Annotated in this window: 57 protein-coding genes and 2 pseudogenes (1 of these 59 only partly in view); 33 read left to right on the top strand and 26 right to left on the bottom strand. The window is 71.8% G+C overall.

Features of this window, described 5'->3' with window-relative positions:
- The first annotated feature begins 65 nt into the window (after positions 1-65).
- Genes QF034_RS09820 through QF034_RS09810 form a run of 3 tightly spaced genes read left to right on the top strand, consistent with a single transcriptional unit; the run spans position 66 to position 2108 of the window.
- Positions 66-1004, top strand: a complete 939-nt coding sequence (locus tag QF034_RS09820) for a PAC2 family protein (protein WP_307174568.1) — start codon at positions 66-68, stop codon at positions 1002-1004.
- Between the two features lie 52 nt (positions 1005-1056).
- Positions 1057-1677 (top strand): dephospho-CoA kinase, encoded by a 621-nt coding sequence (gene coaE, locus QF034_RS09815; RefSeq protein ID WP_307174567.1) that lies wholly within the window; start codon positions 1057-1059, stop codon positions 1675-1677.
- Positions 1678-1727: 50 nt separating this feature from the next.
- Positions 1728-2108: a tetratricopeptide repeat protein gene (locus QF034_RS09810; protein WP_020275720.1), complete on the top strand. Its 381-nt coding sequence runs from the start codon at positions 1728-1730 to the stop codon at positions 2106-2108.
- Positions 2109-2167: 59 nt separating this feature from the next.
- On the opposite strand, the gene QF034_RS09805 is transcribed toward QF034_RS09810, so the two are convergent.
- Positions 2168-2431 carry a DUF6343 family protein gene (locus tag QF034_RS09805; protein ID WP_307174566.1) on the bottom strand — a complete coding sequence of 88 codons (264 nt, stop codon included), beginning with the start codon at positions 2429-2431 and terminating at the stop codon, positions 2168-2170.
- A 161-nt stretch (positions 2432-2592) separates the two neighbouring features.
- On the opposite strand from QF034_RS09805, the gene QF034_RS09800 reads away from it, so the two are divergent.
- Entirely contained in the window at positions 2593-3300 is a 708-nt protein-coding gene (locus QF034_RS09800; protein ID WP_307174565.1) for a class I SAM-dependent methyltransferase, read from the top strand.
- A 138-nt stretch (positions 3301-3438) separates the two neighbouring features.
- Complete coding sequence (locus tag QF034_RS09795; RefSeq protein WP_307174564.1) at positions 3439-3894, top strand: DoxX family protein; 456 nt, start codon at positions 3439-3441, stop codon at positions 3892-3894.
- A gap of 18 nt (positions 3895-3912) precedes the next feature.
- On the opposite strand, the gene QF034_RS09790 is transcribed toward QF034_RS09795, so the two are convergent.
- The gene (locus QF034_RS09790; RefSeq protein WP_307174563.1) at positions 3913-4527 is read right to left on the bottom strand and encodes an RNA-binding S4 domain-containing protein; all 615 of its coding nucleotides are present in this window, start codon (positions 4525-4527) and stop codon (positions 3913-3915) included.
- A gap of 145 nt (positions 4528-4672) precedes the next feature.
- Between QF034_RS09790 and QF034_RS09785 the strand changes: the two genes are divergently transcribed.
- From QF034_RS09785 to QF034_RS09775, 3 genes are read left to right on the top strand one after another with little or no spacing between them, the layout of a single operon-like run.
- Entirely contained in the window at positions 4673-5305 is a 633-nt protein-coding gene (locus QF034_RS09785) for an ArsR/SmtB family transcription factor (protein WP_307174562.1), read from the top strand.
- Positions 5302-6639: an MFS transporter gene (locus QF034_RS09780; RefSeq protein WP_307174561.1), complete on the top strand. Its 1338-nt coding sequence runs from the start codon at positions 5302-5304 to the stop codon at positions 6637-6639. Before QF034_RS09785 ends, QF034_RS09780 begins: the two co-directional genes overlap by 4 nt.
- A 53-nt stretch (positions 6640-6692) precedes the next feature.
- Positions 6693-7397, top strand: coding sequence for a uracil-DNA glycosylase (locus QF034_RS09775; protein WP_307174560.1), 705 nt, complete (start codon positions 6693-6695; stop codon positions 7395-7397).
- Here QF034_RS09775 and QF034_RS09770 read toward each other — a convergent pair.
- Positions 7394-8071, bottom strand: coding sequence for a GntR family transcriptional regulator (locus tag QF034_RS09770; protein ID WP_307174559.1), 678 nt, complete (start codon positions 8069-8071; stop codon positions 7394-7396). The genes QF034_RS09775 and QF034_RS09770 overlap by 4 nt on opposite strands.
- A gap of 144 nt (positions 8072-8215) precedes the next feature.
- On the opposite strand from QF034_RS09770, the gene QF034_RS09765 reads away from it, so the two are divergent.
- A complete protein-coding gene (locus QF034_RS09765) occupies positions 8216-9667 on the top strand; it encodes an NCS1 family nucleobase:cation symporter-1 (protein ID WP_307174558.1) in 1452 nt (483 codons plus the stop codon).
- A gap of 5 nt (positions 9668-9672) precedes the next feature.
- A complete protein-coding gene (locus QF034_RS09760) occupies positions 9673-10395 on the top strand; it encodes an aspartate/glutamate racemase family protein (protein WP_307174557.1) in 723 nt (240 codons plus the stop codon).
- An 11-nt stretch (positions 10396-10406) separates the two neighbouring features.
- Here QF034_RS09760 and QF034_RS09755 read toward each other — a convergent pair whose 3' ends face one another.
- Complete coding sequence (locus tag QF034_RS09755; protein ID WP_307174556.1) at positions 10407-11015, bottom strand: gamma carbonic anhydrase family protein; 609 nt, start codon at positions 11013-11015, stop codon at positions 10407-10409.
- Between the two features lie 17 nt (positions 11016-11032).
- On the bottom strand, positions 11033-11446 hold the full coding sequence (locus tag QF034_RS09750) for a RidA family protein (protein WP_307174555.1): 414 nt from the start codon (positions 11444-11446) through the stop codon (positions 11033-11035).
- A gap of 151 nt (positions 11447-11597) precedes the next feature.
- On the opposite strand from QF034_RS09750, the gene QF034_RS09745 reads away from it, so the two are divergent.
- Positions 11598-12374 carry a nucleotidyltransferase family protein gene (locus QF034_RS09745; protein ID WP_307174554.1) on the top strand — a complete coding sequence of 259 codons (777 nt, stop codon included), beginning with the start codon at positions 11598-11600 and terminating at the stop codon, positions 12372-12374.
- Between the two features lie 224 nt (positions 12375-12598).
- Positions 12599-14602, top strand: coding sequence for an FUSC family protein (locus tag QF034_RS09740; RefSeq protein ID WP_307174553.1), 2004 nt, complete (start codon positions 12599-12601; stop codon positions 14600-14602).
- 28 nt (positions 14603-14630) lie between these two features.
- Here QF034_RS09740 and QF034_RS09735 read toward each other — a convergent pair whose 3' ends face one another.
- Entirely contained in the window at positions 14631-15575 is a 945-nt protein-coding gene (locus QF034_RS09735; protein ID WP_307174552.1) for an endonuclease/exonuclease/phosphatase family protein, read from the bottom strand.
- A gap of 42 nt (positions 15576-15617) precedes the next feature.
- On the opposite strand from QF034_RS09735, the gene QF034_RS09730 reads away from it, so the two are divergent.
- The 3 genes from QF034_RS09730 (at position 15618) to QF034_RS09720 (ending at position 18110) form a co-directional block, all read left to right on the top strand.
- Positions 15618-16982, top strand: a complete 1365-nt coding sequence (locus QF034_RS09730; RefSeq protein WP_307174551.1) for an amidohydrolase — start codon at positions 15618-15620, stop codon at positions 16980-16982.
- 100 nt (positions 16983-17082) lie between these two features.
- Positions 17083-17772, top strand: a complete 690-nt coding sequence (locus QF034_RS09725) for a DUF899 domain-containing protein (protein WP_307174550.1) — start codon at positions 17083-17085, stop codon at positions 17770-17772.
- Positions 17773-17927: 155 nt separating this feature from the next.
- Positions 17928-18110 carry a DUF8839 family protein gene (locus tag QF034_RS09720; RefSeq protein WP_086847348.1) on the top strand — a complete coding sequence of 61 codons (183 nt, stop codon included), beginning with the start codon at positions 17928-17930 and terminating at the stop codon, positions 18108-18110.
- Positions 18111-18139: 29 nt separating this feature from the next.
- On the opposite strand, the gene QF034_RS09715 is transcribed toward QF034_RS09720, so the two are convergent.
- The 3 genes from QF034_RS09715 to QF034_RS09705 form a co-directional block, all read right to left on the bottom strand.
- Complete coding sequence (locus QF034_RS09715; protein ID WP_370880778.1) at positions 18140-20122, bottom strand: ABC transporter ATP-binding protein; 1983 nt, start codon at positions 20120-20122, stop codon at positions 18140-18142.
- 185 nt (positions 20123-20307) lie between these two features.
- Positions 20308-20742, bottom strand: a complete 435-nt coding sequence (locus QF034_RS09710) for a hypothetical protein (RefSeq protein ID WP_307174549.1) — start codon at positions 20740-20742, stop codon at positions 20308-20310.
- A complete protein-coding gene (locus QF034_RS09705; protein WP_307174548.1) occupies positions 20739-21428 on the bottom strand; it encodes an ATP-binding protein in 690 nt (229 codons plus the stop codon). Before QF034_RS09705 ends, QF034_RS09710 begins: the two co-directional genes overlap by 4 nt.
- A gap of 246 nt (positions 21429-21674) precedes the next feature.
- On the opposite strand from QF034_RS09705, the gene QF034_RS09700 reads away from it, so the two are divergent.
- The 3 genes from QF034_RS09700 to QF034_RS09690 all read left to right on the top strand — a co-directional run bounded on the left by QF034_RS09700 (position 21675) and on the right by QF034_RS09690 (position 23681).
- Complete coding sequence (locus tag QF034_RS09700; RefSeq protein WP_307174547.1) at positions 21675-22535, top strand: Sco1979 family transcriptional regulator; 861 nt, start codon at positions 21675-21677, stop codon at positions 22533-22535.
- The gene (locus QF034_RS09695) at positions 22536-22790 is read left to right on the top strand and encodes a DUF397 domain-containing protein (protein WP_020277664.1); all 255 of its coding nucleotides are present in this window, start codon (positions 22536-22538) and stop codon (positions 22788-22790) included.
- Between the two features lie 78 nt (positions 22791-22868).
- Positions 22869-23681, top strand: a complete 813-nt coding sequence (locus tag QF034_RS09690) for an SAM-dependent methyltransferase (protein ID WP_307174546.1) — start codon at positions 22869-22871, stop codon at positions 23679-23681.
- A 207-nt stretch (positions 23682-23888) separates the two neighbouring features.
- Here QF034_RS09690 and QF034_RS09685 read toward each other — a convergent pair whose 3' ends face one another.
- The 3 genes from QF034_RS09685 to QF034_RS09675 form a co-directional block, all read right to left on the bottom strand.
- Entirely contained in the window at positions 23889-25379 is a 1491-nt protein-coding gene (locus QF034_RS09685) for a glutamate synthase subunit beta (protein ID WP_307174544.1), read from the bottom strand.
- Positions 25380-25517: 138 nt separating this feature from the next.
- A complete protein-coding gene (locus QF034_RS09680) occupies positions 25518-25997 on the bottom strand; it encodes an anthrone oxygenase family protein (protein WP_307174543.1) in 480 nt (159 codons plus the stop codon).
- A gap of 183 nt (positions 25998-26180) precedes the next feature.
- On the bottom strand, positions 26181-26885 hold the full coding sequence (locus QF034_RS09675) for a DUF2293 domain-containing protein (protein ID WP_370880937.1): 705 nt from the start codon (positions 26883-26885) through the stop codon (positions 26181-26183).
- Between the two features lie 75 nt (positions 26886-26960).
- On the opposite strand from QF034_RS09675, the gene QF034_RS09670 reads away from it, so the two are divergent.
- Complete coding sequence (locus QF034_RS09670; protein ID WP_307174541.1) at positions 26961-27602, top strand: nucleoside/nucleotide kinase family protein; 642 nt, start codon at positions 26961-26963, stop codon at positions 27600-27602.
- Between the two features lie 135 nt (positions 27603-27737).
- The gene (locus QF034_RS09665) at positions 27738-28166 is read left to right on the top strand and encodes a CBS domain-containing protein (protein ID WP_307174540.1); all 429 of its coding nucleotides are present in this window, start codon (positions 27738-27740) and stop codon (positions 28164-28166) included.
- A 42-nt stretch (positions 28167-28208) separates the two neighbouring features.
- Here the strand turns inward: QF034_RS09665 and QF034_RS09660 are convergent, their stop codons facing one another.
- Positions 28209-29336: a magnesium and cobalt transport protein CorA gene (locus QF034_RS09660; protein WP_307174539.1), complete on the bottom strand. Its 1128-nt coding sequence runs from the start codon at positions 29334-29336 to the stop codon at positions 28209-28211.
- 239 nt (positions 29337-29575) lie between these two features.
- Between QF034_RS09660 and QF034_RS09655 the strand changes: the two genes are divergently transcribed.
- Positions 29576-30370 (top strand): methyltransferase, encoded by a 795-nt coding sequence (locus QF034_RS09655; RefSeq protein WP_307174538.1) that lies wholly within the window; start codon positions 29576-29578, stop codon positions 30368-30370.
- Between the two features lie 25 nt (positions 30371-30395).
- Here QF034_RS09655 and QF034_RS09650 read toward each other — a convergent pair whose 3' ends face one another.
- Both QF034_RS09650 and QF034_RS09645 read right to left on the bottom strand, forming a co-directional pair.
- Positions 30396-31355, bottom strand: coding sequence for a carbohydrate kinase family protein (locus QF034_RS09650; RefSeq protein ID WP_307174537.1), 960 nt, complete (start codon positions 31353-31355; stop codon positions 30396-30398).
- Positions 31352-32257, bottom strand: a complete 906-nt coding sequence (locus QF034_RS09645; protein WP_307179844.1) for a pseudouridine-5'-phosphate glycosidase — start codon at positions 32255-32257, stop codon at positions 31352-31354. The genes QF034_RS09650 and QF034_RS09645 overlap by 4 nt, the downstream gene beginning before the upstream one ends.
- Before the next feature lie 102 nt (positions 32258-32359).
- On the opposite strand from QF034_RS09645, the gene QF034_RS09640 reads away from it, so the two are divergent.
- Positions 32360-32788, top strand: coding sequence for a VOC family protein (locus QF034_RS09640; protein WP_307174536.1), 429 nt, complete (start codon positions 32360-32362; stop codon positions 32786-32788).
- Positions 32789-32800: 12 nt separating this feature from the next.
- Here the strand turns inward: QF034_RS09640 and QF034_RS09635 are convergent, their stop codons facing one another.
- Together QF034_RS09635 and QF034_RS09630 are read right to left on the bottom strand one after the other, a co-directional pair.
- Positions 32801-33355, bottom strand: a complete 555-nt coding sequence (locus tag QF034_RS09635; RefSeq protein ID WP_307174535.1) for a methylated-DNA--[protein]-cysteine S-methyltransferase — start codon at positions 33353-33355, stop codon at positions 32801-32803.
- Positions 33356-33428: 73 nt separating this feature from the next.
- Positions 33429-34301: a glycerophosphodiester phosphodiesterase gene (locus tag QF034_RS09630; RefSeq protein WP_307174534.1), complete on the bottom strand. Its 873-nt coding sequence runs from the start codon at positions 34299-34301 to the stop codon at positions 33429-33431.
- A gap of 287 nt (positions 34302-34588) precedes the next feature.
- On the opposite strand from QF034_RS09630, the gene QF034_RS09625 reads away from it, so the two are divergent.
- The 7 genes from QF034_RS09625 (at position 34589) to QF034_RS09595 (ending at position 42709) form a co-directional block, all read left to right on the top strand.
- Positions 34589-35455 (top strand): MHYT domain-containing protein, encoded by an 867-nt coding sequence (locus tag QF034_RS09625; protein WP_307174533.1) that lies wholly within the window; start codon positions 34589-34591, stop codon positions 35453-35455.
- Positions 35456-35495: 40 nt separating this feature from the next.
- Positions 35496-37640: an excinuclease ABC subunit UvrB gene (gene uvrB, locus QF034_RS09620; protein WP_307174532.1), complete on the top strand. Its 2145-nt coding sequence runs from the start codon at positions 35496-35498 to the stop codon at positions 37638-37640.
- Positions 37641-37778: 138 nt separating this feature from the next.
- Positions 37779-38357: a TerD family protein gene (locus QF034_RS09615; RefSeq protein WP_010039633.1), complete on the top strand. Its 579-nt coding sequence runs from the start codon at positions 37779-37781 to the stop codon at positions 38355-38357.
- Positions 38358-38433: 76 nt separating this feature from the next.
- Complete coding sequence (locus QF034_RS09610; RefSeq protein WP_307174531.1) at positions 38434-40449, top strand: TerD family protein; 2016 nt, start codon at positions 38434-38436, stop codon at positions 40447-40449.
- Between the two features lie 234 nt (positions 40450-40683).
- Positions 40684-41685: a TerC/Alx family metal homeostasis membrane protein gene (locus QF034_RS09605; protein ID WP_307174530.1), complete on the top strand. Its 1002-nt coding sequence runs from the start codon at positions 40684-40686 to the stop codon at positions 41683-41685.
- 129 nt (positions 41686-41814) lie between these two features.
- Positions 41815-42117, top strand: a complete 303-nt coding sequence (locus QF034_RS09600; RefSeq protein ID WP_307174529.1) for a hypothetical protein — start codon at positions 41815-41817, stop codon at positions 42115-42117.
- 190 nt (positions 42118-42307) lie between these two features.
- Complete coding sequence (locus QF034_RS09595) at positions 42308-42709, top strand: calcium:cation antiporter family protein (RefSeq protein WP_307174528.1); 402 nt, start codon at positions 42308-42310, stop codon at positions 42707-42709.
- 66 nt (positions 42710-42775) lie between these two features.
- Here the strand turns inward: QF034_RS09595 and QF034_RS09590 are convergent, their stop codons facing one another.
- Both QF034_RS09590 and QF034_RS09585 read right to left on the bottom strand, forming a co-directional pair.
- Positions 42776-44050 carry an MFS transporter gene (locus tag QF034_RS09590; RefSeq protein WP_307174527.1) on the bottom strand — a complete coding sequence of 425 codons (1275 nt, stop codon included), beginning with the start codon at positions 44048-44050 and terminating at the stop codon, positions 42776-42778.
- A gap of 93 nt (positions 44051-44143) precedes the next feature.
- Positions 44144-45190, bottom strand: coding sequence for a S66 family peptidase (locus tag QF034_RS09585; protein WP_307174526.1), 1047 nt, complete (start codon positions 45188-45190; stop codon positions 44144-44146).
- 103 nt (positions 45191-45293) lie between these two features.
- On the opposite strand from QF034_RS09585, the gene aroQ reads away from it, so the two are divergent.
- Complete coding sequence (gene aroQ / locus QF034_RS09580) at positions 45294-45767, top strand: type II 3-dehydroquinate dehydratase (RefSeq protein ID WP_307174525.1); 474 nt, start codon at positions 45294-45296, stop codon at positions 45765-45767.
- A gap of 24 nt (positions 45768-45791) precedes the next feature.
- Here aroQ and QF034_RS09575 read toward each other — a convergent pair whose 3' ends face one another.
- The 5 genes and pseudogenes from QF034_RS09575 to QF034_RS09555 form a co-directional block, all read right to left on the bottom strand.
- On the bottom strand, positions 45792-46553 hold the full coding sequence (locus QF034_RS09575; protein WP_307174524.1) for an amino acid ABC transporter ATP-binding protein: 762 nt from the start codon (positions 46551-46553) through the stop codon (positions 45792-45794).
- A complete protein-coding gene (locus QF034_RS09570) occupies positions 46550-47452 on the bottom strand; it encodes an amino acid ABC transporter permease (RefSeq protein ID WP_307174523.1) in 903 nt (300 codons plus the stop codon). Before QF034_RS09570 ends, QF034_RS09575 begins: the two co-directional genes overlap by 4 nt.
- Positions 47449-48327: an ABC transporter substrate-binding protein gene (locus QF034_RS09565; RefSeq protein ID WP_307174522.1), complete on the bottom strand. Its 879-nt coding sequence runs from the start codon at positions 48325-48327 to the stop codon at positions 47449-47451. Before QF034_RS09565 ends, QF034_RS09570 begins: the two co-directional genes overlap by 4 nt.
- Before the next feature lie 329 nt (positions 48328-48656).
- A pseudogene (locus tag QF034_RS09560) lies at positions 48657-48836 on the bottom strand (MBL fold metallo-hydrolase); the annotation flags it as partial.
- Between the two features lie 120 nt (positions 48837-48956).
- A complete protein-coding gene (locus QF034_RS09555) occupies positions 48957-49580 on the bottom strand; it encodes a TetR/AcrR family transcriptional regulator (RefSeq protein WP_307174521.1) in 624 nt (207 codons plus the stop codon).
- Positions 49581-49999: 419 nt separating this feature from the next.
- Here QF034_RS09555 and QF034_RS09550 point away from each other — a divergent pair.
- Together QF034_RS09550 and QF034_RS09545 are read left to right on the top strand one after the other, a co-directional pair.
- A pseudogene (locus QF034_RS09550) lies at positions 50000-51020 on the top strand (NAD(P)/FAD-dependent oxidoreductase).
- A gap of 94 nt (positions 51021-51114) precedes the next feature.
- Positions 51115-52746, top strand: coding sequence for an MFS transporter (locus QF034_RS09545; RefSeq protein ID WP_307174520.1), 1632 nt, complete (start codon positions 51115-51117; stop codon positions 52744-52746).
- A 544-nt stretch (positions 52747-53290) separates the two neighbouring features.
- Here QF034_RS09545 and QF034_RS09540 read toward each other — a convergent pair.
- A complete protein-coding gene (locus tag QF034_RS09540) occupies positions 53291-53944 on the bottom strand; it encodes an MBL fold metallo-hydrolase (RefSeq protein ID WP_307174519.1) in 654 nt (217 codons plus the stop codon).
- A gap of 35 nt (positions 53945-53979) precedes the next feature.
- Positions 53980-54669 carry a maleylpyruvate isomerase family mycothiol-dependent enzyme gene (locus QF034_RS09535; RefSeq protein WP_307174518.1) on the bottom strand — a complete coding sequence of 230 codons (690 nt, stop codon included), beginning with the start codon at positions 54667-54669 and terminating at the stop codon, positions 53980-53982.
- Between the two features lie 223 nt (positions 54670-54892).
- On the opposite strand from QF034_RS09535, the gene uvrA reads away from it, so the two are divergent.
- A protein-coding gene (gene uvrA / locus QF034_RS09530) for an excinuclease ABC subunit UvrA (RefSeq protein WP_307174517.1) crosses the window boundary here: on the top strand, positions 54893-55024 show its 5' end (the start). 2892 nt of this gene lie beyond the right edge of the window; 132 of the gene's 3024 nt are visible here — the first part of the coding sequence; it begins with the start codon at positions 54893-54895; its stop codon lies off the right edge, out of view.

The raw sequence follows: 55024 nt of genomic DNA, 5'->3' as shown, positions 1-55024 counted from the left end.
CTCCGGGGGAATGCCCATGCCCGCAACGGCGTTGTGGAGTATGAACACGAGGAGGAGCGGTCACTGTGCTAGATCCGCAGGGCTTGTACGCATGGGAGCCGAAGGGGCTGGCCGTCGTCGACATGGCGCTGGCCCAGGAATCGGCCGGTCTTGTCATGCTCTACCACTTCGACGGATACATCGACGCGGGCGAGACGGGCGACCAGATCGTCGACCGGCTGCTCGACTCGCTGCCCCACCAGGTCGTCGCCCGCTTCGACCACGACCGGCTCGTGGACTACCGCGCCCGCCGCCCGCTGCTGACGTTCAAGCGCGACCGCTGGAGCGACTACGAGGACCCCGCCATCGAGGTGCGGCTGGTCCAGGACGCCACGGGAGCGCCGTTCCTGCTGCTGTCCGGCCCCGAGCCGGACGTCGAGTGGGAGCGTTTCGCAGCGGCCGTGAAGCAGATCGTGGAGCGGCTCGGCGTCCGCCTGTCGGTGAACTTCCACGGCATCCCGATGGGCGTCCCCCACACCCGGCCCGTCGGCCTGACCCCGCACGGCAACCGCACCGACCTCGTCCCGGGCCACCGCAGCCCGTTCGAGGAGGCGCAGGTGCCCGGCAGTGCCGAGTCCCTCGTCGAGTACCGCCTGCTCCAGGCGGGGCACGACGTCCTGGGCGTCGCCGCCCACGTCCCGCACTACATCGCCCGCTCCCCCTACCCGGACGCGGCCCTGACGGTCCTGGAGGCCGTCACGGCGGCGACCGGACTGGTGCTGCCCGGCATCGCCCACGCCCTGCGTTCGGACGCCCACCGCACCCAGACGGAGATCGACCGGCAGATCCGCGAGGGCGACGAGGATCTCACGGCGCTCGTCGAGGGCTTGGAGCACCAGTACGACGCGGTCGCGGGCGCCGAGACCCGGGGCAACATGCTCGCCGAGCCGGTGGACATCCCCTCGGCGGACGAGATCGGCCGTGAGTTCGAGAAGTTCCTGGCGGAAAGAGAAGGCGACAGCTGAGCCCGGGACACCTGGACAGGGCCCTGCCCACGGCAGGGCCTAAGCTCGGCTCATGCTGAAGGTGGGCCTGACCGGCGGTATCGGCGCCGGCAAGAGTGAGGTGTCCCGGCTGCTCGTCGAGCGCGGTGCCGTGCTGATCGACGCGGACCGCATCGCGCGGGAGGTCGTCGCACCAGGGACCCCGGGGCTCGCCGCGGTCGTGGAGGCCTTCGGCGAGGAGGTGCTCACGGCCGACGGCAGCCTGGACCGGCCCCGGCTCGGCTCCATCGTCTTCGCCGACGAGGCGAAGCTCGCCACGCTCAACGCGATCGTGCACCCCCTTGTGGGTGCCCGCTCCCGGGAGCTCGAAGAGGCCGCCGCCGACGACGCGGTCGTCGTGCACGACGTCCCGCTCCTCACGGAGAACCGCCTGGCGCCCCTGTACGACGTCGTGATCGTCGTCGAGGCGAGCCCCGAGACCCAGCTCGACCGGCTCCTCCGGCTGCGCGGCATGACTGAGGAGGACGCCCGCGCGCGGATGGCCGCCCAGGCGACCCGCGAGCAGCGCCGGGAGATCGCCGACATCGTCATCGACAACGACGTCCCGCTGGAGGACCTGGAGCGCCGCGTCAAGGACGTGTGGGCCGAGCTGACTCGCAGGTCGCAGGCGTCCCGGCCGTCCTCACAGGAATAGCGGCATCGCCCGGGGGCGTTGAACCCTTGCAGTGAGGGAAGGACTCTGCCGTGCCCGAGACCAGCGGTTCGACCGGACGTACCCCGGAGACGCACGTCATCGACTTCCGTGCCGCCGAGCAACTGCTCGCCGCGCGGGACCCGCGGGGCGCGGTGAAGCTGCTCGACGGAGTCATAGCCGCGCACCCCGAGAACACCGCCGCGCGGCTGCTGCGCGCCCGCGCCTTCTTCGCGGCGGCGCAGCTGCGGCCGGCGGAGCTGGAGTTCTCCATCGTCCTGGAGCGCGAGCCGGACAACGCGTTCGCGCACTTCGCGCTCGCCCGCACATACGAGCGGCAGAACCGTCCCGACCAGGCCAAGCGCCACTTCCGCCTGGCCGCGGCGCTGGACCCGAACCCGCGGTTTTTGAAGGCGGCGCGCTTCGACTCGTGAGCGGCGGCCCTTGTCTGCCTCGGACGTGATCCGTCTGCGTCGGAGGTGATCGGTCCGCCTCAGGGATGACCTTCCGGCGGACGGTAGGGCGGGATGTCGGGGCCCGGCTGGTAGTGCGGGCCCTGCCGGATGTGCCTGAGGACGATGACGAGGTCGATCGTGACGACCAGCAGCAGCGCGCCGCAGGCGATGGCCCAGCCGGTCCGCCCGGCGAGGGTGAACGCGACCGTCCCGAAGAGCGCCCAGACCAGCCCCCACAGGCTCAGCCAGAAACGCGCCCGCAGGGCACTGCGCGCGGTCGTCGGTTCACTGCCTGTACGCATCACGATCTCCGCTCCTGTTTGCAACGTACTCCTCACCGCGGACGCCGACCAACAGGGGGAGCCGGGCCGACGCGCGACGTCGTTCACTCGGGAGGGTGAACACGGGCGGGGATGGGAACGGGCGTGCGGGTGTGGTCCGTTGGGCGGGCATGGAGCTGAAAATGCGTGAGGGGTACGAGGGGACGGGACCCGGGGCCATCACCCCGGACGGCTGCGCGGTGGAGCTCTACTCGCGGCTGCCCGTCGGGGACGAACCGGAGATCATCGCGGCGGCGGTGCCGGCGGGCGCGCGCATCCTGGAGCTGGGCAGCGGCGTCGGGCGCATGACCCATGCGCTGCTGGAGCGCGGCTTCGAGGTCACGGCGGTGGACGAGTCCGCCGACATGCTGGAGCGCGTACGCGGGGCGCGGACGATATGCAGCCCGATCGAGGACCTGGACCTGGGCGAGACGTTCGACGTGGTGCTGCTCGCGTCGTTCCTCGTGCACGCCGGGGACGCCGAGGTGCGCCGGGGCCTGCTGCGCACGTGTGTGCGGCATGTCGCGGAGGGCGGTTCCGTGCTGATCCAGCGGGAGGGCGAGGACTACCACGTGAACGTGCCACGCGAGCGGGTGGACCCCAGCGGCTTCACCGTGCGGATCGTGTCGTCGGAGCCGGTCGGCGACGGGGTCAACTCGGTGCGCGCGGAGTACGAGTTCCCGGACGCGGTCTGGACCCAGACATTCCGGGCACGACCACTGACGAGGGAACAGTTCGAGGAGGCGCTGGAGGAGACGGGCCTGAGAGTGGACCGGTACCTGACGGAGGACCGGATCTGGGTGCGGGCGGTGCCGGCGGTCCGGGCGGCCGGGGAGGGTGAGAGGCCGTAGGGGACGGGACGCCGGGCGACTGGCCCACTTCGATCGGCGCGAGCCGGGGCGTAATTTCGCCGGGTGGCGATGAGTTCCAGGACGAGGGGCGGTCTACCCCTGCGGCATCATCACGGACCGCTTCCCCAGGAGACCTCCATGTCCGAGTCCAACGCTCCCGCCCCTTCGACCCCGGCCGGTGTCGTCGTCGCCGAGTCCGCTGCCGTCCGCGGGCGGCGTGCCCGGATCGCCCTGCGCGGTCTCCAGGTGCTGCTCGCCCTCGTCTTCGGGATCGCGAGCGCCGTGCCCAAGCTGATCGCGCACCCGTCGGCTGCCGAGTCGTTCGAGAAGCTCGGCTGGGGCAGCGGGGGGATGTACACCATCGGCGTGCTCGAACTGGCCGGAGCGGTCGCCCTGTTGGTCCCCGTGCTCCAGTCGGTGGCGGCGATGGCGCTGGGCGCGCTGATGGTGGGTGCGTTCGTCGTCCAGATCACCGTCATGGACGGGCAGTACGCGGCGACGCCGATCATCCTGCTCGTGCCGCTCGCCCTCATCGCCTGGGCGCGGCGGCGGCACAACGCGGATCTGCTGCGCCTGCTGCGGCTCCGCGCGTGACCGTCCCGAGCGCGCTGCTCACGGCCTCGGTTTGCCGGACCCACCGGCGAGGCCGGGACCGGGACCGCGGCGGAAGGGGCCGCCGGAGCCCGGGCCGGGTACGGGGCCCGGGACGGGGCCGGCCAGGCCGCGCAGGCGTTCCATTTCTCGGCGGTCCCGCTTCGTCGGGCGGCCCGCGCCGCGGTCGCGGATGCCGGCCGGGGCGACGGCCTCGCGGGGCGGGGGCGGCGGGGAGTTGTCGATGTAGCACTGGGCGGCCACGGGGGCGCCGACCCGCTTGCGGATGAGCCGTGTCACGACGACGACCCGCTCCCGGCCCTCGTGCCGCACGCGCACCTCGTCGCCGACGCGTACCGCGTGGGCGGGCTTCACGCGCTCGCCGTTGACGCGGACGTGTCCGCCCCGGCAGGCGGTGGCGCCCAGGGAACGGGTCTTGACGAGGCGTACGGCCCAGATCCAGCTGTCGACTCGGACGGTCTGGCCGCTCTGCGGCCCGGCGGCCTCGGCAGCGGCGATGGCCGCCGCGACCTTCGGGTCCACGGCTTTCGGGTCCACGGCTTTCGGGTCCACGGGCTTCGGGTCCACGGCCTTCGTGTCGCCCGCCCCGTCGTACTCCGCGTCTTCAGAAGCCATGTCCCCGACCTTAGTCCTTCCGGAGTCCTTCCAGTCGTCTGATTTCAGGCCCCTGCGGGCAGGGGACCAGCCTCCGCCGGACTCTGCAAAACCAGTTTTGCAAAAACTATTTTGGTAAGTGCCGGTGGCGGCCTACCCTCCCGGCATGGACAGCGACGAGCACAAGCGCGTACTCGACCCGGAGCGCGACACGGACGCACTGAAGGCCCTCACCCACCCCCTGCGCATCCAGCTGCTCGGACTGCTGCGGCAGGACGGGCCCGCCACGGCCAGTGAGCTCGCCGTGCGGACGGGGGAGTCGTCGGCGTCGACCAGTTACCACCTGCGGGTGCTGGCGAAGTACGCGTTCATCACCGAGGCCGAGCATCGTGACGGGCGGGAGCGGCGCTGGCGGGCCCAGCACACCGTGACGTCCTGGAGCAACGAGGCGATGGAGTCCTCCGAGGCGGGCCGTGCCTTCGTCGGCCTGGCGCGGCGGCGGCAGCTGGAGCACCTGGAGGTGTCCCTCGCCCGGCACGAGGCGGACATGGCCGCCGGGCGGTTCGGCCAGGAGTGGGTGCAGCCGTCGGGGATCAGCGATCTCATGCCCCGGCTGACGGCCGAGTCGCTCAGCGAACTCCGGGACACGATCACCCGGAAGCTGGAGGAACTGACCGCCCGGGACGCGGAGGACCCGCGCGCCGAACACGTCATGCTCCTCACCGCCTGCCTGCCGCTCGCCCCGCACGACGGCGGGGACACGGGCCGCGAGGAGACGGACCGCGAGGGCGCCTCATGACCGAGCTGCCCGAGCTGCCCGAGCTGCGGACCGTTCGCCGCCGCTACGTCACCGTCTGCGCGCTCTTATGGCTGCCGTCGGGCCTCGGCCTGGCCTCGATGGTCCTGCTGTTCGGCGAGCGCGGCATGTCCCTGGCCGCGATCGCGGGGCTCTTCGCCGCCCAGTCGCTGACGGTGGCCGCGCTGGAGCTGCCCACGGGCGGGCTCTCCGACGTCCTCGGGCGCCGGTCGGTCCTGGCCATGGCCGGTGCGCTCAACGTGGCCGCCTGCGTCCTGGTCGGCCTCGGCACCACCGCGTGGGTCCTCACGGTCGGCCTGGTGCTCATGGGCGTGGCCAGGGCCCTGGCCAGCGGCACCGCCGAGGCCTGGTACGTCGACACCGTCCAGGAGCGCTCCGGCCCGGACGCCGAGCTGCGCACGGGCCTGGCCCGGGGCGGCTCCGCGACCTCCGCCGCGCTCGCGGCCGGCATGCTGCTCGGTGGTGCCCTGCCCTGGCTGCTCGGTCTGGGGCCCGACCCCGGTGCCCGGCTGAGCGAGGCGACGTCCGGTGCGGTATTGCCGCTGTCCGTTCCGCTGCTGCTGGGAGCCGCCGTCAGGGTCGTCCTCGTCTGCTACGTGCTGGCCGTGCTGCGGGAGCCGCCGCGACCGCCGGCCACCCTGCGTTCGGTGCTGCGCGGCGTCCCGGTCACTGTCCTGGACGGGCTGCGGCTGGGCGGCCGGGACGCGCTGGTCCGCCGGGTCCTGCTCACCGCCGCGGCCGTCGGCAGCGCCCTGGCCGCCATCGAACTGCTCATCCCGGGCCGCACCGTCGAGCTGACCGGAGCACCCGGCTCCGGAGCGATGGTGTATGCCGCGCTCGCCTGCGCGGGCTTCGTCTGCAACGGTCTCGGCAGCCACCTCGCGCCGTTCGCCGCCAGGGTCGCGGGCAGCGGCGAGCGGGCCGTGCTGGTCTGTCTCGGGGCGGGCGCGGGCGGCATGCTGCTGCTCGGTGTCACCGCGACCACCACGCACCCGCTCGTCACGGCCCTCGCGGTCGTCGGCTTCTGTTTGCTCTACCTCGGCATCGGCGCCGCGTCCCCGAACCAGAACGCCCTGCTGCACCGCCGCGTCACCAGCGCCGGCCGCGCCACCGCCCTGTCAGTCCAGTCCCTCGCCCTGCAACTGGTCGGCGCGCTCACCGGCCTCGTCGTCGGGGCGTTGCGGCCGGGCCCGCTGCCGTGGCTGCTGACCGGTGCGGTGTTGCTGTCCGGGGCCCTGCTCTGGCTACGCCGCGTCGAGGCACGGTCCGCGCCGGACACGACCCTCACCCCGGGCTCACGTGCCGGCGTGTCCTGAGCCCTCTGCCTCCCGGTGAGGGGGGCGGCCCCACCGCCGCCTACCGTGGAGTGATGGACGCCAGCGGTCTCCCCCTCCTCGACCGGCGCATCACGGACTGCCGGGCCTGCCCGCGGCTGGTCTCCTGGCGTGAGGAGGTGGCCCGGGCCAAGCGAGCCGCGTACGCGGACTGGACGTACTGGGGTCGGCCGGTGCCCGGGTTCGGGCCGGCGGACGCCCGGCTGCTGATTGTCGGACTCGCCCCCGCCGCGCACGGCGGCAACCGCACCGGCCGGATGTTCACCGGCGACCGCTCGGGGGACGTCCTGTACGAGGCGCTGTACGACGTCGGCCTCGCCTCCCGGCCCACCGCCGAGCACGCCCACGACGGCCTGGAGCTGTACGGCGTGCGCGTGACCTCGCCTGTGCACTGCGCCCCGCCCGCGAACAAGCCGACCCCTCAGGAACGGGACACCTGCCGGCCCTGGCTCGTGCAGGAACTGCGGCTGCTGCGTCCGACGCTGCGGGCCGTGGTCGTGCTCGGCGCCTTCGGCTGGCAGGCCGCGCTGCCGGCGTTCGCGGAGGCGGGCTGGTCCGTGCCCCGTCCCCGGCCCGCCTTCGGCCACGGGGCCCGGTACCACCTGGACGGCCTGGAGCTCTTCGGCTGCTTCCACGTCAGCCAGCGCAACACCTTCACCGGCCGGCTCACCCCGGCGATGCTGCGTGACGTCCTGCGGACGGCCGCGCGGGCGGCGGAACTGCCCACCGCACGCGGCTAAGGAGCCTCCTCCCCGAAAGCCTCCTCCCCGAACAGGTGCCGCACCGTGGAGCGGTAGTTGGTGCGTACGTGCGTGAGCGCGTGCGCGCGGGCCCGGTCCGGGTCGCCCGAGGCGATCGCCTCGTACAGCTCGCGGTGCTCCACGAGGAGTTGCGGCCACTCCTCGTTGCGCCGGGTCATCCAGCGCAGCCGGCCGGCGACCGGTTCCAGGGCCTCGGTCAGCAAACTGTTGCCGGCCATCGCCACGATGCGGTCGTGCAGGCGGCTGTTGAGGTCCGTGATCAGCTCGGCGTCCCCGGCCTCGGTGGCGTCGGCCGCACGGTCGAGGAGCTCTTGGACCTCGGCCAGGTCCTGCGGTGTCGCGCGGGACGCGGCGAGTCCGGCGGCGTAGACCTCCAGGGCCTCGCGCAGTTCGAACAGTTCCTTGACGTCGGTCGGGGTGAGACGGCGTACCACCGTGCGCCGGGGCGTCTCGAAGTGGACGAAACCCTCGGCGACGAGCGCCCGGATCGCCTCCCGGACCGGAACGCGCGAGACGCCGAAGCGCTCCGCCAGCTCGCGTTCGACCAGGCGGTCGCCGGGGCGGAGGCCGCCCGCGATGATCTCCTGCCGCAGGTCGGCCGTGACGCGTTCGCGCACCGCTCCGAGGGGTTCGATCTTCGTCATGGAGCCCATCTTCGCCGACGCGGAGTCTCTTTTACGGAGCGTTAACAGGAGCGACATCGGTCAGAACGGTTGACGAGGAGACCATGTGCGCAGTTTGGTATACCAAACCCTCGCAGAGCAGTCCTCCGTCGTCCCCTTGCTCATGGAGGCCCCGTGTCCCTCGCCGACCGTGCCGCAACCACCGGCACCCCAGTGTTCGTCCCCGATCCCCGGCTCACCAACGAAGACCTCGCGCCCGCGAAGAAGCGCAACTGGAAGGTCTTCGACCTCTTCGCCATGTGGATGTCCGACGTCCACAACCTCGGCAACTACACCTTCGCCGCCGGACTGCTCTTCCTCGGCATGAACGTCTGGCAGATCTTCACGTCCCTGCTCGTCGGCTTCATGATCATCTACATCGGCATGAACTGGATGGGGAAGATCGGGCAGCGCCACGGCGTGCCCTTCCCGGTCGTCAGCAGGATCGCCTTCGGCGTCTGGGGCGCCAACATCCCGGCACTGATCAGGGCCGTGATCGCCATCATGTGGTACGGCATCCAGACCTACCTGGCCTCCATCGCCGTCAACGTGATGCTGCTCGCGGCCTGGCCGGGCCTGGAGTCGTGGACGCACAACTCGTTCCTCGGGCTGGACGCGCTCGGCTGGGTCTCCTTCGTCGCGCTGTGGCTGGTCCAGGCGGCGATCATCAGCCGGGGCATGGAATCGGTCCGCAAGTTCCAGGACTTCTGCGGTCCGGCGATCTGGCTCGTGATGATCGCGCTGGCCGTGTGGATCCTCGCCAAGGCCGGCTGGACGATCTCGCTTACCTCCACCCCGCACCCGGTGTCCGTCGGTGAGCAGTGGCGCCAGTGGTTCGGCGCGATCGGCCTGGTCCTCGCCACGTACGGCACGCTGATGCTCAACTTCTGCGACTTCTCCCGCTTCGCGCCTGACTACAAGTCCGTCAGACGCGGCAACTTCTGGGGCCTGCCCGTCAACTCCACGGCCTTCGTGATCGTGTCGGTGATCGTCACGGCGGGCGCCTTTGAGGTCTTCGGCAAGGAGATCACCGACCCGGCCTACCTCGTCGCCGAGATCGGCAACACCTGGGTGCTGGTGCTGGGCGCGCTGACCTTCGCCATCGCCACCATGGGCGTCAACATCGTCGCCAACTTCGTCTCGCCGGCGTACGACCTCGCCAACGTCTGGCCGCAGAAGATCACCTTCAAGGTCGGCGGCATGATCAGCACGGTCGCGGCCCTGCTCGTCACGCCCTGGAACCTCTTCTCCAACCCGACCGTCGTGAACTACTTCCTCGGCGGCCTCGGCGCCTTCCTCGGCCCGCTGTTCGGCGTGATCATGGTCGACTACTACTGGGTCAAGCGCGGCCGGGTGAACGTCGACGAACTGTTCGACGCCACGCCCGGCTCCCGCTACCACTACCGCAAGGGCTTCAACCCGAAGGCGCTGTGGGCGTTCCTGCCGGCGGCCGGTGTCGCGGCGGTCCTCGCGCTGGTGAAGACCTTCAGCGACGTGGCGCCGTACTCCTGGTTCATCGGCACGGCCATCGCCGCCGGCCTCTACGCGGCGCTGTGCCGCCCCGAGCGCACCACCGCGGAGGTCTGAGAGACGTGCGGATCGTCGTCACCAACTGCAACACCACGCAGGAGATGACCGAGGAGATCGTACGAGGTGCCCGGGCCGCCGCAGGCCCGGGCACCACCGTGACCGGACTGACCCCCTCCTGGGGACCGGAGTCCGCGGAGGGCTGGCTCGACAGCTACCTGTCCGCAGCGGCCGTCCTGGACACGCTGCGCACGTACGACGGACCGCCGTACGACGCCGTCGTCATGGCCGGCTTCGGGGAGCACGGGCGCGAGGGCGTCCGGGAACTGGTGGACGTACCGGTCGTCGACATCACCGAGGCGGCGGCACATCTGGCCTGTCTGCTGGGCCGCCGCTACGGCGTCGTCACGACGCTGGAGAGGTCCGTCGGCCAGATCGAGGACAGCCTGGAGACGGCGGGCGTGGCCCGGAACTGCGCCGCGATCGTCGGCACGGGCCTGAACGTGCTCGACCTCGGCGACGACGAGCGCACCGAGACGGCGTTCCTGGCCGCCGCCGAGCGGGCGTGCGCGGCCGGGGCCGAGGTACTGGTGCTGGGCTGCGCCGGCATGACGGGGTTGCAGCGGCTGGTCGGGGAGAAGCTGGGCCTGCCGGTCGTCGACGGGGTCGCCGCCGCGGTCAAACTGGCGGAATCGCTGGTGGCGCTGGGCCTGACGACGAGCCGGGCGGGAAGCTACGCCGAGCCGCTGGCGAAACGGAGGGTGTGGGGGCGGCCAGGACCGGACTAGGTCATGCCGCGTCATGCCGGGCCGCCGTCGAGTGTGACGTCGTCGCGATGAGCCCCGTAGAACGCCGCCTGGCGGGCCATGACCTCCCGCATCGAGGTGCCGCGCGGGATGCCGTACACCGTGCCGGGGAAGTCCAGCGCCTCCTGCACCTGCCACAGCTCGTCGTGCTCGCCGGGGGCGAAGAGCCGGGCCCGGGGCGCTCCCGCCGCGATCCAGCCGATGGGCAGGACGGTGCCGGGCGGCAGCACGGAGTTGACGTGCAGCACGCTGTGGATCCGCAGTTCGGAGCCGGTGCTCGCGACGGCGCCCGGGAAGACGCAGGCGCCGGTGGCCACGAAGACCTCGTCCTCCAGCGTCGCCCCGTTGACATGGGCGTGCGGGCCGACGAGCACGGCGTCACCGATCACCGCGGGATGCCCGGCCCGCCCCCGCACCAGCGCGTTCTCCATGACGACGACGTCCGAGCCCACCCGCACCTCCCCGTCCTCGGCGGTGAGCACGGCCCCGTGCAGCACCCGGCTGCGCTCACCGAGGACGACCGCCCCGCACAGGACGGCCGTCGGGGCGACGTACGCGGACTCGGGGACGACCGGGCGCCGTCCGCGGTGCTCGATCAACATGGCGTTCTCCTCAGGCCTCAGGCCGGCGGCTCGCCGGGCACGACCGCTGTCGCCGTAATCTCCACCAGCTGCCCCGTGTACCCGAGGCACGCCACGCCGATCAGTGTCGACGAGTGCGGCCCGGTACTGAGCCCGGACGCCTCGACGACCTCCCAGACGGCCGACAGCACGGCCGGCTCACCGCTCACGACGTACACGTCGGTCGACACGACGTGCGCCAGATCGCTGCCGACGGCGCGCAGTTGCTCACGAAGGTTGTCGATCACCTGCTCGGCCTGCCGCACGGGATCCCCCGGGCCGACCAGCTCGCCGTCGGCGTCCAGCGGCACGGACCCGGCGAGGAACGCCAGCCGCGTGCCGGCCTCCACGACGGAGGCGTGGGAGTAGGCGGGCGGCGGAAACAGGCTGGGGACAGTGACTCGCTGGATCACGGGGGTCTCCGATCTACGGGCGGCAACCGAGGGCAACCCGCCGATCATGCGAGGTTCCGCCACGCGGGCGCACCCGTATTTCGGTTCCACCCTCGCCCGAGCGCTCCCTTACGCTTCCCGAGGATCACCCGCCGGCCCTGGAGCGACGCCCGTGCCCACCCGCCCGGACCAGACCTTCCTCGACACCACCGCCGACCGCCTCGCCGCCCTCCCCGCCGTCACGGCCGTCACCCTCGGCGGCTCCCGCGCCCAGGGCACCGAACGCCCGGACAGCGACTGGGACCTGGCGATCTACTACCGGGGCGCCTTCGATCCGGAGGACCTGCGGGCTGTCGGCTGGCAAGGCGAGGTCTCCGAACTCGGCGCGTGGGGCGGCGGCGTCTTCAACGGCGGCGCCTGGCTGACCGTCGACGGCCGGCGCGTGGACGTGCACTACCGCGATCTCGACGTCGTCGAACACGAGGTGGCGCAGGCGGAGCAGGGCCGCTTCCGGGTCGAGCCGCTGATGTTCCACCTGGCGGGCATCCCGACGTATCTGCTCGTCGCCGAACTCGCCATCAACAAGGTGCTGCGGGGCGAACTGCCGCGCCCTCCGGCCTACCCGCCGGCCCTGCGCGAGACCGCCCCGGCCCATTGGCACGGCATGGCCACGGCCACCCTCGCGTACGCCAAGGCGGGCCACGCGCCCAAGGGCGCGGTCACCCAGGTCGCGGGCGCGATCGCCCTCGCCGCGACACAGACGGCGCACGCGGTGCTGGCGGCACGGGGGGAGTGGGTGACCAACGAGAAGGGGCTCGTCGAGCGAGCGGGTCTGCGGGAAGTGGACGTGCTCCTGGGCGCCCTCACCAGCCCTCCGGACGAGCTCGTGAAGAGGATCACCGACGTGGAGACGCTCCTGAACCGGGCCGTGGAGGCAGCGCGGAGCTGACCGGGTACGGCCATCGCCGATCAGGTCCGTTGTCGACCGGGTGCGGCCGTACCCGATTGCGCTCATGCCGATTGCGTTCATAAAGAACCCGGCTTTCCCGCCCTCCGTCACGTTCCGGAAACCTTTCCTCCAGGAACCCCGCCTACTGTGGGCATCCCTACCCCCGCCCCGGCCACCGTCGCCCGAAGGCCCACCCCTGCCCTCGACGAGTCGACAGGAGCCCCGTGTCCCGGTCCCGCCGTGCCTATCTCGCGTTGCCGCCCTGGCTCGCGCACGCCCTGCGCGCTCAGCGGGGGCCGGTGCCCTGGAGCGCGGTGACGCGAGGGGCGCTCTCGGCGGGGCCGCTGTTGCTGGTGGCCGTGCAGGTCGGGCGTACCTCGCTCGGGGTCGTCGCCGCCATCGCCGCCATGCTCGCCGGGATCAACGACCGGCCCGGGAGCCGGCGGGCCTCGGTCAAGCGGATCGGGGTGCCCGCGCTGGGCGGTGCCCTGGGCCTGGTGGCCGGGACGTACGCCGGACAGCAGACCGGCGCGGTCGTGCTGACGGTGATCCTCACGTTCGTCGGGCTCGTCGCCGGGAGCATCAGCGCCATCGGGCCGGTCGCCTCCGCCGTCGGGACGCAGTTGCTCGTCGCCTCGGCGATCGGGGCCGGGATGCCCCTGCCGGAGCCGGGGTGGGAGCGTGCGCTCGCGTACGTCGCGGGCGCCGGGTGGCTGCTCGTGCTCCGGCTCGTTTTGCCCACGCCCGGCTCCCTCGCCGGGGACTTCCGGTTCGACGGGGAGCGGGAGGCCGTCGCCGGCGTGTACGAGGCCGTCGCCGACCTGCTCGACGCCGTCGGCGGGCCCGACGCCATGCGCCGCCGGGCCGCGCTCACCGCCGCCCTCGACCACGCGCAGGATGCCCTCGCCGGGCCCCGGCTGCGGCGGTACGCCTCGTCCTCCGCCGAGCGGCGGCTGCACGCGCAGTACGCCGCCGCCCTGCCGCTCGCCGAGGCCGCCACCGCCCTGGCGTGGGCCGGAGAGGCCGTCGCCGAGCGGGCCTCCGAGGGACCCCGGCGACTCGCCGCCGCCGTACGCGGCAACTCCCATACCGGGCCCCTGCCCGCACCCTCCCGCTCGGCGCCCGCCCTGCGCGCCCTCGACGACGCCCTCCTGCACGCCGCCGAGGTGTTCGACCAGGGCAGGGGCGGCGATCTGCACACCCGGCCCCGCACGCCCAGGGACCGGCTGCGCGCCGCCTTCGGCAGCGCCGGACGCGAGTACGGGCTGCGGGTCGCCCTCTGCTTCGGGGCCAGTTCGGCCGTCGCCCAGGCCCTGCACCAGGGCCAGTGGTACGGGCAGCACGAGCACTGGTACTGGCTGCCGGCCACCGCCGTCTTCCTCGTCAAGCCCGACCTGGGGCCGCTCGCCTCGCGGGTGCTGAACCGGGCCGCCGGGACCGTGCTCGGCGCTGTCGTCTTCGCCGGATTCGCCGCCGTCCTGCCCCGGCCCGAAGGGCTCATCGCGCTCGTCGCCCTCAGCGGAGCGCTCATCCCCGTCGCCACCCGGCACTTCGCCGCCCAGACCGCCGTCGTCACCGTCCTCGTCCTCGCCCTGGTCATGGTCGGCGGCGAGCCGCAGGCCTCCATGGGGCGGATCGGGGAGACGCTGTTGGCCTGCGCGATCGTGCTGATCACCGGGCACCTGCCGATGCCCGGACAGCGGGGCGGGGGAGTGCGCGCCCGGCTCGCCGCGGCGGGCGACGCCGCCTACGCCTATCTCACCCACGTCCTCGACGAGGCCGACGCCCCGCGCATCGGCCCGCCCGGAACGCCTTCCGAGCGCCGCGGCACGCCCACCGAGCGCCCGGTCACCTCCTCCGAGCGCCCCATCACGCCCTCCGGCTCTCGCGGCACGCCCGCCGAGCGCCCCATCACGCCCTCCGACCCCCGCGCCACCCGCTGGACCCTGCGTCGCGAGGCCTACCGCACGCTCGCCGAGGCACGGACGGCCATCTCCCTGTCCGCGCACGAACTGCCCGCCCTCGCCCGGCACACCGAGGGCGCGGACGAGGTGGCCGACCTCCTCGAACGCCTCGTCGACACCACCACCGCCTGCGCCGTCCACCTCGACGACACGGGACGGATCGGTCCCGAGCACACCGAGCGCCTCACCGCCCTCCTCGGTGAACTCGCCGGACAGGGAGAGCGGGTGGGGCTGCGGCTGCCCAGGACGCGCCGCGCCGGATGACCCCTCAGCCGAACCCGCAACCGGCCCCTCAGCCGACCCGTATCCACACCGGCGCGTGGTCCGACCCGGGCGCGCCCCGCCGCTCCGCCGGGTCGGGGCCGACCGACGGCAGACCGGGCGGGCCGTCGCCGGGCAGGCCCGTGCCCGCCGCCGTCACCCGGTGCACCAGGCGGTGGCTCACCAGCACATGGTCGATCAGTTCGCGCCGCCCTGAGTTGACGCGGGAGTAGCGCTGCCCGGGCGGGATGAGCGGGGCCACGTCCCACAGCCGGGTCGCGTAGCCCCGGTCGGCCCGCTCGTAGCCCGGCGTGCCGATCTCGGAGCCGGGCGGGCCGAGCAGGATCTGTGTGGTCGCGGCCTGCACCTCGTCGTTGAGGTCGCCCAGTACGGCCACGTCCCTGCCCTGCCCGTCGCCGTCCAGGAGTTCGTCCGCGAGGGAACGCAGGGCCGTCGCCTCGGCGGCCCGCCGGTACAGGGCGTAGGCGCCGTAACGGGCCCGTTCGCCCTCGTCGCGCGGCTGGAAGCGGCCGTCCGGGTACGACAGCAGCTTCGACTTCAGATGACAGACGGCCACCCGCAGCGGCCCGTCCTCGACCTCGACGGCAAGGAAGCCCCGCCCCGCCTGCGTCACCGTCACCCCCGAGTCGTCCACCTGCACGGGCCGCAGCTCCGCCGGGAAGGCCGTCGTGTCGGCGAGCACCGTCATGGCCGTACGGCTCAGGAACCCGACCCGTATGCCCCGGCTGTCCGGATGCCCGGACAGGGCGACATGCCAGTCGTCGCCGAGCATCCCGGCGAGGTCCTGCAGGGCCTCGGGGTCCCCGACCTCCTGCACGCCGAGCAGCGTCGGGTCGAGTTCCGTGATCACGGCGGCGAGCGCGGCGAGCTTGGTCTCGTACGCGGCCTCGTCCTTCGGGCCGAACGGGCCGCCGGGCCGGTAGAGGTTCTCCAGGTTCCAGGTGCCGAGGAGCATGCCGGGCTCCTTTCAGAAGCCGACAGGTCGTACGTTGGCGCGATGACGCTTTCCGCCGCGGACAGTCCCGCGGACCTCATCATCAGCGCATGTACCGTCCTCGTGCACGACGATCAAGAGCGCATCGGGTTCGAGGAGGACGCCGCGATCGTCGTGCGCAACGGAGTCGTCGAGGCCGTGACGGGCACCGCCGCGGTCGCGGACCTGCCCGCCGCCGAGCGCCTCGACGCCCGGGGCCAGGTCGCCCTGCCCGGTCTGATCAACTGTCACACGCACGCGCCGATGGTCGCGCTGCGCGGTCTCGCCGAGGACCTGCCGACACAGGAGTGGTTCAACGACGTCGTCTGGCCCGTGGAGTCCAACCTCACGGAGAAGGACGTGGAGTTGGGGGCGCGGCTCGCCTGCGCCGAGATGATCCGCGCCGGCGTCACCTGCTTCGCCGACCACTACTTCGCCATGGACGCGGTGGCCCGAGTGGTCGCGGAATCCGGCATGCGGGCGCTGCTCGGCGAGGCGTTCTTCTCCTCGCAGGGCCCCGAAGGCCGGGAGCGGACACTGGAGTTCGCGCTGCGGCACCGCGGTGCGGCCGACGGCCGGATCACCACCGCGCTCGCGCCCCACGCCCCCTATACGGTCGACGACACCGACCTCGCCGCAACCGGCGAGCTCGCCCGCACGCACGGCCTGCCCGTCCACCTCCACGCCGCCGAGAACCGCGACCAGACCGAGGCCAGCCTCGCCCGCCGCGGCGCGACTCCGATCGAGGTCCTGGAACGCACCGGCATCCTCCACACGGACCTGCTCCTCGCCCACGGCACCGGCATCGTCGACAGCGACCTCCCCGTGCTGGAGCGGGCGGACGGTCGTACAGCCGTCGCCACCGCGCCCCGCGGTTACCTCAAGTTCGCCTGGCCCGACACCACACCGGTCCGCGCCCTGCGCGACATCGGCGTCGACGTCGGACTCGCCACCGACGGCGCCGCCTCGAACAACTCCCTCGACGTATGGGAGTCGATGGCCCTCACCTCCCTGGTCCAGAAGTCCGCCGAGGGCGACCCCCGCTGGCTGACCTCCCGCCAGGCCCTGCACCACGCCACCCTCCAGAGCGCGCGTGCCGTGGGGCTGGGAGACAGCGTCGGCAGCATCGCGCCCGGACGGCGGGCGGACATCGTCCTGGCCGACCTCACCGGACCGCACACCCAGCCGGTCCACGACCTCGCCGCCACCCTGGTGCACAGCGCCCGCTCCGCCGACGTCCGCACCACGATCGTCGACGGCCGGATCCTGATGCGTGACCGGACGCTCCTGACGATCGACGTGCCGGCGGTGGTACGGGAACTGGAGGAGCGCCTGCCCGCCCTCGTCGACCGCAGCCACGGCCGGCGCATCCAGGACTACGACACCTGACGTTCCCACAGGGCCCGTCGGATTTTCTTCCCGGGCGGCGATGAGTTCCGTCCCTCCCGCCGGTCACCACCCCGGACGGACCGCTGCCACAGGAGGGCCCATGTCGCTTCCGGAGATCGTCTCGCGCGAGGAGTGGCGCGCGGCGCGCGCGGAACTGCTCGTCAAGGAGAAGGCCGCCACCCGCGCGCGGGACGCGCTGTGCGCCGAGCGGCGCGGACTTCCCATGGTGGAGGTCGACGAGGAGTACCTGTTCGAGGGCGGGGACGGCAAGGCCACCCTGCTCGACCTGTTCGAGGGCCGGCACCAGCTCGTCGTCTACCACTTCATGTTCGCGCCCGAGTGGGGCGCCGGCTGCCGCAGCTGCTCCGCGTTCCTGGACCAAGTAGGGCATCTCGCCCATCTCCACGCTCGTGGTACGTCGTTCGCGGCCGTGTCCCGGGCGCCGTACCCGAAGCTCCTGCCGTTCAAGGCGCGGATGGGCTGGACGGTGCCCTGGTACTCGTCGTTCGGCAGCGACTTCAACCACGACTTCGAGGTGACCCTCGCGCGCGAGGGCGAGCTCGTCGAGCGCCCGGGCCTCAGCTGCTTCCTGCGGGACCGCGACCGGGTCTTCCACACCTACTCGACGTACGAGCGCGGCCTCGACGGCCTCGGCTCGACCACCAGCCTGCTGGATCTCACGGCACTGGGCCGGCAGGAGGAGTGGGAGGAGCCCAAGGGGCGCGCATCGGCCCTTGGGGCGCCTGCGGGAAGTGAGCGCGTCCGCTATCACGACGAGTACGACGACTGATACGGAAAGTGAAAAGATAGGCCAAGTGGCTGAGAGTTTTGTCACACTCGGTGGTGAACGAGTGTCAACTACGTCTCAGAACCGTCACTTCGCGGGCCGTTCACCCCATGGTTGGCGTTTAACTCTACGAGTACAGCGCTACATGGAGGTGCAGGGTGAACGGGCGAACGGTGCTCGAGAGCTTTCCCGCCGGTGGGCCGCGTGGTTCCTGGCCGGCGGAGGAGTTCGCGCAGGCGCGGCGTCTGGAGGGCCTGCCTGCCGAGGTCGTCATGGATCTCGCCACGGACATGTTCCTGGTGATCGTGCGCAGCGGGGACGGCGCCGACGCCGTGGCCTGACGCGCGTCCCGGGGGCCGGCGGCGTCGGCTCAGCCCGCCTTCGGCGCCGGCACCTTCGGGACCGGCTGGACCGTCGTGGGTTGCGGGGTCGTCCTGGGTGGCGTGGCGAACTGGTCCGCCTGGAGCGCGTACAGCTCGGCGTAGAGACCGCCGGTCGCCAGCAGCTCGTCCGGAGTCCCGGACTCCACGAGCCGGCCCTGGTCCAGGACGTGCACCAGGTCCGCGTGGCGTACGGACGCCAGCCGGTGCGTGATCAGGACGACCGTCTGGCCGCTGTCGGCCAGGGCGCGGATCCGCTCGAAGACCTCCAGCTCGGCCCGGGCGTCCAGGGCCGCCGTCGGCTCGTCCACGATCAGGATGCGGCCCCTGCGGTAGGCCGCCCGGGCGATGCCCAGCCGCTGCCACTGGCCGCCCGACAGCTCGTGCCCGCCGCTGAAATTACGGGCGAGCAGGGTGTCCAGCCCGCGCGGCAGGTCCGCGATCACCGTCTCGGCCCCGGCCTCGGAGATCGACGCGGCCAGTCGCTGCTCGCACACCGGCGCCGACGTGCGCCCCAGGGCGACGTTCACCCGGGCCGTGAACGGCCACCGCTTGAAGTCCTGCGCCACCATCGCGATCCGCTCGGCCAGCCGGTGCCGGTCGGCGGTCGCCGCGTCCACGCCGTCCCACAGGATCCGCCCCTTCTGCGGGGTGTAGAGCCCGGCGAGCAGCTTGACCAGGGTCGTCTTGCCGGAGCCGTTCTCCCCGACCAGCGCCACGATCCGGCCCAGCGGGAGGGTGAGCGACACGTCGTCGAGGGCGGGGCGGGCGGAGTCGCCCGGGTAACGGAACGTGACGTTCTGGAAGCGGATCTCGCGTGGATCCTCCGGCAGCGGCGCGCCGCCCGCCGGGATCGCCCACTGGTCCGCCTCGGTGTACAGCCGATGCAGATCGCCGACGAAGAGGGCCTCCTCGTGCAGCGCGTTGACCTCCACCACGAGCGTGTCGAGGCTCTGCGAGCCGGTCCGGATCGCGATCACGGCCGTACCCGCCACCGACAGGGCCATCGCGCCCGCCAGCAGCAGCCCGCCGAGCGTCGCGTACGTCGCCACCGTCGCCAGGCCCGTCCACGCCGCCGCGATCAGGCCGGTCCGGGCGGCGAGCCGGGCCAGCCGGGCCTGCTCGGCCTCCGCCGTCTCCGACATCGCGCGGAAGTGCCGCAGCAGGAACGCGCCCACCCCGTGCACCCGGATCTCGGGGGCCGCCTCGGGCTCGATCAGGAGATTGCCGAGCAGCCGGCCCGCCCGGGCGTGCTGCACCCAGGCGTGGAAGGACTCGTAGCGCCGCCGGGCCACGGTCAGCGCGCTCCAGGCGCTCGGCAGGGTCATCGTGACCAGCAGCGGCAGCAGCGCCGGATGCAGCACGGTGAGCACGCCTGCCGCCGCGACCAGCGAGATCATCGCGTTGATCACGCGCGTTCCGTAGGAGATCATCCGGCGCGCGGAGGCGGCGCCGTACTGCGCGGTGTCCAGCAGCTTGTGGAAGGCGTGGTCCTCGATCGCGGCCAGTTCGACGGCCGCGGCCCGCTCCAGGTACTGCTCGGTGGCCACCCGCTCCACCTTGGGCTCCAGCCGTCCGGTGGCATAGGTGCTCGCGGCCCGCAGCAGCGCGGCGAGCAGCATCACGACGGCCACGGTGACCAGCGCGGGGACGGCCCCGCGCAGCCGGTCCTCGATCACACCGCCGCCCATCAGCCGGGCCAGCACGCTGTTGACCGCGAGCAGCGCCACCGCCTGCGCCACGCCCCGGCCCGCCTCGGCGGCCAGCACGATCCGCGCGGCGCCCCGGTCGGCCTGCCGGGCGAGCCGCAGGCTGGACGCCAGCAGGGACGGCAGCCGGGTGATCATGGCGCGGAAGTTCAGCTCCAGGAACGCGTCCGCGTGCTGGTTCCAGCCCATGTCGTAGCGCAGCGGCCCGCCGAAGAGCAGCCGCTCCGACTCGGACACCTCCGGCGCGGTCCGCTTCTTCGCCACCGTCGACCGACCTCCCCGCTCATGCCCCGCTCGTGGACGAACGGTCACTATGGCGGGGTCGGAGCCCGCCCGGGCAGGGCGCAGCCCGGGGCGCCGGAGGCGCACGGGCGCACAAATCGAGCGGGGGAGGCGTGAGGCGGCGCTCGACGAGTACTACGGTCCGGCCGAGCCCTGTTCGAGGAGCCCTACGCGCTGACCGGCCGCGACCAGGCCGGCGCGGTCCCCGTCACCCGGCACAGGGCGAGATACAGCGGTATCGGCGGGGTGTACGGCAGTGTGCCGTCCGGGCGGTGGATCAGTTCGGGCAGCTCAGGGACGTCCGGGACGACCGCGCCGGTGGTGTAGTGCGCCGGGACCGGCCAGTCCAGGGCGTGGTCGGAGTCGGACGGCACCAGCCACCACCAGTGCGTCTCGTCGGCGTAGACGCAGCCCACCCGGGGCAGCCGGGGCATGACCAGCGGGCCGAGACGGGCGGGTACCGCGACCGCGTCGCAGCCGAGCGGGGCGGTCATGCCGTCGGGCACGGGCAGCCGCAGAGCCGGGCTCGTCGTCCGCAGCTCGCACCGGAGCCGGGCCAGAGTGTCGAGGTTCAGGACGCGGCCACCGCGCCCGGGGCTCATGCCGGTCCCCGCTCTCGGCGTCGCTTCTGCGCGGGGACTTGCTTCGGGACTTCCTCAGCGGGGACTTCCCGAGCGCCCTTCGTACGGCGCGCCCGGTGTGCTTCGTTCCCGTCGTCCGAGTCGTCGGACGGCCCCGGCTTCGGGCGGGCGCCCCAGCCCAGGTCGTTCCGGGGCTCCGCCGGGTCGCGCGGGGTGTCGGCCGTGCGCGGCAGCTCGGCCCAGACCAGCAGCCCGGGGCCGTGCTCATGGGCACCCCAGGCGTCGCAGAGGGCGTCGACGAGAAGCAGTCCCCTCCCGTGCTCCTCCTCGGGCCGGGTGCGGCCGGCCGCGGGGGGCCGGCCCGGGGCGCAGCCCTCGTCACGCACGGCTATCCGTACCAGGTCGGCGCCGTCGTGCAGCTCGCACACGATGTGGGTGCTCGCCGTGTGCACGAGGGCGTTGGTGACCAGCTCGGAGACCACCAGGGCCGCGCTGTCGCACGTGTCCTCGCACACCGACCAGCCGGTCAGCCGGGCCCGCGTCAGGCGTCTGGCCTGTGCGGGGGAACCCGGATGTGCGGCCAGCTCGAAACGGAACCGGCGCTCGGCAGCGTCCCCGACGGGGCTTGCTCCCGGGCTGGCACCCAGGCCGTAAGGGCCTGCGGCGGCGTCTGTTCCTAAGGGCGCGGACGGAATCACGCTTGCCACTATCGCCCCGCCGTGAACACTTGGCAAGTGTCACTCTGAAAATTGCAGAGTGCTGTGTGACGGTCTGGAAGGCCGTGGCACACTGCTCGCAACAGCACCCCGCGCGGCGCCAGTTGAGATCGTCGAAGTTCTGTTCGGAACGCCTGTTCGGATAGTCAACTCTTCGAAGGGGCCTTCGAATGGCGCCGCCGGGCTGTCAGCGTCCTTCTGTGGCCGGCTGGTCAGAACTCTTGGTGGAGGTGGAGCGTGAGCGAACCGCGGTCCGCGCCGACGGTGGGCCAGGTCGTCCTCGGCCGGCGCCTGCTGGACCTGCGGGAACGCGCCGGGATGAAGCGCGAGGAAGCCGCCCGCATCCTCCGCGTCGCCCCCGCCACGGTCCGCCGTATGGAGATGGCCGAGGTCGCGCTCAAAATCCCCTATCTGCAACTGCTCCTGAAGGCCTACGGAATCTCCGAGGAGGAGGCCGACGCCTTCGTCCTGCTGGCCGAGGAAGCGAACAAGCCCGGTTGGTGGCAGCGTTTCCATGACATCCTGCCCGGCTGGTTCTCGATGTACGTGAGCCTGGAGGGCGCGGCCGGCGTCATCCGCAGTTACGAACCCCATTTCGTCCCCGGGCTGTTGCAGACCGAGGACTACGCGCGCGGTGTGCTCCGCTCGGGCGCCATCGGCCAGACCCGGCCCGACGACATCGAGCGGCATGTCGCCCTGCGGATGCAGCGCCAGGAACTGCTCACCCGCGAGGACGCGCCCCGGCTGTGGGTCGTGATGGACGAGACCGTGCTGCGGCGCCCGGTCGGCGGCCCGGAGGTGATGCGCGGCCAGATCGACCGGCTGCTCGAGGCCACGGAGCTGCCCCATGTGACGTTGCAGGTCGCCCAGTTCGCGACCGGGCCGCACCCGGGCACGTACGGGCCGTTCGTGCTGTTCCGATTTGCCATGCCCGAACTGCCGGACATGGTCTACAGCGAGTACCTGACCGGCGCGGTCTACCTCGACGCGCGCGCCGAGGTGGCGACCCACCTCGAGGTCATGGACCGCATGGCGGCGCAGGCCGCTACGGCACATCGCACGAAGGAGATCCTCAGGGATCTCCGCAAGGAGCTGTGAATGGATCGCATCAAGCCGCGCAAACACGTCTACAACGGCATGCCCGCGCGCGACTTGGGCAGTGAAGGCTGGCACAAGCCGTGGAGCGGCGGGAACGGCGGGAACTGCCTGGAGGCGATGAAGCTCGCCGACGGCCGGATCGCCGTCCGGCAGTCCACCGACCCGGACGGTCCGGCGCTGATCTACACCACCGACGAGATGACGGCCTTCATCGAAGGGGCGAAGGCGGGGGAGGCGGACTTCCTGCTGTCCTGACGCGATTGCCTTTTCTGACGCTCGACTTACTGACATTGGTGCCGAATTGACCACCCTTTGTGCCTTACGGAGTGCCTCATGACCGGGCAGGACCCCATACCGGCCGTCCAGATCGACACGACCAGACCCCACCCCGCGCGGATGTACGACTGGTACCTCGGCGGCAAGGACAACTACCCGGTGGATGAGGAGATGGGCCGGCAGATGCTCACCCTCGACCCGAGGGTGCCGGTCATGGCGCGGGTCAACCGCGCGTTCATGCACCGGGCCACCCGCTGGCTGGCCGCGAACGGCGTACGGCAGTTCCTGGACATCGGCACCGGCATCCCGACCGAGCCCAACCTCCACCAGATCGCCCAGGAGACCGCCCCCGACGCCAGGGTCGTCTACTGCGACAACGACTCCATCGTGCTGGCCCACGCGGCGGCCCTGCTGCGCGGCACGGACGAGGGGGCGACCGAGTACCTCCAGGCCGATGTGCGCGACCCGGACGCCATCCTGGAGGGCGCGCGGAAGGTCCTGGACTTCACCCGGCCCGTCGCGCTGTCGCTCATCGCGCTGCTGCACTTCGTCTCCGACGACGACGGCGCGCACGACCTGGTCCGCCGGCTGCTCGCCGAACTGCCCTCCGGCAGCTACCTGGTCATCACGCACGCCACGGCCGACTTCACGCCGGAGGAGTCGAAGGCGGCCACCGAGAAGCTCCGCGCCGCCGGTGTCACCCTCGCCCTGCGCTCCCGCGAGGAGTTCACCCGCTTCTTCGACGGCCTCGACCTCGTCGAGCCCGGGGTCGAGGTGCCCCACCACTGGCACCCCGAACTGGGCGAGCCCGTACCGGGGCAGGACGACGGGGTGATCCCGGGATACGGGGCGGTGGGGCGCAAGCCATAGCTTTCCGAGCGCTCATGATGGGTGCTCGTGATGGGTGCTCCTGATCATTTCTCATGGACCGGTCACGGTGGCGGCAGTGCGCGGCACAGCGCCTTTGGGGCCGGCCCGTACGCATGCTCGGCGAGCGCCGCGACGAGCCGGTCCCGGCGGCCGCGGTAACGGCGACCCGGAAGGCGGCGGGGACCGGACGAACGGTGATCGCCCCCCCTAGACGACCATGGGCCGGTCGTACGGTCCGATCGGCGACGGGAGTCTCGAACTGCCCGTCAGATGACGGTCGACCGCCGCCGCCACGGCCCGCCCCTCGGCGATCGCCCAGACGATGAGCGACTGGCCGCGGGCGGCGTCTCCGGCGGCGAACACACCGGGCACGTTCGTGGCGAAACCGGCGTCACGCGCGATCGTGCCGCGGGGCTCCATCTCCAGCCCAAGCTGGTCGACGAGCCCGTCCCTCCGGTCGGGCCCCGAGAAGCCGAGGGCGAGCAGCACGAGGTCGGCGGGGAGCGTCCGTCCGGTGCCCTCCACCGGGCGGCGCCGCGCGTCCACCTCGACCAGGTGCAGCGACCGCACACGGCCGTCCGCGTCACCGTCGAAGCGCAGCGTGGACGCCGCGAACAGCCGCGCGTCCGCGTCGGCCACCGGGGCCGTCCGCAGGTCACGGGCCTCCTCGTGCGCGGCGGAGAGCCGGTAAAGCCGGACCGGATAGGTCGGCCAGGGCTCGCTGTCCTCGTCGCGCTCGGTGTCCGGCAGTGCGTAGATGTCCAGCTGTGTCACGGACGCGGCGCCCTCCCGGACGGCCGTGCCCAGACAGTCGGCCCCGGTGTCGCCGCCGCCGACGATGATGACGTGCTTCCCGGCGGCCGACAGCGGGGACGTCTCCAGATCGCCCTCGCGCACCCGGTTGGCCAGCGGGAGGTACTCCATCGCCTGGTGAATGCCCGTCAGTTCCCGCCCCGGCACGTCGAGTTCGCGCCACGCGGTCGCCCCCGTGGCGAGCACCACGGCGTCGTAGCGAGTCCGCAGGTCGTCGGCCCCGATGTCCCGTCCGACCGCCGTCGACGTACGGAACTTGGTCCCCTCGGCCCGCATCTGCTCCAGCCGCCGCTCCAGATGGTGCTTCTCCATCTTGAACGCGGGGATTCCGTACCGCATCAGCCCGCCGAGCCGGTCGTCCCGCTCGTACACGGCGACCGTGTGCCCCGCCCGGGTCAGCTGCTGGGCCGCCGCCAGCCCGGTGGGCCCGGAACCGATCACCGCGACCGTCTTGCCGGACAGCCGCTCCGGCGGCATAGCCGGCGTGAAGCCCTCCTCCCACGCCCGGTCGGCGATCGCGCACTCGACGTTCTTGATGGTGACGGCCGGCTGGTTGATCGCCAGCACACACCCCGCCTCGCACGGCGCCGGGCACAACCGGCCGGTGAACTCCGGGAAGTTGTTCGTGGCGTGCAGCCGGTCGGCGGCCGCCCGCCAGTCCTCCCTCGACACCAGGTCGTTCCACTCGGGGATCAGGTTGCCCAGCGGGCAGGCCTCGTGGCAGAAGGGGATGCCGCAGTCCATGCAGCGGTCGGCCTGCTTGCTGATGATCGGCAGCAGCGCCCCGGGGACGTACACCTCGTCCCAGTCCCGGACCCGCTCCTCGACGGGCCTGCGCGGCCAGTCCTGGCGGGGGGTGGTCATGAAACCCTTGGGGTCGGCCATGGCCGTCTTCCTTGCGTGCGCGTTGACGGGCCGTGCGTCGTCGGGCGGCGCTCCTTCCGGCAACGATACGTCCGTGGCGGCCCACCCGCAGGGGGGGCGGTCACGCTCGCAAGGGCCGCACAGCGTCAGCCGGCCCGCTCAGGTGAGTGCCAGCACGTACGCCACCGCCGCCCCGGCCGAGGCTGCCGTGCGGACGTGGTTCCACATCGTCCACTCGCGCACATACGCCGGCCAGTACGCGGCCGCCTCCGAGATGTCCGGCTCCAGCTTCAGCAGCGCGTCGTTGCGCGGCACGTTCGCGACCATGGTGACCCCGAAGGAGCCGAACAGGTACAGCGCGCTGCCCACCAGCAGCTCCACCGTCCCCTCCTGCGGCCACAGCACGAACGTCACCACGGCGATCACCGCGCACAGCACGGCCGACCCGAGGAACACGGCCATGAAGGGCGGTGTCACCGCGGCCACGTTGATCGCGTTCATCGCGGCGACCCCCTGCGCGGGCGGCAGCGTGGCGAGGCCCCGCATGACGAAGGTCGAGAAGCCGCAGAACACCCCGGCCACCAGGCCGGTCCCGAGCACACCCAGCACCGTCAGCACGAAGTACGGTCCGTCGATCATGTCAGTTTCTCCCGCCCGTCGCCCCGGGATCCTGCCCCGGCGCCCTTCCTCACCACAAGTGAAATCTCGTATCGGACCAGTGACCATGGCCTGGCGGCGCGGGGCCATACGCGTCCGTCCACGGCCCACCGGCGGACCGGATCCGGGTTCGGCGAGCGTCACCGCAAGACCGACCGACCCGGCTCACCCGGCGGAACCGAGCCGCGCCTCGGTCCACCCCCTCAGCACCGTCTCCACCGCCGCCGCGATCCGCCGCCGCGCCTCGTGCCGCGGCACCCCGCTCATCAGCAGCCGGTCGTACGGCGTGTCCAGATGCCGTACGGACGCCACGACCGCCGAGGTCACCGCCCCCTCCGTCAGCGCCCGCCCGGCCGCACTGCGGCCCACCCGCCCGCTGCCCCGCTCCGAGGCGTGCGCGGCGATGGCCCGCGCACGATCGGCCGGACAGCCGGGAAACAGCCGTCGTATCTCCGCCGCGAACGCCTCAGCGAACCGGGCGTCCTGGGCCGCTCGCCGCCGCGCGTCCCGGACCCGGCGTCGCCGTCGCGCCTCGGCGTCCGCCAGACACCGCTGCTCGGCCTTCGCGAGCGCCGCCTCCTCGACCAGGACGCCCTGACGCTCATAACGGCTCTTGCGCCGGTTGAACCGCACGACCACCGCCGACAGCGCGCTCTCCTCCCGCGATCTGCGCGTCAGCGCCGTGTCGCCGCGCGGCAGGAACACCAGGTGCCCGAGGTCGGCACAGTCGAGGCAGCGCGGGGCGGCGTCCTCCAGGACGAGCAGCGGCAGCGGCCCTCGCCGGCACTCGGCGCAGTGCCGCCCCTTGAGGGGCTGGAAGACGAGAAGTCCGGTGGGGGTGTGGGGCGGGAGCGTCGCGCGCGGTGCCATACGGCGGTCGGGGACCATAGGGGGTTCCTTCCCGCAGACGGGGGCCCGGCACGTCCTGCCGCGGTCTGACGCATCATGGGCCGTGTGCGACTCGAAGCGATCACCTGGGACCGGCTCGGCGACACGCTCGCCGAGCGTCTGCTCGACCTGAAGCCCGCCGACGGCAGTCCCTGGCCGCGCATCGCCTTCGACGGGGCCCCGGCCGCCCGCCCGGGAGAGCTCGCCCGGCGGGTCTCCGAGGCGCTGCGCATACGCGGCCGCTCCTCGCTCGTCGTGGGCACGGAGGGCTTTCTGCGCCCCGCCTCCGTGCGACTGGAGTACGGCCACCGGGACGTGGAGTCCTACTACAGCGGCTGGTACGACACCAGCGCCCTGTGGCGCGAGGTGTTCGGACCCCTCGAAGCCGGTGGCGACGGCCGCGTCCTGCCGGATCTGTGGGACCCGGACGCCGACCGGGCCACCCGCAGCCCCTACGTCCGACTCCCGCCCGGCGGCGTGCTGTTGCTGCACGGTCCCTTCCTCCTTCGGCACTGGTTCCCCTTCGATCTGAGCGTCCACGTCCTGCTCTCCCCGGGCGCCCTGCGCCGCCGCACGCCCGAGGCCGAGCACTGGACCCTGCCGGCCTTCGAGCGCTACGAGCAGGAGACCGACCCGGCGGGCACGGCCGATGTCCTGGTGCGGGCCGACGATCCGCGCCATCCGGCGTGGGGCGGCTGAGCCGCTGTCCTGTCTGCTCGGGGAGGGGGCGCTGTTTCCGTGTGCGGGCGCCAGGTGACGCGGCGAGAATGAAGGACGCCGGGACTCGCGGTGCCTCCCGCGCCGCGCCGGCCGTCCGGCACCGGGAGGTACTCCATGACCACCGCCGGAGACATCATGCACCGCGGCGTCCAGTGGATCCCCGCTCACGAAACCCTCGACCGCGCGGCCCAGCTCATGCGCGAACTGAACGTCGGCGCCCTGCCCATCAGCGACGAGAACGAACGGCTCTGCGGCATCCTCACCGACCGCGACATCGTCGTCGGCTGCGTCGCCATGGGCCATGACCCCGCCGAGGTCACCGCGGGGGAGATGGCCAAGGGCACGCCTCGCTGGATCGACGCGGACGCCGACGTCGGCGAGGTGCTCCACGAGATGCGGGAGCACCAGATCCGCCGGCTGCCCGTCATCCAGGGCAAGCGCCTGGTCGGCATGATCAGCGAGGCCGACCTGGCCCGGCACCTGGCGGGCGACCAGATCGCCTCCTGGGCCGAGAGTGTCTACGCCAGGACCACCCCGCGCTGACCGCTCCTCACCCCACCACGACCCCGCAGGTCACGGCCCTCGTCAGAGCCAGCCGCTGCGCCGGAACCCCCGGTACAGCGCCAGGCACGCGACCGATATGACGCCGATGACCATGCCGTAGCCGTAGCGCCAGTGCAGCTCCGGCATGTGGTCGAAGTTCATGCCGTACACCCCGCAGACCATCGTCGGCACGGCGACGATCGCCGCCCACGCCGTGATCTTCCGCATGTCCTCGTTCTGCGCGACCGTGACCTGCGCGAGGTGCGCCTGGAGGATGGAGTTGAGCAGCTCGTCGAAGGAGGCGATCTGCTCCTTCGCCCGCAGCAGGTGGTCCGAGACGTCGCGGAAGTACGCCTGTATCTCCGGGTCGACCGCCCGGATCGGCCGGGTGGCGAGATCCTCCAGTGGCCGGCTGAGCGGCACCACCGCCCGCTTCAGCTCCAGCAGTTCACGCTTGAGCTGGTAGATGCGCCCCGGGTCGGCCCGCGCGCCGGTCTCCGCGAACACGTCCGTCTCGACCTGGTCGATGTCCTCCTGCACCGAGTCCGTGACGGTCAGGTAGTCGTCCACCACGTGGTCCGCGATCGCGTGCAGTACCGCGGACGGGCCTTTGGCCAGCTGGCCGGGGTCGGACTCCAGCTCCTCGCGCAGCGGGCCCAGCGAGCCGTGCCGGCCGTGCCGCACCGTGATCACGAAGTCCTTGCCGACGAAGACCATGATCTCGCCGGTGTTCACCACCTCGCTGGTGGCCGTGAGTTCCTCGTGCTCGACGTAGCAGACCGTTTTGAACACCGCGAAGAGCGTCTCGCCGTAGCGCTCCAGCTTGGGGCGCTGGTGGGCTTCGACGGCGTCCTCCACGGCCAGGGGGTGCAGGTCGAAGAGCTCGGCGATGCCCGCGAACTCCTGGTCGGTCGGCTCGTGCAGGCCGAGCCAGACGAAGCCCTCGCCCTTCTTGCGCACCCACTCCACGGCGTCCACCAGATCGCCGCGGGCGTCGGTGCGGGCACCGTCCCGGTACGTCACGCAGTTCACCACCGAGGAGCCCAGCGGGGAGCGGGCCGGGTGGCTCAGGTCGACGCGCGGGCGCCGCCGGGCCAGCCGAGCCACCTTGCGGAGGCCGCCGACCCCGCCGAGGCTCGTGACCTTCCGCAGATTCCCTGCCATGGACATCTGCATCTCCTTGCGTGGAGCTCCTCGCGCCGTTCCCGCGCCTTGGCGGCAGTCTGCCAGGCCGACGTGAGCTGCGGGTAAGCCTGTGGAAACGGCTCGTTCCGCTTTGTTCCCGGCTGTGGATGAACGACTCCGGGTGCCTCGTCCCCGAGACTTCGACGCGTATCGGACGCCGTGCGGTTCTCCGCACCGGAGCGTCGACCATCACGGACAAGTCGCATAAATGGGATGATCGCGGCATGACGCGAACCGACGGGTACCTCCTCGACCACCGGCAGACCGAGGCGGCAGAGCACTTCAACGCCTTCGCCGCTCTCTTCGACCCCACGACGTTCCGGCATCTCGAAGCGCTCGGAGTCGGATCCGGCTGGCGGTGCTGGGAGATCGGAGCCGGCGGCACCTCCGTGGTGTCCTGGCTGGCGAAGAAGGTCGGCCCGACCGGACGCGTCGTCGCGACCGACACCGACACCTCACGCCTCGCCCCCGCTGCCCGGCCACCCGTCCAAGTGCGCGTGCACGACCTCGGCACCGAGGAGCCGCCGGGGGAGGGCTTCGACCTGGTGCACGCCCGTCTCGCCCTCCTGCACGTGGCCGACCGGGCACGGGCCATGCGGTCCATGGTCGAGGCGCTGCGCCCCGGCGGGCGCATCCTCGTCGAGGACGCCGACCCCGCCCTCCAGCCGCTGCTCTGCCCCGACGAGTACGGCCCCGAGCAGCAGCTCGCGAACCGGCTGCGGCACGGCTTCCGCAGACTGCTCGCCGACCGCGGGACCGAACTGCCCTGCGGCCGCGTCCTCCCTCGGCTGCTCCGGGAGGCAGGCGTGACCCGGGTGCACGCCGACGCCTACTTCCCCGTCGCCTCGCCGGCCTGCGCCGCCCTGGAGTCGGTGACGATCCGCCAGATCCGCGACCAGCTCGTCACCGCGGGCCTCGCCACGGACCAGGACATCGACCGGCATCTCGCGAACGTCACGTCCGGCGCCCTCGATCTCACGACGGCTCCGATGATCTCGGCCTGGGGGCGCAAGCAGTAGTCAGAGGTGGTGCGGGCACCGGGCGTCAGCCGGGCAGGGGCGGTCTGCCGCCCACCCGTTCCACCGCCCTCGCGCCCGCCCGGCAGCCCTCTTCCGCCGCCTCCTCCGGCCCGGCACCCGCGAGCAGGGCGGCGAGGAACGCGCCGGTGAAGGCGTCACCGGCGCCCGTGGTGTCCCGTGGCGTCGCCGGCACGGCGGGGACGCGGGCGCACACCTTCCCCGAGCGGGCGACGAGCGCCCCCTCGTGCCCCTGCTTGGCCACCACCAGCGGAACACGCAGGCTCAACTCGGCCGCCGCGTCGGCCGCGTCGGTCAGCCCCGTCAGCAGACACGCCTCGTCCCGGCTGGGCAGCAGCACATCCACGCCCTCGACGAGCGCGAGGAACCGCCCGGCGCCCAGCTCCCCGAGGAAACCGGCCGACGCGGGGTCCAGACTCACCGGCACGCCACGCGCGCGAGCGGCCTGCAGAGCCACCGTCACCAGGGCGCGACTCGGCTCGGAGAACAGCAGGTAGCCCGACAGGTGCAGCCGGGCCACGCCGTCGAGCAGCGCGTCCGACCAGTCGGCGGGTTCCAGCCGCAAGGACGCGCCGCTGTCGGTGAGGAACGTCCGCTCCGCCGAAGCGCCCCCGTCCACCAGGCAGATCACCGTGCCGGTCGGCGCCCCGGGGTCGACGACGAGCCGCGGGCGCACGCCGTGGGCCACCAGCTCACGCTCGTGCCAGGCAGCCGCCTCCGCCCCCACACGACCGAGCAGCCGCACCTCCGCCGCGCCCCGGTGCGCCGCCCAGCACGCCACGTTGGCGCCCGCCCCGCCCGGCACCGTCCGGATCGAGGCAGCCGTGTCCGTACCGGCGGCGAGCGGCCCCGCATGCCGCGCGACGACGTCCGTGATGACGTCCCCGACGACCAGCAGCGCCCCGCCCGCCGGGGAGGTCCCCGCCGAGTCGGCTCCACCTGCCGCACCGCGGCCGGCCCCGGTCATCCCCGCGCCCAGGCCGCCGCGATCCGCGCCGCCAGGCGTACGTTGCCGCGCACCGCCGCCAGGTTGGAGCTCAGGGAGGCACCGTCGGTGTGCCGTACGAGGTAGTCGAGCAGGAACGGCGTGACCGCCTGGCCGGTGATTCCCTCCTCCTCGCACGCGTGCAGCGCGTCCGTGAGCACGCGCGCGTGCAGCTCCGGATCGAGCTGCTCCTCCTCGGGGACGGGGTTGGCGACGATCAGCGCCGACTCCGGCCCGGCGAGCGCGTCCTGGGCGCGCATGACGCCCGCCACCTCGTCAGGCGTCCGCAGCGTCCAGTCCACCGGATGTCCCGAGTCGGACAGATAGAAGCCGGGGAACCGGTCGGTCCCGTAACCGGCCACCGCCACACCCAGCGTCTCCAGCCGCTGCAAGGTCGCCGGCACATCCAGGATCGACTTCACCCCGGCACACACCACGGTGATCCGCGTGCGCGCCAGCAGCCCCAGGTCGGCCGACTCGTCCTGCGTCACCGTCCACTCCCGGTGCACCCCGCCGAGCCCACCCGTCGCGAACACGCGCACGCCCGCCAGCGCCGCCAGCAGCGCCGTCGCCGACACCGTGGTCGCCCCGCTCACCCCCGAGGACACCGCGAGCGGCAGGTCGCGGTGGCCCAGCTTGCGGATGCCGTCCTCGTTCGCGACCCGCTCCAGCTGCTCCTTGTCCAGCCCCACATGGGGCCGCCCGTCCAGCACGGCGATCGTCGCGGGCACCGCGCCCTCCTGCCGCACCACCGTCTCCAGCTCCAGCGCCACCTGGAGGTTGCGCGGCCGCGGCAGCCCGTGGGCGATGATCGTGGACTCCAGGGCCACCACGGGCCGACGCGCGTCGAGCGCCTCCCGCACCTCTTCTGACACCACCAGCACCACGCGCCTGCCTCCTGTCGGTCGGTCTTCCCTCATCTCTGGCGGGCGGCGCGCCGGGCCAAACCCTTGCGGGCTGTCGGCGACGTCACGAGCCTGGGACGCATGACGGACAACACACCGCGACTCGACCACGTCGTCCTCTGGGTGCGCGACCCGCTCGCCGCCGCGGACTTCTACGAGAAGGCCGTCGGCCTGGAGACGCTCCGGCTCACCGAGTTCGCCGCCGGTGAGGCGCCGTTCCCCTCCGTACGCGTCAACGACGAGACCATCCTCGACCTCATGCCGCTGACCTTCGCGGAACGCATGACGATGCTGCCCGGCGCCGCCGACAGTGCGGGGCACCCCGTCAACCACGTCTGCCTGTCACTGCCCCGGGGAGACTTCGACGCCCTTCTCAGCCGCCTGGCGGAACGCTCCGTACCGGTGTCGGACCTCTCGTACGACTCCTTCGGGGCCCGGGGCAAGGCCACGCGCAGCTTCTACTTCCGCGCCCCGGACGGCAACATCTTCGAGGCACGGCACTACGACTGACCGGGCCCGGCCTCAGAACAGCGGCTCGGGCAGCACCCCTTCGAGGGCCAGCAGCCGCCGCTTGGTCTCCAGGCCGCCCCCGAAGCCCCCGATGCCGCCGCCGCTCTCGACGACCCGGTGACAGGGCACCACCACCGGCAGCGGATTGGCGCCCATCGCCGCGCCCACGGCCTGGGCGGCGCCCGGCTGGCCCACCCGCCCGGCCAGATCGCCGTACCCGACGACCGTGCCGTACGGCACTCCGGATGCCAGCTCGCGCAGGACCTCGCGATTGAAGCCGGAGATCAGTGACCAGTCCAGCGGCAGGTCGAAGGCGCGGCGCTCACCCGCGAAATACGCCTCGACCTGACGTATCGCCTCGGCCAGCAGCGGGGAGCCGGGCGCCTCGGCGGGCTCGGTGCCGAGCCACGACGCCAGCCGCTCGACCGCCCGGTCCCGCACCCCGTCCGTGGCATGGAACACGACGTTCACCAGGCCCTCGCGGGTCGCCGCCAGCAGCAGCGGGCCGATGCCGCTGTCGACGACGGCCCACACGACCCGCTGCTCAACCCGCCCGTGGCTGTCCATGCGCCCACCGTACGACCCACCACTGACAACGCCGCCCCGGCCGGACGCACCGCCCACCGGCGGCCGGCCTGCCTCACCCGCCCACGGCCTCCCGCACCACATCCGGCTTGTTCGTGATGATCCCGTCGACCCCGTACCCGGCCACCCGCCGGGCCCTCGCCGCGTCGTCGACCGTCCAGGTGAGGACCTGCAAGGGCCTGCCGTGCGGTCCGGTGAACGCCTGGACGGAGGAGACGTACGCCGTGGAGAGCGAGCCGTACGACGGGTTGATCTGGTCGGCGAAGCCGGCGTAGAGCGGCAGGGCCGACACGGGCGGCGTGCCCAGCAGACCGGTCTTCACGGCGGGCTTCAGCTCGTGCACCGTCCGCACGCTGTCCGCGCTGAAGCTCTGCACGATCAGCCGTCCCGTCACGTGCGACCGGTCCAGCCAGCCCTCGTTGCCGAGGACCTTGAGCGTCTGCCGCTCGATGCCCGGATACAGCTCCGGGTTCTTGATCTCCAGAAGCAGCTTCTGGTGATGCCGCTCGACGCGGTGCACGAACTGCTCCAGCGTCGGCACTCGCGCGTCCGCGAACGCGGGGCCGAACCAGCTGCCCGCGTCGAGACGGGTGATCTCGGCGGCGGTGAAGTCCTTCACCTTCCAGGGAGCCCGGCCGGGGTAGACCTCCTCGACGTCGGTGGTACGCCGCAGGTTGTCGTCGTGGAGGACGACGAGCTCACCGTCCCTGGTCCGCTGCACGTCGTTCTCCACCCAGGCCGTGCCCAGCTCGGCTGCCTTGTCCACCGCGGCCAGCGTGTTCTCGGGCGCGTACGCGGAGGCCCCCCGGTGCGCGATGACCAGCGGCCCGCCGCCGCGGCCGGCGGCGTGCGCGGGGGAGACGGGGAACAGCAGGGCGGCGGTCCCCAGGAGCGCGGTGGTCGAGGCGGCAACAGCGCGCGCGTGCATACGTACTCCTCGCGTCGAGCGATCACGGCATCACAGACAGCTCAACTGTGACAGCAGAGAGTCAACGGAAGAGGGGTACAGGATGGCCACAGGTTGAACGAGGAGGACCCAACTCCGCACACCGGTAGCGCACAACTGGGGCAAGGACGTGTTTCTTTGCCGGAAAGTCGTTCGACCATTCCGGTGGGGGTCATACTCTCTGCGTCAACCCTGACCGCTGCCGCGGTCCTGGGAGGGGGCGCAGATCGGGAATTCCGGGACGCAAAGGGCGGGAAGGGCAGCCGCGCATGCAGGGCACGGTCGACGGATTCAGCTACGGCCTGGTCACACCCCTGGTGGCCTACCTCATGGCCTGCCTCGGAGGCGCCCTGGGCCTGCGCTGCACCACCAGATCCATGCTCGTCGCCCAGTCCTGGCGCCCCGGCTGGCTCGCCCTCGGCTCGGCCGCCATCGGCTCCGGCATATGGACCATGCACTTCATCGCGATGATGGGATTCACGGTCCGGGGGGCCACGATCCACTACGACAAGCCGATGACCTTCGCGAGCCTGGCCGTCGCGATCGTGATGGTCGGCATCGGGATCTTCATCGTCGGCTACAAGGGGGCCAGCGGAACGGCCCTTTTCACCGGCGGCACCATCACCGGCCTGGGCATCGCGTCGATGCACTACCTCGGCATGGCCGGCATGCACCTGGACGGGAAGCTGGAGTACGACACCCTCACCGTCGGCATCTCCGTCGCGATCGCCATGGCCGCCGCCACCGCGGCCCTGTGGGCGGCCGGCCAGGTCAGGGGCCTGATGTGGAGCGTGGGCGCCAGCCTCGTCATGGGACTCGCCGTCAGCGGCATGCACTACACCGGCATGGCCGGCCTCAGCGTCCACCTGCACGGCACGGGCGAACCCACCGCGGGTGAGTCGCCGGCGGCCCTGCTCGCTCCCATGCTGATCGGCCCGCTCGCCTTCCTCCTCCTCGCCGGCGTCGTGGTGATGTTCGACCCGCTGATGGTCATGGGGAAGCCCGCGGTCGGCCCCGTCGAGCACAGGCCCGGCATCCCCGCCCACATCCACACCCCCCACAACCCGCAGCGCCTGCGGCTGCGCCCCCGCCGCACCCTGGAGCACCGAGGCTCCCGAACCCCGCAGAACCGCTGACCGGAGCCCATTGTCAGTGCGGGGTCGTACGGTGGATCCCATGCGGCCCGTTTCCCACATCGAACGCACGGTGGCGCCCTTCGAGGTCGTCAGCCCCTACCAGCCGAGCGGCGACCAGCCGACGGCCATCGCCGAGCTCGCCCAGCGCATCCAGGCGGGCGAGAAGGACGTCGTCCTCCTGGGCGCGACCGGCACCGGCAAGTCCGCCACCACCGCGTGGATGATCGAGAAGCTCCAGCGCCCCACGCTCGTGATGGCGCCGAACAAGACGCTGGCGGCCCAGCTGGCGAACGAGTTCCGCGAGCTGCTCCCGCACAACGCCGTCGAGTACTTCGTCTCGTACTACGACTACTACCAGCCCGAGGCCTACGTCCCGCAGTCGGACACCTACATCGAGAAGGACTCCTCGATCAACGAGGAGGTCGAGCGCCTGCGCCACTCCGCGACCAACTCGCTGCTCACCCGCCGCGACGTCGTCGTGGTCGCCTCCGTCTCCTGCATCTACGGCCTCGGTACGCCGCAGGAGTACGTGGACCGCATGGTTCCCCTCCGCGTCGGCGAGGAGCACGACCGCGACGAGCTGCTGCGCCGCTTCGTGGACATCCAGTACACGCGCAACGACATGGCCTTCACCCGCGGCACCTTCCGCGTCCGCGGCGACACCATCGAGATCTTCCCGGTCTACGAGGAGCTGGCCGTCCGCATCGAGATGTTCGGCGACGAGATCGAGGCGCTGTCCACGCTGCACCCGGTCACCGGCGAGATCATCAGCGACGACCAGCAGCTGTACGTCTTCCCGGCCTCCCACTACGTCGCAGGGCCCGAGCGCCTGGAGCGGGCCATCAACGACATCGAGAAGGAGCTGGGCGAGCGCCTCGCCGAGCTGGAGAAGCAGGGCAAGCTCCTGGAGGCCCAGCGCCTGAGGATGCGCACGACGTACGACATCGAGATGCTCCGCCAGATCGGCTCCTGCTCCGGCGTGGAGAACTACTCGATGCACTTCGACGGCCGCCTGCCCGGTTCCCCGCCCAACACCCTGCTGGACTACTTCCCGGACGACTTCCTTCTCGTCATCGACGAGTCGCACGTCACGGTCCCGCAGATCGGCGCCATGTACGAGGGCGACGCCTCCCGCAAGCGCACCCTCGTCGACCACGGCTTCCGGCTGCCCTCCGCCCTGGACAACCGCCCGCTGAAATGGGAGGAGTTCCAGGAGCGCATCGGCCAGACGGTCTACCTGTCGGCGACCCCGGGCGCCTACGAGCTCTCCCGCTCGGACGGAGTCGTCGAGCAGATCATCCGGCCCACCGGCCTCGTCGACCCGGAAGTCGTCGTCAAGCCCACCGAGGGGCAGATCGACGACCTGGTGCACGAGATCCGGCAGCGCACCGAGAAGGACGAGCGCGTCCTGGTCACCACGCTCACCAAGAAGATGGCCGAGGACCTCACGGACTACTTCCTGGAGCTGGGCATCCAGGTGCGCTATCTGCACAGCGACGTCGACACCCTGCGCCGTGTCGAACTCCTGCGTGAGCTGCGCGCCGGTGAGTACGACGTGCTGGTCGGCATCAACCTCCTGCGGGAGGGCCTCGACCTGCCCGAGGTGTCCCTGGTGGCGATCCTGGACGCCGACAAGGAGGGCTTCCTGCGCTCCGGCACCTCCCTGATCCAGACCATCGGCCGCGCCGCGCGCAACGTCTCCGGTCAGGTCCACATGTACGCCGACAAGATCACCCCGGCGATGGCGAAGGCCATCGACGAGACCAACCGGCGCCGGGAGAAGCAGGTCGCGTACAACAAGGAGCGGGGCATCGACCCCCAGCCCCTCCGCAAGAAGATCAACGACATCGTCGCCCAGATCGCCCGCGAGGACATCGACACCGAGCAGCTGCTCGGCTCGGGCTACCGCAAGGCGAAGAAGGACGGCGGGGGCACCAAGGCGCCGGTGCCTTCCCTGAGCAGGGGCGCCGAGGGCGCCAAGCCGGCCAGGGGCAAGGGCAAGGCCAAGGAGACCGTGCCGACCGATCGCCCCGCGGCCGAACTCAGCGAGCAGATCGAGGAGCTGACCGCACGGATGCGGGCCGCCGCCGCGGACCTCCAGTTCGAGATCGCGGCCCGGCTGCGCGACGAGGTCTCCGAGATGAAGAAGGAACTGCGCCAGATGAAGGAGGCGGGCCTGGCCTGACAGCGGGCCCCGTACGCGCAGTGTTGCAAGACCGACACAAAGTGCGGACCGGGGTGCGTCACTGTCAGTGCCCCTGCGTAGTGTTCTGATCAACCGCGACTGCGCGGCAACAGGGGACGTCCGAGAGGGGATCAGCGCGTGACCGTCAACATGACCAAGGGTCAGGCCATCAGTCTGCAGAAGAACGACGGCGGCAGCCTGACCGCGGTGCGCATGGGTCTCGGCTGGCAGGCGGCTCCCCGGCGCGGCCTGTTCGGCTCGCGTACGCGAGAGATCGACCTCGACGCCTCGGCCGTCCTGTTCGCCGACAAGCAGCCGGTCGACGTCGTCTTCTTCCGGCACCTGGTGAGCGACGACGGCTCGGTGCGCCACACCGGTGACAACCTCGTCGGCGGAGTCGGACAGGGCGGCGACGACGAGGCGATCCTCGTCGACCTCTCGCGCGTCCCGGTCCACATCGACCAGATCGTCTTCACCGTGAACTCCTTCACGGGCCAGACGTTCCAGGAGGTGCAGAACGCGTTCTGCCGCCTGGTCGACGAGACGAACGGCCAGGAGCTCGCCCGCTACACCCTGGCCGGCGGCGGCCAGTACACGGCCCAGATCATGGCCAAGGTGCACCGCTCGGGCCCGGGCTGGACGATGACGGCCCTCGGCAACCCGGCCAACGGCCGCACCTTCCAGGACCTGATGCCGGCGATCCTGCCCGTCCTCTGACGCCCGCGGGTCAACAGGCCGGGGCGGGCAGGCGAGCGGCACACGACACCACACAACGACACAGGGGGAGAAGGCGATGACGGCCGAGCTGGTGCGGGGGCAGAACCACCCGCTCTCCCAGGCCCGCCTCGAGATCCGGGTCTCGGCCGGCACGCCGATCGTGGCCGCCGCCGCGCTCAGCGACGAGAACGGCCGGATCCACGGGGCGGAATGGGTCGCCCACCCGGGCGCGCCCACCCAGCCGGGTCTCGAGGTATCCCGGCAGGCCGCCGCCGACCATCGCCTCGCCGTGGACCTGGACGCCGTGCCGGAGGCCGTCCACCGTGTCGGTGTGCTGCTCGCCCTGCCCGCCGCCGGGGCGGGCCCGGCCCGTTTCGGCGCCGTGGCCGCCCCGTTCGTCGCCGTCACCGGCCTCGACGGCGCCGAGATCGCCAGCTACACCATCACCGGTCTGGAGGCCGAGTCGGCGGTCGTCGCCCTGGAGCTCTACCGCCGGCAGGGAGCCTGGAAGGTGCGCGCCGTCGGCCAGGGCTACGCGGGCGGCCTCGCCGAACTCCTCACCGACCAGGGCCTGCCCGAGGCCCGCCGGCTCGCCGGCAGCATCCACGACGCGGTGGCCCAGGGGCTGGCCCGCTCGGTGCAGGCCCCTCCGCCGCGCACGGCGGAGGGCGACCGCTCCCGGCAGACGGCGGCCCCGGCCCTCGGCCCGGACCAGAGCTTCGCCGCGCCTCAGCCGAGCCAGGCACCGACGTCGCCGTACGGGGGGCAGACGCCCGGCGGGCCGGGGCAGCCCGCGCCGCAGACGCCGTCGTATCCCGGTACGGCCCCGGACCCCAACGCCGTCACCCAGCCCTCCACGCCCACCGCGGGCGGCCCCATCGACTACAGCCACCCGCGCCGCCAGAACGCCGCTCCGCCCCCGCCGCCGCCCACCGCACCCCCGGCCGCACCCGGGCAGCCCGCCCAGCCCGTCGCGGGCGACGCGACCGGCTGGTCCATGGACGAGCGGCTCTACAACCAGGTGTGGGGCATGTTCGAGGACCTGGCCCGCAGCACCGCCGCCTACCGCAGCGCCGTCGACTTCGCCGAGTCCCGCATGGACAAGGAGCTGGAGCAGGTCCTCTCCGACCCGCGCAGCCGGATCGGCGGACAGGGCGACGCCGCCCGCGAGGCGGCCCGCGCCCGGCACGACCAGCTCGTCGCCCAGGCCGGCGAGGCCCTCGACCGCGACCTCACCCAGCTCGCGGCCGAGGCCGAGGTCGTCGAACCCGCCCTCCCGCCGGCGTACGCCCGCTGGGACAGCCCCGTCTGGCACGCCTACCGGGTACCGATGGAGATCCCCATGGCCCTGCGCCTGGGCGACCTCCATCTCCCCGAGGCCGACCGGATCCGCATCCCGATGCTGGTCCGGCTGCCGCTGGAGCGCGGCCTGTGGATCGACAGCGGCCGAACCGGCTCGTCCGACGTCTCGTTCGCGGACTCGCACGCCCTGGGGCGTCTCGCCCTGGAGACGGCGGTCGCGCACGCGGCCCGGCTGCTCGCCGTCTACCCGGCGGGGGAGTTCACCGTCCACGTCATCGACCCGGCCGGCTCGGGTGCGCAGCCGCTCGTACCCCTCGTACAGGCCGGTGTGCTCGCGGCCCCGCCCGCGCTCGGCGCCGCAGGGGTGGCGGACGTGCTGGGCCGGCTGACCCAGCGGGTCGACCTGGTGCAGATGGCGGTGCGGGGAGGGGCCGCGGACTCCCTCCCGCCGGGCTTCGACACCTCCCAGCAGCTGCTGATCGTCAACGACTTCCCGCACGGCTTCGACGACCGGGCCGTGAACCAGCTGCGCTACCTCGCCGACGAGGGCCCCGCCTTCGGCGTCCATCTGATGATGGTGGCCGACCGCGAGGAGTCGTCCGGGTACGGGCCTTTGCTCGACCCGCTGTGGCGTTCGCTGCTGCGACTGACCCCCGTGCCCGACGATCACCTCGCCGACCCGTGGGTCGGTCATGCCTGGACGTACGAGCCCTCGCTCGTGCCGCCGGGCAGCCAGGTCCTCCAGCGGGTGCTCACCCAGGTCGCGGCCGCCCGTACCAAGTATGTGTAAAGCCCTCTGACGCCACCCTGACCAGGGATTTTGGTCTTTCTTTTGCCAAGCGCTTTACCTGTTCTTGGTGATTGGGGTACTGTTGACGGCACGGAGGGGAGTACTCCCTGTCTGCTGCGGCGTACCCGTCAATACGGATCAGGCCAGATCCCGGGGCGTCGGCCCATCCTTGGGTGGAAGAGACCTCCGGCAGCGACGACGCTGACATTTGCCGTTACGACTGCCGGAGGCGCAGTGGATGTTTCCGTGACCCTATGGGTCCTGACCATCGTGGGGCTTGCCGCCCTGATCGCGGTCGACTTCTTCATCGGCCGCAAGCCGCACGACGTATCGATCAAGGAAGCCGGGATCTGGACGGTCGTCTGGATCGTCCTCGCGGCGCTCTTCGGGCTCGGCCTGCTGGTGTTCGGCGGAGGCCAGCCCGCCGGCGAGTTCTTCGCCGGCTTCATCACCGAGAAGTCGCTGAGCGTCGACAACCTCTTCGTCTTCGTCCTGATCATGGCCAAGTTCGCGGTGCCCTCGCAGTACCAGCAGCGCGTCCTGCTGATCGGTGTCCTCATAGCCCTGGTCCTGCGGGCCATCTTCATCGCCGCCGGAGCCGCGATCCTCGCCAGCTTCTCCTGGGTCTTCTACATCTTCGGCGCCTTCCTCATCTGGACCGCCTGGAAGCTCATCCAGGAGGCCCGGGCGGACGAGGAGGACGAGGACTGGGAGGAGAACAAGCTCCTCAAGGCCGCCGAGCGCCGCTTCGGTGTGGCGGACCGCTACCACGGCACCAAGCTGTGGATCCAGGAGAACGGCAAGCGGGTCATGACCCCGATGCTGGTCGTGATGCTCGCGATCGGCACCACGGACGTGCTGTTCGCGCTCGACTCCATCCCCGCGATCTTCGGCCTGACGCAGGACCCGTACATCGTCTTCACGGCCAACGCATTCGCCTTGATGGGTCTGCGCCAGCTGTACTTCCTCATCGGCGGTCTGCTGAGGAAGCTGGTCCACCTCAGCTACGGCCTGTCGATCATCCTCGGCTTCATCGGCGTGAAGCTGGTGCTACACGCGCTGCACGAGTCCGGGGTGCACGTGCCCGAGATCAGCATTCCGGTCTCGCTCGGCGTGATCTGCGCCGTCCTGATCGTCACCACGATCACCAGTCTGCGGGCTTCGAAGAAGCAGGCGGCGGCCGAGGCGGCGCAGGGGCGGAGCGGAGGCGCTCCGAAGGACAGCATCGACGTCTGACCAGGTCGGACGCAGCAACAACCATCACCGGGACCGGTGGCCGGCGAATTGCCGACCACCGGTCCCGGTGCTTGTTTGTTCTTGAGCGCGTTCCCCGGCCGGGGGGCGCCGTGGCCGGCTGGAGGTGCCATGAAGTTCGTACAGATCATCGACTTCGAGACCGAGCGCTTGGGCGAGATGGAGCAGCTGCTCGACGAGGCGGCACAGCGCTTCGCCGGCCGGCCGGGCGGCCCCACACAGCGGATGCTGCTCAAGGACCGCGACAATCCGCGCCGCTATCTGGCGCTGATCGAGTTCGGCTCCTACGAGGAGGCCATGCGCAACAGCGAGGACCCCGAGACCAGCAGGATGGCCGAGCAACTGGGCGCGCTCTGCATCGGCGAGCGGGTGTACACCAACTGCGATCTCGTGGAGGAGCGCGAACTCGCGTAGCCCCGCGGGAGGCGTGAAGGGGCTCGCCGCGACCGGAGTGCGGGGCCTCTTCACGTCTGCGACGATCACCGCGTGATCGCTCGGCGCAGGCCGCTCACGGCACGGTGGACGACCCTGGCGCCCTGGCTCGCGGCCGTGCGGCTGATCCTCACCTGGGGGGCGCGATCTGCCGACCGGGGTCGTCGCGCCGGTGACCCTGGTCCTCGTGGGAGCCGTGCTGGCCGCCGTGCACCACGCCGAGATGGTGGCCCACCGGGTCGGCGAACCGTTCGGCTCGCTCGTCCTCGCCGTGGCCGTCACGATCATCGAGGTCGCCCTGATCGTCACCCTGATGGCCGACGGCGGGGACAAGAGCTCGACCCTGGCCCGCGACACGGTCTTCGCGGCCGTGATGATCACCTGCAACGGCATCGTCGGCCTCTGTCTCTCGTCGCCTCCCTGCGGCACGGCACGGCCGTCTTCGGGCTCGGCCATGGCCAGAATCGGCCTGACCATCCCGGCGGTCGCGCTCGCGTCCGTCTGGCTGTCCGGCCCGCTGGTGCTACATCTGGTGCTGTTCGCGGCGTATCCGGAGCTGGCGGTCAACCCGTAGAGGCTCGCCGTGGACGCGCGTGCGCGTAAACGATCGCGCAAACGTTTACGCGCATCGCCACGAAGGTCACCCCGAAGCCGGCTCCGCAGCCGCCGCCACCGGCATGGGACGCGTCTCCGGCAACAGCGCGAAGCACCCCAGGCTGAACAGCGCGATCACCGTCAGATACGCGGCCACGCCCCACGGCACCCGCCCGCCCTGCTCGGCCAGCGCCGTCGCCACGATCGGCGTGAGCGCGCCCCCGATGACCCCGCCGAGGTTGTAGCCGACCGCGGCGCCCGTGCAGCGCACCCGCGGCTCGTACAGCTCCGGCAAATAGGCGGCGATCACGGCGAACATCGTGATGAACGCGAGCATCGCCCCGAGGAAGCCGAGGAACATCGGCAGCGGCGCGCCGGTGGCGAGGAGCGCGACCATCGGGAACATCCACAGGGCGGCGGCCGCGCATCCGGCCAGGCACAGGGGACGCCTGCCGTACCGGTCCCCGAGCAGCGCCACCAGCGGCGTGAGCGCGCCCTTCACGACCACCGCGCCCATGATGCAGGTCAGCATCACGCTGCGGCTCACCCCGAGCCGTTCCGTCCCGTAGGCGAGCGACCAGGTCGTCACGGCGTAGAAGATCGCGTAGCCGATCGCGAGCGCCCCGCCGGTCAGCAGCAGGAGCCGCCAGTGGTCGCGCAGGACCTCGACGAGCGGCACGCGCGCGTGGTCGTCGATCTCGAGGAAACTGGGGCTCTCGGCGAGCGACGAGCGCAGCCACAGCCCCACGACGGCCAGCACCCCCGCCGCCCAGAACGGCACCCGCCACCCCCATGCGGCGAACTGCGCCTCGGACAGCGTCGCCGACAATCCCAGCACCACACCGTTGGCGAGCAGGAACCCCAGCGCGGGCCCGACCTGCGGGAAGCTCGACCACAGCCCGCGCCGCCCGGCGGGCGCGTGCTCCACCGTCAGCAGCACCGCGCCGCCCCACTCCCCGCCGAGCCCCAGCCCTTGCAGGAAACGCAGCACCAGGAGCAGCAGTGGAGCGACCACGCCGATCGTCCCGTACGTCGGCACACAGCCGACCGCGACCGTGGAGGCACCGGTCAGCAGCAGGGAGGCGACGAGAACCGGACGCCGCCCGTGCCGGTCCCCGATGTGCCCGAACAGCACCGAGCCCAGCGGCCGCGCGATGAAGCCCACGCCGAAGGTGGCGAAGGAGGCCAGCGTCCCCGCCACCGGCGAGAAGGTCGGGAAGAACAGCGGCCCCAGGACCAGGGCCGCCGCGGTGCCGTAGACGAAGAAGTCGTAGAACTCGATGGCTGTGCCGGCGAGCGAGGCGGCCGCGAGGCGCGGCATGGAAGGTGCCCTTACGGTGCGTACGTCGTGCATGCCGCGTCAACTACCCACCGTGACGGTGGGTTACGGGGGCGCGCGGAGGCCCCGGGGCCCTCAGTACGTGACCGTGATGCGCCGGGCCGGTCCGTCCACGCGCACGGTGCCGCCGTACGGGATCACCAGCTGCGGATCGGTGTGCCCGAAGTCCACGTCGAAGACGATCGTGGTGTCGGGCGCGTAGGTACGCATGGCCCGCAGCACGGCCTCACGCTGGTCGGACGCGTGACGACCGGCCTCCTCGGGGCTGTTCGGGCGCTCGAAGGACCAGGTCTTCGGGCGGCCCATGAGGAGGGCCGAGAAGCGCTGGAGCAGCCCGCGTTCGCCCATGTTGCGAAGGGTGCAGAAGACCTCCGTGGCGCTCGGCATGTCCTCCGAGGTCTCCAGGAGCAGCACGCCACCGTCGTACACCGACAGATCGCTCGCGATCTCGCGGTCGGCCATCAGCAGCCAGCCGATGATCTCCAGGCAGCCGCCCCAACTGCGGCCCTCGACGACCCGGTCGGCGTTGACCCAGGTCCAGCCGGTCCCGGGCCGGGTCTCCGGCTCCGCGTCGAAGGTCGCCGGGTCCGCCCAGTCCCGGTCGATGTCACGCCACCGCTCGGCGGGCCGCAGCTCGTACGGGCCGGAGGTGAACAGGGCGGCGCGCAGGGACTCGGCGGTCTGCGGGTGCATGGCCACCGGGCGGCCCAGCTCGCACATCACACTCGCCCCGTGAAAGGCGACGATGCCGCTGTTGTGGAGGTAGGCGAGCAGGTTCGTGTTGTCGCTCATCCCGAAGAACGGCTTCGGGTTGGCCCGGATCAACTCCCGGTCCAGCAGCGGCAGCACGGTGATCTGGTCGTCCCCGCCGATCGACGCGATGACCGCCTTGATGTCCGGGTCTGCGAAGGCCGCGTGGATGTCGTCGGCCCGCTCCTGGGGCGTGGAGCCCATCGTGCGGGTCGCCGGATACTCGACCGGCTCCAGCCCGTACTCCTTGCGCAGCCGCTCCAGGCCCAGCTCGTAGGGGAGCGGGAAGAGCCCCGGCAGGCCGGACGAGGGCGAGAGCACGGCGATGCGGTCACCGGGGGACGGCTTGGGCGGGTAGGAGAGGATCGTCATGCCGGGAGGCTACGGCCCGGCGGTCCGTCGGCGCACCGTGATAAACCGGGTCCGAGCAGCGGTCCCGCCCGGGCCGCCCGACCCCGAACGGACCGGAGGAACCGTGCCCCGCACCCTGGCCAACGCCCCGATCATGATCCTCAACGGCCCCAACCTGAACCTCCTCGGCCAGCGTCAGCCGGAGATCTACGGCTCCGACACCCTCGCCGACGTCGAGGCCCTGTGCGCCAAGGCGGCGGCAGCGCACGGCGGCACGGTCGACTTCCGCCAGTCCAACCACGAGGGCGAGCTGGTCGACTGGATCCACGAAGCGCGGCTGAACCACTGCGGCATCGTGATCAACCCGGGCGCCTACTCGCACACCTCCGTCGCCATCCTGGACGCCCTCAACACCTGCGACGGCATGCCGGTGTTGGAGGTCCACATCTCCAACATCCACAAGCGCGAGTCGTTCCGGCACCACTCCTACGTCTCGCTGCGCGCCGACGGAGTCATCGCGGGGTGCGGGGTGCAGGGGTACGTCTTCGGCGTGGAGAGGGTCGCGGCGCTGGCCGGGACGGGGCACGCCGACGCCTGAGCTCTCCTGCAGCCGATCGCCCCGCTACAACCGCCCCGCCTCCACGATCCGCCGCAGAAAGCGCCGCGTGCGCTCCTGCCGCGGTTCCCCGAAGACCTGCTCGGCGGTGCCGCGTTCCAGCACCACGCCGCCCTCCAGGAAGCACACCTGGTCGGCGACCTCCCGCGCGAAGCCCATCTCGTGCGTGGCCAGCACCATGGTCATGCCCTCGTCCTTCAGGCCGCGGACGACGGTGAGGACCTCGCCCACCAGCTCGGGATCGAGGGCGGCGGTGATCTCGTCGAGCAGCAGCAGCCGGGGGCGTACGGCCAGGGCGCGCACGATCGCCGCCCGCTGTTGCTGTCCGCCGCTCAGCCGGTCCGGGTACTCGCCCGCCTTCCCGCCGAGCCCGAGCCGTTCCAGTAGTTCACGCGCGCGTGCCTCGGCCTCGGCGCGGGGCACGCCGTGCACCCGGCGCGGCGCGAGGGTGATGTTCTCCAGCACCGTCAGGTGCGGGAAGAGGTTGTACGCCTGGAAGACCACGCCGATCCGGCGGCGCACGGCGTCCTGGTCGGCGCGCGGGTCGGTGATCTCCTCGCCGTCCAGCCAGATCGCACCGTCGTCGATCTCCTCCAGCAGGTTCGCGCACCGCAGCAGCGTCGACTTGCCGGAGCCCGAGGCGCCGATCAGCGCGGTGACCGTGTGCGGGGCGACCTCCAGGTCGACGTCCCGCAGGACGACCGAGCCGCCGAAGGACTTGCGGACGGCCTCCATACGCAACACGGGCGCGTCGGACGCGTCGCTCATGTGATTCCTCCCTGGGCCCGCCGGCGGTCCATCCGCGCCGTCACCCAGTCCGTGAAGCGGGTCATGGGGATGGTCAGCGCGACGAAGACCAGACCCGCGACGATGTACGGCGTGTAGTTGAGGCTGCGGCCCACGATGATGTCGGCGGCCCGTACGGCGTCCACCGCGCCCCCGATCGAGACCAGCCCGGTGTCCTTCTGCAGCGACACCAGGTCGTTCAGCAGCGGCGGCACCTGGCGGCGCACCGCCTGGGGCAGCACCACGTACCGCAGCGCCTGCCGGTTGCTGAGCCCGAGGGAGCGGGCCGCGGCGCGCTGCGAGGGGTGCACGGACTCGATGCCGGCCCGGAACACCTCGGCGACGTACGCCGAGTACGTCAGGGTGAGCGCGGTGCCGCCGAGGAGCACCGGGTCGACGGTCACCCCCTGGAGCCGCAGCGCCGGGACACCGAGGACCACGATCATGAGGTTGATGATCAGTGGCAGCCCCCGGAAGAAGTCCGTGTACGCGGCGGCCAGGACGCGCAGCGGGAAGAACACGGGGCCGCGGAGGGTACGGGCCACGGCGATCAGCATGCCGAGGACGAGCACCGCGGCTCCGCAGACGAGCAGCAGCCGGACGTTCAGCCACAGCCCTTCGAGGACCTTCGGGAGCGCCTCGCGCGCGTACCCCCAGTCGAAGAACGTCTCCTTGGTGCGCGGCCAGCCGGGGGCGTTGACGACGACCAGGTAGAGGACGGCTCCGGTGACGAGGGTCGAGAGCGCGCCGATCGCCGTGGCGCGCCGGGCGCGGACGCGCTTGTAGCGCTCACGGTCCAGGCGACGCTGCGACGGCACGTAGCCGTCCCGCGCGTCGTGTTCGCCGGAGCCGACCGCCGGCTCCTCCTTGTCCACCGTCACTTCAGCACCGGAGCGTCGACGGCGTCCGACAGCCACTTCTGCTCGATCTGCGCGAGCGTGCCGTCCTCGCGCAGCGCGTCCACGGCCCGCGAGACGCAGGAGGTGAGCGCGCTGCCCTTGTCGAGCACGAGTCCGAACTGCTCCGGCGTACCGCCCTGGTTCTCGAACTGGCCGACGATCGTCGCGTCCGTGATCTCGGCCCCGGTGATGTAGAAGGCGGTCGGCAGGTCCACGACGACGGCGTCGACCTGGCCGTTCTTCAGCGCGGACTTGGCCTGGTCGTTCTTGGCGAACACGGCGGCCGCCCGCGTGGGCCGCACCACGTCGTCGATGTAGTCGAGGCTGGTGGTGCCGACCTGCGCGCCCAGCTTCACGTCCTTCAGGTCCGCGACGCTTTTCGCCTTCGCCGCCCTGGAGCCCTTCAGGGCGACGACGGCCTGGCGCACGTCGTAGTAGCCGGACGAGAAGTCCACGGCCTTCTTGCGCTCGTCGCTGACGGACACCTGGTTGATGTCGAAGTCGAACGTCTTCTCACCGGGCGCGAAAGCCTTGTTGAACGGGACGGTCTGCCAGACGACCTTGTCCTTGCCGTAACCGAGGTGCCGGGCGACGGCGTACGCGACCGCCGACTCGAAGCCCTTGCCGCTCGCGGGGTCGTCGTCCTTGAACCACGGCTCGTAGGCGGGTTCGTCGGTGGCGATCGTCAGCTTGCCCGCGGTCCGGGTGGCCAACTCGCCCTTCTCGCACGTGTTTCCGGCCGAAGAGGTACCGGCCGCGGGCTCCTCCGGCTGCGGTGCACAGCCGACGGCGGCGGCGAGCAGGGCGACGGTGACGGCGGCGGCAGCGCGGCGCGGGGCGCGCGGAGCAGGATGCATGGCGCGAGATTGGCAGCCGACGGACCCGTTTGTCGAGGTCACGACGACATCTGCTCGCATCGTGGGAGCCGGCGTTGCGTTCTTGTGAACACTCCGTGACGCGCGCCGAGTTCGGCGGTCGCCGGGGCCGCCGGCCGAGGGCGGGGATCGACAGGCCGGCGGCCCATCCGCCCAGGAGCCGTCATCCTGCGCGGGGCTGCTACCAGTTGACTGCGCAACTACGTGCAGGGGGAGCGTATGTACGACACCGGCGTGTGCGAATGGTTCACACGGGGCGCGTGCGCGGCCCACCGCTCCACGCGCGTACGCCCCGCGAGGTCCCTCACCACCCGCGCGCGCCACTCCGGCAACTGCGGGCGTTCCGCGCCCAGCGTGGTGTCGTTGCCGTGCCCCGGGTAGACCCACGTCTCGTCCGGGAGGACGTCGAAGACCTTGATCTCCACATCGTGGATGAGGCTGGCGAACGCCTTGGGATCCTTGTGGGTGTTGCCCACGCCGCCGGGGAACACCACAGCACGCGCCAACACACCAGGTCACGGCGGCGCGTAAACCTATGGGCCGTGCCTCCGCGGCGTCGAAGTGGGCCGACCGCATCAGATGCCTGTGCAATGAGGCCGGCCGTGCCCTTCTCAGCGGTGGCGCGGGCGAGGCAGCAAGGCGAACGCGCTCTCCGCAATCGAGGTCAGGCGGGCGGGACTGTGGCCGTACGCGCCTACGACATCGGTCCCGCGGATGATGGTCAGCAGAAGGTACGCAAGGTCGTCGGGATCCGCGTCGGGGTCGATGTCGCCGTTGCGCTGCGCCGCTCGAACACACTCGGCCACCGCCGTCGCGAGCACGGAGAAGCAGTCGTTGGCCAGGCGTTTCACCTCGGAGTCGGAGGCGCCGATCTCCAGGGCCATCTTGGCGGCGAAGCAGGCCGCCGCCGCCCGGTCAGGGGCGGGGGGTACGTCGGCGGCGAGTGGCACCCCGTGGACGGCGCGGAGCAAGTACGCGTGCAGTCGTTCCAGGGCACCCTCGTCCGGTCCGGCGAGCGCCTTCGGCGCAAACTGCCCCAGCCGGGCGAAGTAGCCGGCCATCGCCTGCAGCAGCACGCCGTGCTTGCCGTCGAACGCGGCGTAGAGGCTGCCGCGGCCCAGGCCGGTGGCGGCGCTGATGTCGTCGACGCTCGTGCCGTTGTAGCCCGAGGCGCGGAACTGCCGCTCGGCGGCATGCAGGACGTTGTCGCGGTCGAAGCTTCGTGGTCTCGCCATACACCGAAGGTAAAGCCGACCCGCCGTTATTGACAACCCAGTACAGAACCATCTAGGTTTCTGACTGTTCAGTACACAACCATCCTGAGCTCACCGGACAGGGTGTGTGTACGCCTGGCGCGATGGAGAGCAACCCATGCCTTTGCACTCCTCCGCGCCGCCCAACGTTGCGACGCCTTCCAGGCCGGCAAGGCCCGGTCTGATCCTCGCGATCCTGGCGACGGCGAGTTCCATCGCCGGACTGGATCTGTACATCACGAACGTCGGGCTGTCCTCGGCGCGGGGCGCTTCCTGCACCTCGAACAGCCCAAGACGGTCGCCGACCACATCCTGGGCTTCCTGAACAGCTGACCACCCTCCAACCACCCAGAACTCGAAGGGCTGACCGAACCATGACTGACAAGGAAAGGCAGGAGGCCATGGCTGTGACGACTCCTCCGTACACGAGCGACGCACTGGCCGAGGGGACCGTCGACGCGGTGGTGATCGGCGGGGGCGCCGCGGGGCTGAACGGTGCACTGATCCTCGCCCGCTCCCGAACGCTCGGTCGTCGTGATCGACAGCGGCTCCCCGCGCAACGCGCCCGCGGAGGCCGTGCACGGCCTCATCGCCCTGGACGGCACCCCGCCGCCCGAAATCCTTCGACGGGGCCGGGAGCAGGTGCGCCAGTACGGCGGACGCGTCGTGTTCGGCGAGGTGGTCTCGGCCGAGCCTGCCGCCCCGTCGGCGGACGGGGACCTGCGGTTCACCGTCACCCTGGCCGACGGCCGCCGCATCACCGCCCGCCGCATCCTGGTGGCCACCGGCCTCACGGATGTGCTGCCGGAGGTGCCCGGACTCGCCGAGCACTGGGGGCACAGTGTGGTGCACTGCCCGTACTGCCACGGCTGGGAGGTGCGCGACGAGCCCATCGGCATCCTCGCCACCGGCCCGGCCTCCATCGGCCACGCGTTTTTGTTCCGCCAGCTCACCGAGGACCTGACCTACTTCACCCACGGCACCGACCTGGACGAGGACAGCCGCGCCCGCTTCGCCGCCCGCGGCATCCGCGTCATCGACACCCCGGTCACCGAGGTCGTCAACGACGAGGACGGTGCCCTCGCCGGGGTGCGCCTGGCCGACGGCCAGGTCGTGGCCCGCCGCGTCGTTGCGGTCGCCGCGCCGATGCAGGCCCGCACCCAGGGCCTGGAAGGTCTGGGCCTGCCGGTGCGGGACCTGCCGAACATGGGCCGCGGTTTCGCCTCCGGCACGGCCGGCACCACTGAGGTGCCGGGTGTGTGGGTGGCCGGCAACGCCACCGATCTGGTCGCCCAGGTCGGGGCCTCCGCAGCGGCCGGCGCACTGGCCGGCGCCGACATCAACAGGATGCTGGCCATCGCGGACACCGACGCGGCCCTCCAGGGGATCGCCGAGGGAAGCCCACAAGGGGCCACAGGATGATCTTGAAGCCCGGAGATCTCAGCCCGTCGCCCGCTCGCCTCACGGGCAATCAAGTGCTTCCGCTCGTCCGCCCCGTCCCCCTCAGGAGCTACTGATGCCCTTCCTAGCGAACACCCCCGTGGAGAAAATGACCGGGCCTTACGCGCGGCGCTGGTGGGCGCTGCTCGTGCTGTGCCTGAGCCTGCTGATCACGGTGATGGCGAACACGTCGCTGATCGTCGCCGCCCCCGACATGACCACCGACCTGGGCCTGAGCAGCAGCGATCTGCAGTGGGTCGTCGACTCCTACACCGTTCCGTACGCGGCGCTGATGCTGGTGCTGGGCGCGATCGGCGACAAGTACAGCCGACGCGGCGCGCTGGTGCTGGGTCTGCTGATCTTCGCCGGCGGTTCGGTGATGGGGAGCATGGTCGACGAGACCTCGCTGGTCATCGCGGCCCGCGCGATCATGGGTGTCGGTGCCGCGGTCGTGATGCCGGCCACGCTGTCCCTGGTGGTCGCGACCTTCCCCCGGAGCGAGCGGGCCAAGGCCATCACCGCCTGGGCCGCGACCTCCGGGCTGGCGGTAGCCGTCGGCCCGCTGGTCTCCGGCTGGCTGCTCGAGGACCACGCCTGGGGCTCGACCTTCCTGATCAACGTGCCGATCGCCGTCCTCGCCGTGTTCGGCGCGCTCGCCCTGGTACCGCCGTCCAAGGCGGAGGGCATGGGCCGGATCGACTACGTCGGTGGTCTGCTGTCGATCGTCACCGTCGGCTCCCTGATCTACGCCGCCATCGAGGGCCCGCACTCCGGCTGGGGCGCCGGCCCCGTCACCGCCGCCGTGGTCGCCGGTGCCGGTCTGGTCGCCTTCGTCGCCTGGGAGCTGCGGCACCCGCACCCGATGCTGGACGTCCGAAAGTTCGCGCTGCGGCCCTTCAGCGGCGCGATGCTCGCGGTGCTGTTCTTCTTCTTCGGTATGTTCGCCGTGATCTACTACTCGACGCAGTTCCTGCAGTTCGTCCTCGGCTACGACGCCCTGGACACGGGCCTACGGCTGCTGCCGCTGGGCGGTGCGGTGTTCCTCGGGTCCGCCCTGACCGGGTTGTTCACCCCGAAGCTGGGGGTGAAGGTGATGGTCGTGACCGGCATGGCCATCGGCACGGCGGGCATGTTCCTGCTCACCCAGATCGACAAGGGGTCGACGTACGGGGACTTCCTGGCGCCGCTGATGATGCTGGGCCTCGCGCTCGGACTGGCCATCTCCCCGGCTACCGACACGATCATGGGCTCCTTCCCCGAGTCCGAGCTGGGCGTCGGCGGCGGTGTCAACGACACCGCGCTCGAACTGGGCGGGGCGCTGGGCATCGCGGTGCTGGGCTCGCTGCTGGGCACGGCCTACCGGGACGAGCTGACCGACCTGGTGGGCAACCGGCTCCCGGGCGAGGCGATGGAGACCGCCAAGGACTCGGTCGGCGCCGGCCTGGCCGTCGCGGAGCGGGTCGCGCAGGATCCCTCCGCCGGGCCCCAGCAGGCCCAGGCCGCCGTGGACGCCGTCCACCAGGCCTTCGCCCACGGAGTCGCCCAGACCAGCCTCATCGGCGGGATCATCATGGCCGCCGGAACACTGATCGTCCTCGCGGTCCTGCCGGGCCGGCGCGGCTTCGCGAAGCAGAGCGCCGAGCCGGGGGCCGGGACGGCGGCGAGCGAGGCGGCGACTGTGCGGGAGCACACCGGGTCCACCCACTAGATCGCCGACGGGGCGTCCACCGGATCGCCGGAGCGACGGGCACCGCCTCCGCCGGGTCGCCCGCCAGGCGCGTCGGGCAGGAGCCCGGCGGCGCGAGACGCGCAGGGCGCGGGCGTGGTCCACGGTCCACGGCCACGCGGATCCTCTGCCGGAACACCTCACCGTCTTTGGCCTCCGGGCCGCCCCGGGCTCTCCTGCGGGCGGCCCGGAGGCCAAGGGCCGTGAGGTGACAGCGGCGGTCGCAGCCCGCTTGAGCGCGGCCTGCAGCTGCGTGCGGGTGTTTCGAGCCCGTAGTACGGCTGGGAGCCGAAGGGATGGATTGCGGAGAAGTGGGAGGTTCCGCTGCCTGCCAGGTGAACCCGGCCCGGCAGACCGCAGCCCATGCAACAGTCCCCCTGATCATGACGGTCACCGCTGCCGGCGTCGGTGACGGTGCTCTGGAGGCCACCGTCCGTGGGGCATGACCCTCCCGAGCGCGGAACGGGCCTGAATGCGCGACCGCCCCCGCTTCGGTTTCGAAACAGGGGCGGTCGGCGTTGGACGGTTACCAGCCTCGTGCGCGCCACTCCGCGAGGTGGGGCCGCTCCGTGCCGATGGTGGTGTCGTTGCCGTGGCCGGGATAGATCCAGGTCTCGTCCGGAAGGACGTCGAACAGCTTGGTCTCCAGGCCGTTCATCAGGGAGTTGAACTCTGCGGCCTGTGTTGTCCGGCCAGGGCCCCCCGGGAAGAGGCAGTCCCCGGTGAACACATGGGGATGCCCGTGCGGGTCGTCGTAGACGAGGGCGATCGAACCGGGCGTGTGCCCGACCAGGTGGCGCGCGGTGAGCTCCACGTGCCCCACCCGGATGGTGTCGCCGTCGTCGACCAGCACGTCGGTCGGCACCGGGATGCCGTCGGCGTCGTCCCGGCCCGCGTACGTGCGGGCGCCGGTGGCCGTTACGACCTCGGCGAGCGCCTGCCAGTGGTCGCCGTGCTGGTGGGTGGTGACGACGGACGCGATGCCGTCGTCACCGATCATGCCGAGCAGCGTCCCCGCCTCGTTGGCGGCGTCGATCAGCAGCTGCTCGTCCGTGGCCCGGCAGCGCAGCAGATAGGCGTTGTTGTTCATCGGACCGACCGCGATCTTGGTGATCATCAGGTCCTTGAGCTCGTGCACGTCGGCAGGTCCGCCGACCGTCACCTGTCCGCTGTACGTCATGAGCGCCAGCCTATAGCGGGGAAGCGGCCCGGGTCCTACAGCGGGGGCAGGGCCGGAAGCGCTCCGCCGTCCACCGTCAGCGCGGCTCCCGAACGGCGGCCGGCGAGCCAGCCCAGCAGGTCCGCCGGGGAGCCGGTGACGGTCACCCCGGGCCCGTCGTCGGCCTCCCGTCCCGTGCTCCACGCGCGCGTGCCGTCCGTGAGGCGCGTGGACGGTACGTCGCGATGCCCGGCGAACCGGTCGGCGAGGAAGGCGATCTCCCGCTCCGTGAAGTCCGCAGGCAAGTCCTCCAGCTCGTACCCGGTCCCCAGGTCCACGTGATGCAGCTCCACCTCCACCCACCGCCGGAACGGCACCCGCGACGCCGAGTCCGTGACCCCGTTACGCAGCTCCACCGTGCGCGACCAGTCCGCCGGAGCGGCCCCGGCCTCCTGGAAGCGGGCCGCGCTCTCGCGCAGGTCGGCGAGGTGGACGTCGAGCGGGCGCGGGGCGTCCCGCTCGATGTCGGCGTCCCGGGCCTCGCCGGAGACGTACATGGGACGGCCTTCGAGGACGTTCACGAGAGCGTCCGCGTTGCGGGCGAGGTGGGCCAGCACATGGCCCCGGGTCCAGCCGGGAAGCCGTGACGGCTGCGTCACAGAGGCGTTGTCCAGTTTGCCGACTGCGATGAGCAGCCGTTCCGTAGCGGCATGTACAGACGCCAGGTCATGACCGTGATCAATCATGGTGCTGACCCTAGCTCCGCCACACCTTCGGGTGAAGGTGGTGAAGCAGTGCCGGTAATCGAATGCGCGTGCTATATGGTCGGACGTGACGTCGGGCATGCTGGAAAGCCGGGGTTTGTTGGCAACCCGTGAATCCGACCGGCGTTGTCAGTGGCTCCCCCTAGTCTGAGAAAGCACGGGGGCCCCGCCCCTGTCACTTCTCTCAAGAAAGGTGCGGACCGGCGTGGCCGACCGTCTCATCGTTCGTGGAGCGCGCGAGCACAATCTCAAGAACGTCTCGCTCGACCTCCCGCGCGACTCGCTCATCGTCTTCACGGGCCTGTCGGGGTCGGGCAAGTCCTCGCTGGCCTTCGAC

The organism is Streptomyces africanus, assembly GCF_030816955.1.
Lineage (GTDB): Bacteria > Actinomycetota > Actinomycetes > Streptomycetales > Streptomycetaceae > Streptomyces > Streptomyces africanus.
The sequence above is the reverse complement of the archived record's forward strand: the minus strand, read 5'-3'. Positions and strand labels throughout refer to the sequence as shown.

Excerpts from the sequence above, each read along its gene's own strand:
- QF034_RS09690 (WP_307174546.1), top strand. The coding sequence starts at position 22,869 with ATGACCGGGCAGGACCCCATACCGGCCGTCCAGATCGACACGACCAGA.
- QF034_RS09635 (WP_307174535.1), bottom strand. The coding sequence starts at position 33,355 with ATGGACAGCCACGGGCGGGTTGAGCAGCGGGTCGTGTGGGCCGTCGTC.
- QF034_RS09540 (WP_307174519.1), bottom strand. The coding sequence starts at position 53,944 with ATGACGTACAGCGGACAGGTGACGGTCGGCGGACCTGCCGACGTGCAC.
- QF034_RS09680 (WP_307174543.1), bottom strand. The coding sequence starts at position 25,997 with ATGATCGACGGACCGTACTTCGTGCTGACGGTGCTGGGTGTGCTCGGG.
- QF034_RS09695 (WP_020277664.1), top strand. The coding sequence starts at position 22,536 with ATGGATCGCATCAAGCCGCGCAAACACGTCTACAACGGCATGCCCGCG.
- coaE (WP_307174567.1), top strand. The coding sequence starts at position 1,057 with ATGCTGAAGGTGGGCCTGACCGGCGGTATCGGCGCCGGCAAGAGTGAG.
- QF034_RS09565 (WP_307174522.1), bottom strand. The coding sequence starts at position 48,327 with ATGCATCCTGCTCCGCGCGCCCCGCGCCGCGCTGCCGCCGCCGTCACC.
- QF034_RS09640 (WP_307174536.1), top strand. The coding sequence starts at position 32,360 with ATGACGGACAACACACCGCGACTCGACCACGTCGTCCTCTGGGTGCGC.
- QF034_RS09585 (WP_307174526.1), bottom strand. The coding sequence starts at position 45,190 with ATGACGATCCTCTCCTACCCGCCCAAGCCGTCCCCCGGTGACCGCATC.
- QF034_RS09725 (WP_307174550.1), top strand. The coding sequence starts at position 17,083 with ATGTCGCTTCCGGAGATCGTCTCGCGCGAGGAGTGGCGCGCGGCGCGC.
- QF034_RS09755 (WP_307174556.1), bottom strand. The coding sequence starts at position 11,015 with ATGTTGATCGAGCACCGCGGACGGCGCCCGGTCGTCCCCGAGTCCGCG.
- QF034_RS09610 (WP_307174531.1), top strand. The coding sequence starts at position 38,434 with ATGACGGCCGAGCTGGTGCGGGGGCAGAACCACCCGCTCTCCCAGGCC.
- QF034_RS09655 (WP_307174538.1), top strand. The coding sequence starts at position 29,576 with ATGACGCGAACCGACGGGTACCTCCTCGACCACCGGCAGACCGAGGCG.
- QF034_RS09675 (WP_370880937.1), bottom strand. The coding sequence starts at position 26,885 with ATGGCACCGCGCGCGACGCTCCCGCCCCACACCCCCACCGGACTTCTC.
- QF034_RS09735 (WP_307174552.1), bottom strand. The coding sequence starts at position 15,575 with ATGCTCCTCGGCACCTGGAACCTGGAGAACCTCTACCGGCCCGGCGGC.
- QF034_RS09650 (WP_307174537.1), bottom strand. The coding sequence starts at position 31,355 with ATGACCGGGGCCGGCCGCGGTGCGGCAGGTGGAGCCGACTCGGCGGGG.
- QF034_RS09770 (WP_307174559.1), bottom strand. The coding sequence starts at position 8,071 with ATGGGCTCCATGACGAAGATCGAACCCCTCGGAGCGGTGCGCGAACGC.
- QF034_RS09780 (WP_307174561.1), top strand. The coding sequence starts at position 5,302 with ATGACCGAGCTGCCCGAGCTGCCCGAGCTGCGGACCGTTCGCCGCCGC.
- QF034_RS09785 (WP_307174562.1), top strand. The coding sequence starts at position 4,673 with ATGGACAGCGACGAGCACAAGCGCGTACTCGACCCGGAGCGCGACACG.
- QF034_RS09660 (WP_307174539.1), bottom strand. The coding sequence starts at position 29,336 with ATGTCCATGGCAGGGAATCTGCGGAAGGTCACGAGCCTCGGCGGGGTC.
- QF034_RS09710 (WP_307174549.1), bottom strand. The coding sequence starts at position 20,742 with ATGAGCCCCGGGCGCGGTGGCCGCGTCCTGAACCTCGACACTCTGGCC.
- QF034_RS09590 (WP_307174527.1), bottom strand. The coding sequence starts at position 44,050 with ATGCCGCGCCTCGCGGCCGCCTCGCTCGCCGGCACAGCCATCGAGTTC.
- QF034_RS09600 (WP_307174529.1), top strand. The coding sequence starts at position 41,815 with ATGAAGTTCGTACAGATCATCGACTTCGAGACCGAGCGCTTGGGCGAG.
- QF034_RS09670 (WP_307174541.1), top strand. The coding sequence starts at position 26,961 with ATGGGCCGTGTGCGACTCGAAGCGATCACCTGGGACCGGCTCGGCGAC.
- QF034_RS09630 (WP_307174534.1), bottom strand. The coding sequence starts at position 34,301 with ATGCACGCGCGCGCTGTTGCCGCCTCGACCACCGCGCTCCTGGGGACC.
- QF034_RS09790 (WP_307174563.1), bottom strand. The coding sequence starts at position 4,527 with ATGGCTTCTGAAGACGCGGAGTACGACGGGGCGGGCGACACGAAGGCC.
- QF034_RS09805 (WP_307174566.1), bottom strand. The coding sequence starts at position 2,431 with ATGCGTACAGGCAGTGAACCGACGACCGCGCGCAGTGCCCTGCGGGCG.
- QF034_RS09730 (WP_307174551.1), top strand. The coding sequence starts at position 15,618 with ATGACGCTTTCCGCCGCGGACAGTCCCGCGGACCTCATCATCAGCGCA.
- QF034_RS09800 (WP_307174565.1), top strand. The coding sequence starts at position 2,593 with ATGCGTGAGGGGTACGAGGGGACGGGACCCGGGGCCATCACCCCGGAC.
- QF034_RS09795 (WP_307174564.1), top strand. The coding sequence starts at position 3,439 with ATGTCCGAGTCCAACGCTCCCGCCCCTTCGACCCCGGCCGGTGTCGTC.
- QF034_RS09535 (WP_307174518.1), bottom strand. The coding sequence starts at position 54,669 with ATGATTGATCACGGTCATGACCTGGCGTCTGTACATGCCGCTACGGAA.
- QF034_RS09575 (WP_307174524.1), bottom strand. The coding sequence starts at position 46,553 with ATGAGCGACGCGTCCGACGCGCCCGTGTTGCGTATGGAGGCCGTCCGC.
- QF034_RS09685 (WP_307174544.1), bottom strand. The coding sequence starts at position 25,379 with ATGGCCGACCCCAAGGGTTTCATGACCACCCCCCGCCAGGACTGGCCG.
- QF034_RS09625 (WP_307174533.1), top strand. The coding sequence starts at position 34,589 with ATGCAGGGCACGGTCGACGGATTCAGCTACGGCCTGGTCACACCCCTG.
- QF034_RS09545 (WP_307174520.1), top strand. The coding sequence starts at position 51,115 with ATGCCCTTCCTAGCGAACACCCCCGTGGAGAAAATGACCGGGCCTTAC.
- QF034_RS09775 (WP_307174560.1), top strand. The coding sequence starts at position 6,693 with ATGGACGCCAGCGGTCTCCCCCTCCTCGACCGGCGCATCACGGACTGC.
- uvrB (WP_307174532.1), top strand. The coding sequence starts at position 35,496 with ATGCGGCCCGTTTCCCACATCGAACGCACGGTGGCGCCCTTCGAGGTC.
- QF034_RS09665 (WP_307174540.1), top strand. The coding sequence starts at position 27,738 with ATGACCACCGCCGGAGACATCATGCACCGCGGCGTCCAGTGGATCCCC.
- QF034_RS09555 (WP_307174521.1), bottom strand. The coding sequence starts at position 49,580 with ATGGCGAGACCACGAAGCTTCGACCGCGACAACGTCCTGCATGCCGCC.